This is a genomic window from Mycobacterium sp. NGS41 (genome assembly GCF_059812725.1).
Map to the genome: position 1 here is coordinate 1 of NZ_JCALDF010000034.1, position 51,052 is coordinate 51,052.

Consider the following 51,052-nt stretch of genomic DNA (forward strand, 5'->3'; position numbering starts at 1 on the left):
GCAGGGTCAGGACTCCGGGTGAGGCCACCCGGCCGATGCGGTTTCGCGCTGTCGCCGGAAACTTCTCCTGAGCCTCTTAGGTTGGGGCGGAGCGGTTTCCACCCGCGGCTTGGTGATCGCATCCGTCGACACCTCACGCGGCGGCTCTTCCAGACCGGAGTAGTACGGCTCGCCAGCCGATTCCACCGCGACGGGTTCAGCGGGTGCGGTGGATTCCAGAGGGGTCACGTCTCTGGCCAGCCGCACGGCCAGACGCGCCAGCACAGCTCCACCCAGGAAGACGATCAGCGCACCGAGCCCGGAGAAGTACGCGACCTCCAGCACGGCCCGTTTGCGGTCGGTGGCAGCGACCGGATCGCCGATGGACCCGAGGTGCAACATCGGAGCGAACGCACCGCCGACGACGAACCAGGCGCCGCCGAGGGTTGCCAGCCAGCCGCCGATCATCGCGCTCGCGCGATTTCCGGAAACGATCAGCAGCAGTCCGCCCACTACGGTGACGGCTCCGGGCAGCACTTCCAGCCAGCCCCGGGCGGCGGTCCACGCCCATGCCCGATCGGGGGTGTAGGCGAAATTGAAGTGGGGACCGACGAAGGGAATAAGTGCACCCCAGGCACCCAAGATGACCAAGATCAGCCCGGTCACCGCGCCACGGGAGCGTGGCATCCGCAGCCGGCCGGGACGGATGTTTTCACGATTTTTCATGACATCTCCTCGCTTTGGTACCGGGCTGGAGTACCCGGCCTCAGTGACGTCGAAGCGACGATCCAGCGTGCAAAACGGCAGCTAGTGTGATTAATGGGGTTCCTGATACTGCTGTTGCCAATGTGGCAAAATGTTACGACATCAGGGCGGTCACGACCAGCACCGTCGCGATCGCCGGGAAGAGGCCCTGCACCAAGGCCGCTCGCGCTTTGTCCCGCGCCGAGATCAGCAACACCACCGCCGCCAGTCCCATGGATCCGACGCCCGCGAGAATGAGCGCGGCTCCAACGCCCTTGTGCCCCAGAGCGACCGCGGCAATACCGATACCCGTGACAATCGCCAGAAACAAGTTGTAGAAGCCCTGGTTGAGCGCCAGCAACTTGGTGGTCTCGGCCTCCTCGGGCGTGGTGCCGAACGTGGCGCGCGTGCGCGGCGAAGTCCACGTCAGCGACTCCATCGTGAAGATGTAGACGTGCAGGAGGGCGGCCAGCCCGGCGAATACCAACCCCGCTACCAGCACGACTGCCTCCTACCTGCTAGTCGAACAGCCCCGGCTGGCCGAGCCCGGTGACGCCGGCGGGCGGAATCATGCCCAGGTGAGTCCAGGCCTGTGCCGTGGCCACCCGGCCGCGAGGGGTACGGGCGACCATACCGGCCCGGACCAGAAACGGCTCGCACACCTCCTCGACGGTCGCGGCCTCCTCCCCGACCGCCACCGCCAGCGTCGAGACTCCGACCGGGCCGCCGCCGAAGCTGCGGGTCAGCGCGGACAGCACCGCCCGGTCCAACCGGTCCAGACCGAGCTCGTCGACGTCGTAGACCGCCAGGGCGGATTTGGCGATGTCACGGGTGATCACGCCGTCGGCGCGCACCTCGGCGAAGTCGCGGACCCGGCGCAGTAGCCGGTTGGCGATCCGGGGAGTGCCGCGGGCCCGCCGGGCGATCTCCGCGCCGGCCTCGGCGCCCAGCTCGATGCCCAGGATTCCGGCGGAACGGGACAGCACCCGCTCCAGTTCGGCGGGCTCGTAGAAATCCATGTGCGCGGTGAAGCCGAACCGATCCCGCAGCGGCCCGGTCAGCGCGCCGGACCGGGTGGTCGCGCCGACCAGGGTGAAGGGGGCAACCTCCAGCGGAATCGACGTCGCCCCGGGACCTTTGCCGACGACCACGTCGACGCGGAAGTCTTCCATCGCCAGGTAGAGCATCTCTTCGGCGGGGCGGGCGATGCGGTGGATCTCGTCGATGAACAGCACGTCGTGTTCGACCAGGTTGGACAGCATCGCGGCCAGGTCGCCGGCACGTTCCAGCGCGGGCCCGGACGTCACCCGCAGCGAAGAACCCAGCTCGGCGGCGATGATCATCGCCAGCGACGTCTTGCCCAGCCCCGGCGGGCCGGACAGCAGGATGTGATCCGGTGTGCCGCCGCGGTTCTTGGCGCCCTCGATGACCAGCTGCAACTGTTCGCGCACCCGCGGCTGGCCGATGAATTCCCGCAGCGAACGCGGCCGCAGGCTGCCGTCGATGTCGCCTTCTCCGGACAGCAGCGCCGCCGAAATCTCCCGCACCTCGGGATCTGCGGCCCCGTCACTCATTTCGACTTCCCCAGCAGCGACAGGGCGGCACGCAGCGCACCGGACGAGGTCGCGTCGTGATCACCGGAAAGCACACGGTCAGTGGCTTCCTCGGCCTGCCTGGCGGCAAAGCCAAGGCCGACGAGTGCCTCGACCACGGGGCTTCGCACCGCATGGCCGTTGACTGCGGGTGCGCCCGCGGACGCACCGACGGGACCTACTTTGTCGCGCAGTTCCAGCACCATGCGTTCAGCGCTGCGTTTGCCGATGCCAGGCACCCGGGTCAAGGCGGTGACGTCGCCGTCGGCCAGCGCCTGGCGCAGCGCCGCGGCGTCGTGCACCGCCAGTGTCGCCATGGCCAGCCGGGGGCCGACGCCCGAGACCGACAGCAGTGTCAGGAACAGGTCGCGGGTTTCGCCGTCGCAGAACCCGTACAACGTCATGGAATCCTCACGCACGATCATGGCGGTGATCAGCCGGGCCTCGGTCCCCTGCCGCAGCGTCGCCAGCGTCGACGGTGTCGCGTTCACCCGGTAGCCGACGCCCGCCGCCTCGATCACCACGTGATCGAGCGCCACGTCGAGCACCTCACCGCGAACCGAGGCGATCATCGTGCGGCCTTCAGTTTGGTCAGGTACGCGTGTCGCCGCTCGGCGGCCAGCGCCTCAGCCGCGGCCATCCGGGCGATCATCGGCGCCCTCCAGCAGTGGCAGATCGCCAAGGCCAACGCGTCCGCCGCATCGGCCGGTGTCGGTTTGGCTTGCAGCGCAAGTATTTTGGTGACCATCGCGGTGACCTGAGCCTTGTCGGCGGTGCCGTTGCCGGTCACCGCGGCCTTGACCTCACTGGGGGTATGGAAGTGCACGTCGATATCGCGTTTGGCCGCCGCGAGTGCGATCACGCCGCCGGCTTGTGCGGTGCCCATCGCCGTCGACACGTTGTGTTGGGAGAACACCCGCTCGATGGCCAGCACGTCGGGATGATGCGTGTCCAGCCAGTGTTCGACGGCGTCGCTGATGCTCAGCAGCCGCTTGCACAGCGGCGCGTCCGACGGTGTGCGCACCACATCGACATCCAGCGCGACGACCTGCCGGCCGCGTCCACTATCGACGACGGATAACCCGCACCGCGTCAGCCCGGGATCGACGCCCATCACGCGCATCGCCTGCTCCCCGTCTGGTAGGAAAACTGCTTGGGTACGAACAGCTGTTCGATAGCCTAACGGCCGGGTCCGACATCATCGGGTAGGGACACGCGGGGCCGCATCGAGGACTCGTGAGTTAGGTTAATTCGCACTGCGGAAAGGTTCACGTGGGAGCACTGGTGCTTATGGTTGCGGCATAGGGCCGTCGGGTGCCTCTTCATCAGCTCGCCGTGGATCCGGCGGACGTATGCGGAACGCGACTGGGCCTGGCGCTCAACGCGCCCGCGCCGCGGCCCCTGGCCACCTACCGACTGGACCACCCCACCGCCGGTGCGCTGCTGCTGGGAGTGCTCGGCGCATCGCACGTCGTCATGGTCGAGCACCCGAGATGCCGCTTCTCCGAGCAGGTTTCATGCGCCGTGAGCAGCGACGGCGGCGACCTTCCCGAGCGCACTGCCGCACCCGGCTACTCCTTGCAATCGCGTACCGAGACGCACGACGAGGAGACGTTCCGCCGCCTTGCCGCCGACCTGCGCGAGCACTGCGCGGCCGAAACCGGCTGGCTCGGCGGCATGTTTCCTGGCGATGACGCGGCCCTGACGGCGCTGGTCGCCGAACCCGACGGCGCCGGCTGGCGCTGGCAGACGTGGCACCTCTACCCGTCCGGTTCCGGCGGCACCGTGGTCCACACCGCTAGCCGCTGGCACCCATGACAGGGTTCGGCGCCGTCACTCCTCGTCGAGAGCGGCCAGAACTTCGTCGGACAGGTCAACGTTGGTCCAGACATTCTGCACGTCGTCGCTGTCTTCGAGGGCGTCGACCAGCTTGAACACCTTACGGGCTCCGTCCAGGTCCACCGGCACACTCACCGACGGCTGGAAGCTGGCCTCGGCCGACTCGTAGTCGATACCGGCGTCCTGCAGCGCGGTGCGCACCGCTACCAAATCGGTTGGTTCGGCGATGACCTCGAAGCTGTCGCCGAGGTCGTTGACGTCCTCGGCGCCTGCCTCCAGCACCGCGACCAGCACGTCGTCTTCGGTCAGGCCATTCTTCTCGAGGTTAACGACGCCCTTGCGGGAGAAGAGGTAGGCGACCGACCCCGGGTCGGCCATGGTCCCGCCGTTGCGCGTCATCGCGACCCTTACCTCGCTGGCGGCGCGATTGCGGTTGTCGGTCAGGCACTCGATCAGCACCGCGACACCGTTAGGCCCGTAGCCCTCATAGGTGATGCTCTGGTACTCGGCGCCGCCGGCCTCTTCGCCGGCACCGCGTTTGCGGGCCCGCTCGATGTTGTCGTTGGGCACCGAGTTCTTCTTCGCCTTCTGGATGGCGTCGTACAACGTCGGGTTACCGGCCGGGTCGCCGCCACCGACACGGGCCGCGACTTCGACGTTCTTGATCAGACGGGCGAAGTTTTTCCCGCGGCGGGCGTCGATGACGGCCTTCTTGTGCTTGGTGGTCGCCCACTTGGAATGGCCGCTCATCAGGTACTACCTCATTTTTGGATTCTGGTGCTCGATAAGTTTCGCCAGACGAGTCTACGTGGGCCCCACTGGGCTCTCGCCGGGTGCGAAGAATCCCGGTAACCATCGCTCGGCCACCGCTGCGTAGTTCACATGGGCGTCAAGCTGCACGGCGACTCCAAGCAGACCGCCCAGCGTGCGCAGCAACATGACGTAGCCGGGTGGGATGGTCAGCTGCCGCGCCACCTTGAACCGGTCGGCGAATCCGTCCCGGAGGGGATCGGTGGTGACCATGGCCGACTTTTGAAACCATCGCCGCGTGAAATGAAACTCGCCGGACCGCAGCGGGTCGATATAAGCCCAGAGCGGCTGAATATATTCCACCACCTGCTCGGTGGTCAGCTCGTAGTGCTGCGGCATGAACCCGAGCTTTTTCAACAACCGGATTACTTCGTCCCACTGTTCGTCGCGGGCCCAGCACAGGAGTTCACCGAAGTCGGGCGGGATCCCGCCGGGGTGTTCGGAAACGGCGCCGAAGTCGATGACGCCCAGGCGGCCGTCGGCCAGCGTCATGAAATTGCCCGGATGCGGGTCGGCATGCACCAGTCCGACCCGCGCCGGTGAGCTGACGGCGAACTCGACGAGCAAGGCGCACACAGCGTTTCGTTCATCCGGGGTGCCCTCGGCGATGATGGTCGAAAGACGCCGCCCCTCCATCCACTCCGCGATGATGACCTTCGGTGCGCTGGCAACCACTGCGGGGACACAGAACTTCTGGTCGCCTGCAAAGGCTTTCGCGAAAGCGCGTTGATACTCGGCTTCCTGACGGTAATCCAGCTCCGCCACGATGCGCTCGCTGACCTCCGAAACCAGACGGTCCACGTCTGCCCGCGGCATCACCTGCTTGGCGACCCAGCTAAACCGTTGAATCAGTTTGAGATCCGCGCGCAGCGCCTCGTCGGCGCCGGGGTATTGGACCTTGACGGCGACCTCGCGCCCGTCTTTCCAGGTGCCTTTGTGAACCTGTCCGATACTCGCCGAGGCGACTGGGGTGTCGTCGAAGGACTCGAAGCGTTCGCGCCATTTGGTGCCGAGTTGGGCGTCGAGCACCCGGTGCACCTTTGCCGCGGGCAATGGTGGGGCTTCGCTTTGCAGCTTGACCAGCGCCTCGCGAAACGGATCGGCAAATTGCGGAGGTATTGCGGCCTCCATCACCGACAGCGCCTGACCGACCTTCATGGCACCGCCCTTGAGCTCGCCCAGGACCTGGAACAGCTCGTCTGCGGCTCTCTCCAAGAGTTCCGCGTTGACCTCTTCCTTGGACTTGCCGGTCATCCGCTTGCCCAGGCCCAGTGCGGCGCGCCCGGCCGCGCCGGCCGGGAGGCCCGCCAGCTTTGCGACGCGTCCGAAGCGCCCCTTCACGATGTCCCCCATGAGCACATCATGCCTGGTTGGCATCGCCATTTTGTGCACGAGCAGACGCAGAATCGCACGTTTGCTGCTCAAATCGTGCGATTCTGCGTCTGCTCGCCGCGTTAAGGCCGCCCGGTGACCATGTCGACGAACAGCTGATGGATGCGACGGTCACCGGTCATCTCTGGATGAAAAGCCGTCGCCAGCACCTGCCCCTGACGTACCGCGACGATGTGGCCGGCCGCGCGCGCCAGCACCTGCACGCCGTCACCCGCCCGCTCGACCCAAGGCGCGCGAATGAACACCGCCCGCATCGGGTCGCGCAGGCCCGCGAACGCGACATCGCCTTCGAACGAGTCCACCTGGCGTCCAAAGGCGTTGCGGCGCACGGTCATATCGACCGCTGCCAGAGGTAGCGCCTCGCGGCCGTTGGCGCCGGCGTCCAGGATTTCGGTGGCCAGCAGGATCATGCCGGCACACGAGCCGTAGGCCGGAAGCCCGTCGGCCAGCCGTGCCCGCAACGGCTCCAGCAGGCCGATGTCGACCAGTAGGTGGCTCATGGTGGTGGATTCCCCGCCCGGAATGACCAGCGCGTCCACCGCGTCCAGCTCGCTGCGGCGCCGTACCGTGATCGGCTCGGCCCCGCATTCGCGCAGCGCCGCGAGGTGCTCGCGGGTATCGCCCTGCAGTGCCAGAACGCCAACCCTGGGTGCGTTCACGGCTGAAAACCGCGCTTATAGCGGGTCAGCCCTTCCTGCATCACCGCCGCCACCAACTCACCACGCTGGGTGAAGATCTTGCCCTGGGTAAGCGCGCGACCCCCGTTGGCCGACGGCGAGGACTGGTCGTAGAGCAACCACTCGTCGGCGCGGAAGGACCGCATGAACCACATCGCGTGATCCAGCGACGCCACCTGCAGGTGCTCGCGCACGTCGAGATGGGTGACCTGTGCCGATCCCAACAGCGTGAGGTCGCTCATATAGGCCAGCGCGCAGATGTGCAGCACCGGGTCGTCGGGCAGCGGATCGCGGTGGCGAAACCACACCTGCTGTTGGGAGGCCTTGCCGGGCAGCGGTTGCAGCTTCTCCCGCGGCACGATGCAGACGTCCCATTCCTCGAACTGCTTGAATCCGGCATCGTCGAACACCCGGACCGACTGCAAGCCGGGGAGGCCGTCGGGCGGCGGCGCGGCCGGCATGTCGTCCTGGTGGCTGATGCCTTCCTGGTGGGTCTGAAACGACGCCCCCATGCTGAAAATGATCTCGCCGTGCTGAATGGCGTTGACCCGCCTGGTCGCGAACGATCCGCCGTCGCGGGTGCGCTCGACCAGGAAAATCGTGCGCTCCTTGGCATCACCGGGCCGCAGAAAGTAGCCGTGCAGCGAGTGGACCTGGTAGCGCGGATCCACGCTACGCACCGCCGAGACCAGCGACTGACCCGCGACGTGACCGCCGAATGTGCGCTGCAGAAAACCCGAATCCGGGCTGAAGACGCTGCCGCGATAGATGTTGACCTCGAGTTGCTCGAGATCAAGGATCTCCTCAATCGCCACGGGCTGTTTTTACCAGCCGCGTTCGGCTAGGCGATGCGGCGCGGCGAGCTGCTCGACGCTGATGCCCACCATCGGCTCGCCCAGCCCGCGCGACACCTTGGCCAGCACGTCGGGGTCGTCGTAGAACGTGGTGGCCTTGACGATCGCGGCGGCGCGCTGCGCGGGATCGCCAGACTTGAAAATGCCCGAGCCCACGAAGACGCCCTCGGCACCGAGCTGCATCATCATCGCCGCGTCGGCCGGGGTTGCGATGCCGCCCGCGGTGAACAGCGTGACGGGCAGCTTGCCGGCCCGGGCCACTTCGACGACGAGTTCGTAGGGCGCCTGCAATTCCTTTGCCGCGACGTACAATTCGTCCTCGGACAGCGACGCCAGCCGGCGAATCTCGCCGCCGATGGCCCGCATATGCGTGGTGGCGTTGGAGACGTCGCCGGTGCCGGCTTCGCCCTTGGAGCGGATCATCGCCGCGCCCTCGCTGATGCGGCGCAGCGCCTCGCCGAGGTTGGTCGCCCCGCACACGAACGGCACGGTGAACTTCCACTTGTCGATGTGGTGGGTGTAGTCGGCGGGAGTCAGCACCTCGGACTCGTCGACGTAGTCCACGCCGAGGCTTTGCAGGATCTGCGCTTCGACGAAGTGCCCGATGCGTGCCTTGGCCATTACCGGAATGGTGACTGCGGCGATGATGCCCTCGATCATGTCGGGGTCGCTCATCCGCGACACCCCGCCCTGCGCGCGGATATCGGCGGGCACCCGTTCCAGCGCCATCACCGCGACGGCGCCGGCGCCCTCTGCGATCCGGGCCTGTTCGGGAGTGACGACGTCCATGATGACGCCGCCCTTGAGCATCTCCGCCATGCCACGCTTGACGCGTGCCGTGCCGGTTTGCCCGCTGCCGCTCGGTGCGCCGCCGTTCGAAGGGGCGGTATCCACTGCTGATCTCCTTCTAGCTGGTACTGCGCCAGTCTAGTGGTGGGCATTTGCCGGCCGCGAACAGACGCAGTGGCGGGATCGGCGCGGAGTCCCACGGTCGCAACGGGTGCCCGCGGCGACATTCGTCGCCCCGGCTTTGGGTGTGAATCCTGGGTTTTGAGTGTGAATCCTTGGCTTTCGGTGTGCAGCCTGGGCGGAGATTCGCGCTGGTTGCCGCCCTACACTCACACCGAAAGCCCAGGATTCACACCCAAAGCCGTCAGTACACGCTGAACACCCGTCAGCACACGCAGACCGCGCAGCACATGCGGATCCTCCGCAGATCGCGGCTACGGTCCCTCGCGAGCAGACGCAAAAGCCCCCATTTCGTGGGGAAATGAGGGGTTTTTGCGTCTGCTCGCGGTACCTAACGGATGGACTGCAGTTGGCGCGGTCGGCTCGCGCTGCGGCTGTCGGCCATCGCGGCCGCATCGGCGAGCCGTTCGGCCAACTGAAGCGGGTACACCGTCTCACCGGCCGCCGCCCGTTCGGCGATGTCGTCGGCGGTGCACCACCGATGGCCGTGAATGTACCGGCGTTCCAGCTCGGTACGTCCCGCGGTGGACGGCTCGAAGCGCTGGGTGCGGTGGACGAAGAAGAACTCTTCGCTGTCGATCAGCGCGTCGTTGAACTCGAAGACTTCGTCGCGCCGCCAGACGGGTCCGATCATGTCGCCCGGCGTGACGCGCAGGCCGGTTTCTTCGGCGAGTTCACGCGCGGCGGCTTCGGCCAGCCGCTCGCCTGGCTGAACTTCGCCGCCGATGGTGAACCACCACCGCGGCGCGGCGGCGCCTTCCAACGCGCCGAGCGCGGGATCCGAGCCGCACAGCAACAGCACCGCCCCGGACTCGTCGAGCAGCACCACCCGTGCCGAGGTGCGGTGGTTGAGCACACCCAGCGCCCCGGCGTCGCCGTGCGCCAACGCGTGGGGCCGCTCGGCGATCTCGAAATACGTTGGCAGCGGCGCTCTTCCGCCAAGGTGGAACAAGCGGACCATGCGCCGCTCGGCCAGCACCAGCGTGTCGCGGACCGCGTCGTTGTGGAATCGGCGGGCCAGCAGCACCCGGGCTTCGGCGTCGGCGAGCTCGGCGACCAAGCCGGTTGGCAGCGCCGCGGGATCAACCATCGCCAGCGCGGCCGACAGCTCGTTCTCGCATCCTTCCCGCAGGTGCCGCGGCGCGCGCTCGGCGGCGTCGGCCAGCGCCGCCAGCCGCCGCCCCTCGGGCGAGCCGCCGTAGGCGTCGATCGCGACCGCGCGGGCCACCACCGCGCGCCGCGCCAACGCTCCGTCCAGCGCCTGCCAGGACAGGTCGTAGCGCACATTCAACCGGTCCAGCCGGTTAGCCCGCTGATACCCCCAGGCGCCGAACACCACCAGCACCACAAAGAGGACCGCTGCCAGCACGATGAGCGCGATCGTCAACCACGTCATCAGCTGGCCACCTGAACCTTGACGCCCGACCCCGCGACCGTCTCGTATACCCGCATGATCTGGCTGGCCACCACCGACCAGTCATAGCGGGCGACCGCCTGCGATCCAGCGGCCACGTACCGTTTCGCGAGCGCGTCGTTCTCCAGCACCTCGACGAGCGCATCGGCCAGCGCGGCGCCGTCACCGACCGGCACCAGGCACCCGACCTCGCCGTCGCACAGCACCCGCCGGAAGGCGTCCAGGTCGCTGGCCACCACCGGGGTGCCGGCGGCCATCGCCTCGACCAGGACGATGCCGAAACTCTCGCCACCGAGGTTGGGCGCGCAGTAGACGTCCGCGCTGCGCATCGCCGAGGCCTTGCCGGCGTCGTCCACCTGGCCCAGAAAACGGATGTGGTCCAGCAAATCGCTTGCCTGGCTGCGCAATTGGTCCTCGTCGCCGCGGCCGACGACCAGCAGCTGCACATCGCCATAACGCTCCAGCACCTTGGGAAGCGCGTCGAGCAGGACCGCTATGCCCTTGCGGGGCTCGTCGTAGCGGCCCAGGAACAGCACCGTCTTACCCGGCCGCGGATAGCCCTCCAGCAGCGGCGCCGAGGCCAGCGATTCGACGTCGACCCCGTTGGGGATCTCCACCGCATCCGAGCCCAGCGCCTCCATTTGCCAGCGCCGGGCCAGGTCGGACACCGCGATCCGGCCGACGATCTTCTCGTGCCACGGCCGCAGCACGCCCTGGAAGACGGTCAGCGTCAGCGATTTGGTGGTCGAGGTGTGGAAGGTCGCCACGATCGGGCCCTCGGCGACCCGCAGGGCCCACATGGACAGGCTGGGCGCATTGGGTTCGTGCAGGTGCAGCACGTCGAAGTCGCCCTCGGCCAGCCAGCGCCTTACCCGGCCGTGTACGGCCGGGCTGAACTGCAGCCGCGCCACCGAGCCGTTGTAGGGAATCGGGATCGCTTTGCCGGCCGAGACGACGTAGTCGGGCAGCGACACGTCCGGCGACGCCGGCGCGAGCACACTGACCTCGTGACCGCGAACCCGCATCACCTCGGCCAGTTGCAACACATGTGACTGCACCCCACCCGGCACGTCGAACGAGTACGGACACACCATCCCTATCCGCATCAGGTTTCCTTCAGCCAGGCCTGTCTGGCGCCGGACAGATCGGCCAGCCACTGGGGCTGCAGCATGTGCCAATCGGCGGGGTGAGCGGCGATGTTCGTGGCGAACTGGTCGGCCAGCGCCTGGGTGATGACGCCCACGTCACAGCTGCTGCAGTCCAGCGGCTCCTGGATCCAACAGCCCCAGCCTTGCACTTCATCGTCCTCGAACCAGCAGTGCACCGGCAGCAGAGCGGCTCCGGTCTCGATGGCGAGCTTGGCCGGCCCCGCCGGCATCCGGGTGGCTTCACCGAAGAAGTCCACTTCGACGCCAGTGCGGGTGAGGTCCCGCTCGGCCATCAGGCACACCGCCCGGTTGTCGGCCAGCCGCTCGCACAGCACCTCGAAGGGTGGCCGGAAAGACGCCCGATTGTCACCGGACAGCGGCAACACCTCGAAGCCGAGGCTTTCGCGGTAGTCGATGAAGCGCTGGTACAGCGACTCGGGCTTGAGCCGCTCCGCGACGGTGGTGAAGGTGCCGCGCGTTTGCGCCAGCCACACCCCGGCCATATCCCAGTTTCCACTGTGCGGCAACGCCAGCACCACGCCGCGGCCCGCGGCCAGGGCCGCGTCCAGATTGTCGGCGCCGCGAAACGCCTCGTCGAGCACCCGGGCCAGCGCGCGATGGTCCATCGTCGGCAGCCGGAATGCCTCCCGCCAGTAGCGGCCGTAGGACGCCAGCGAGGCGCGCATCAGCGCATCCGGGACATCGCTGGGCTGCACCCCGATTACCCGGGCCAGGTTTTTGCGCAGCTGCCCGGGCCCGCCGTGGCGGGCCGCGTACCGCGCCCCGGTGTCGAATGCGGTGCGCGCGGCGAACTCCGGCATCGCCCGCACCGCCATCCAGCCCGTCGCATACGCCCAGTCGGTGGCGGTCCCGGTCAGCAGGCGGCGGGCCAGCTGACGTTGCGCCTCGATCGCTCGCAGGCCCGCCCGCGGGTAGGTCATGGCCCGCTCTTTCCCGGTCCGACGGCGCGATCAGTGATGCGATCGGTAGCCCCCGGCGAGGTCCACACCGTGTGCATCCGCTGCGCACAGGTGATCAGGCTGGCTACCGCCAGCACCCACATGCCGACCGCCAGCGCCGGCGGCCAGGCGACGAACGGAAAGTCGGACACCCCGGCGCCGGTCAGCACGATGATAAGCCGCTCCGGACGTTCGATGAACCCGCCGTCGCCGCGCAGCCCGCTGGCCTCTGCCCGGGCCTTGATGTAGGAGATGACCTGCGAGGTGACCAGGCAGATCAGCGTCGCCACCACCAGCAGTCGGTCGTGCATGTGGAACGCGATCCACCACAGCAGCCCGCAGAACACCGCGCCGTCGCTGATCCGGTCGCAGGTGGCATCCAGCACCGCGCCGAAGCGGGTGCCGCCGCCGCGTTCGCGCGCCATCGCCCCGTCGAGCATGTCGAACACCACGAAGAACCAGACCACAAGCACGCCGGCGAACAGCTTGCCCATCGGGAACAGGGTCAGCGACGCCGCCACCGACGCGGTGGTGCCCAGGATGGTGACGCTGTCCGGAGTGAGGCCGACCCGCAGCGCCGCTCGGGCGACCGGATTGGTGATCCGCGCGAATGCCGCCCTGGACAGGAAGGGCAACTTACTCATGGCTGAGGCCTCATGATTGCTTGGCCCATTCCGTGGCGAGCAGTCGCCGCGTGTCACGCAGCAACTGCGGAATCACCTTGGAGCCGCCGATGATGGTGATGAAGTTGGCGTCGCCGCCCCACCGCGGCACCACGTGCACGTGTAGGTGCTCGGCCAGTGACCCGCCCGCCGACGTGCCCAGGTTCAGGCCGACGTTGAAGCCGTGCGGCCGGGACACGTTCTTGATGACGCGAATTGCCTTCTGAGTGAACGCCATCAGCTCCGCGCTCTCCGGCTCGGTGAGGTCCTCGAGCTCGGAGACCCGCCGGTACGGCACCACCATCAGGTGCCCGGGGTTGTACGGGTAGAGGTTGAGCACCGCGTAGACGAGTTCGCCGCGGGCGACTACCAGACCTTCTTCGTCGGACATGCGCGGAATGTCGGTAAAGGGCTGCGCGCCTTCGGCGTCTTCGCGTTTCGTCGGCGCTTCGGCGAGGTAGTTCATCCGGTACGGCGTCCACAACCGCTGCAGCTGGTCGCGCTGTCCGACGCCCGTGTCGAAGATGGTCTCGTCATCGCGATCGGCAGGTTCCGGACGCCCGCGGTCACTCACTGTGACTCTCCAAGCGCTCCGGGCTCCTCCGGGTCGGCAACTTTCACCAGTTCGGCCGTGGGCGAGGTGTTTTCGCGATCGGCGATCCAGGCCACGATAGCCGCCACCGCCGCATCGCGGGGCACGCCGTTGATCTGGGTGCGGTCGCCGAACCGGAAGCTCACCGCCTCGGCCTGCACGTCGCGGTCACCGGCCAGCAGCATGAACGGCACCTTCTGATTGGTGTGGTGCACGATCTTCTTGGCCATCCGATCGTCGCTGGTGTCCACCTCGACCCGCACCCCGTGTGACTTCAGTTGTGCCGCAACCTCTTGCAGGTAGCCGACGTGCTCGTCGGCGACGGGAATGCCGACCACCTGAACGGGTGCCAGCCAGGCGGGGAAAGCCCCCGCATAGTGCTCGGTGAGGACGCCGAAGAACCGCTCGATCGACCCGAACAGCGCGCGGTGGATCAGCACCGGCCGCTGCCGCGAACCGTCGCTGGCGGTGTACTCGAGGTCGAACCGCTCCGGCATGTTGAAGTCCAGCTGAATGGTCGACATCTGCCAGTTGCGACCCAGCGCATCCTTGACCTGCACCGAAATCTTGGGGCCGTAGAAAGCCGCGCCGCCTGGATCCGGGGACAGGTGCAGGCCGGAAGCTTCCCCGACCTCGCGCAGGACTTCGGTGGCCTCGTCCCAGTCCTCGTCGGAGCCGACGTACTTGTCCGGATCCTTGGTCGAGAGCTCCAGATAAAAGTCGTCGAGCCCGTAGTCGGCCAGCAGGTCGAGCACGAAGCGCAGCAACGAGGCCAGTTCGTCGCGCATCTGCTCCCGCGTGCAGTAGATGTGCGCGTCGTCCTGGGTCATCCCGCGCACCCGGGTCAGGCCGTGCACCACGCCGGACTTCTCGTACCGGTAGACACTGCCGAACTCGAAGAGCCGCAACGGAAGTTCGCGATACGAGCGTCCGCGGGCCCGGTAGATCAGGTGGTGCATCGGGCAGTTCATCGGCTTGAGGTAGTAGTCCTGCCCGGGCTTGCGTACCGTGCCGTCCTCGTTGAACTCCGCGTCGATGTGCATCGGCGGAAACATCCCCTCGGCGTACCACTCCAGGTGACCCGACGTGATGTACAGCTGTTCCTTGGTGATGTGCGGGGTGTTGACGAACTCATAGCCCGCCTCGATGTGCTTGCGACGCGAGTAGTCCTCGAGTTCGGCGCGCACGATCCCGCCCTTGGGGTGGAAAACGGCCAAGCCGGAACCGATTTCGTCGGGAAAGCTGAACAGGTCCAGCTCCACGCCGAGCTTGCGGTGGTCGCGACGCTGGGCTTCCGCGATCAGCTCGAGATGGTGGTCCAGCGCCTCCTGCGACTCCCACGCCGTGCCGTAAATGCGTTGCAGGCTGGCGTTGTTCTGGTCGCCGCGCCAGTATGCGGCCGAGCTTCTGGTCAGCTTGAACGCCGGGATGTGCTTGGTGGTGGGGATGTGCGGACCGCGGCACAGATCGCCCCAGACCCGTTCGCGGGTGCGGGGATTGAGGTTGTCATACGCGGTCAGTTCGTCGCCGCCCACCTCCATTATTTCGTCCATGTCGTCCAGAGCCCCGGACTTGTCGTCGACGAGTTCGAGCTTGTAGGGCTCGCCGGCCAGCTCCGCGCGCGCCTGGTCCTTGGACTCGTAGACCCGCCGGTCGAACAGCTGTCCTTCCTTGACGATCTGCCGCATCCGCTTTTCCAGCGCCGCCAGGTCCTCCGGCGTGAACGGCTCGGCGACGTCGAAGTCGTAGTAGAAGCCGTCGACGATGGGCGGCCCGATGCCCAGTTTGGCGTGCGGGAACAGCTCTTGGACGGCTTGGGCCAGCACGTGCGCCGTCGAATGCCGGATCACGCTGCGACCGTCGTCGGTGTTGGCCGCCACCGGGATCACCTCGGCCTCGGCGTCCGGTACCCAGCTCAGGTCGCGCAGCTTGCCGTCGGCGTCGCGCACCACCACGATCGCGTCTGGCGCGCCGCGCCTCGGTAACCCCGCCTCGCCGATCGCGGCGGCCGCCGTAGTCCCGGCAGGAACCCGAATCGGAACTCCTGGGGCAGGGTGTGCGGGGGCGCTCATCGGGTGGGTCTCCAGGGTTATGCGTGGTTGATAGCAGTTGCAATGCTATCGGGGGCTATCGGGCACTAGCCGGGCGCTAGCCAGGCGCTAGCCGGGCACTAGTCGCGCGCTAGCGGGCCGCGGACGTCAGGGCTGGCCCGGCTTGAGCCGCACGAACAGTGCTTCGGCCTCGGTCAGCAGCGTGTCGCCATCGCTCAGCCGGCCCGAGACGAAGATCTTGCGGCCCTCCACCCGGTCTATGCCGGCGTCGATCTGCAGCTCTTTTTCGATCGGCGCGATGTGGCGGTAGTCGATTTTGAGGTAGGCGGTGCGTTGGCGGGGGCCGCCGGTGAGCACCGACGTCGTCAACCCGAGCACGGTGTCGAACAGCATCCCCAGTGCCCCGCCGTGCACGGCGCCGTTGCGTCCCAAGTGAAACCGAGCGAATCGGGCCCAACCGTGGATCCGGTCCTGATCGGTTTTGCGGGCGGACATCGGGATGGTCAGGATATTGCCGCGGACCGGCAGGTCCATCCGCCGTCCCGACGGCGACTCCCATTCGTCGGTGTCGAACGGGCTGAGCAATTCCGACACCTTCGTCAGCATGTCGGCGGCTTCGGTAATCACCTCGTCGGGTGCGTCGACCGCACGGGCGTGGTCTTGCAGCTTGCGTACCGCGTCGATGAACCGGCCGTAGTCGGGGCCGCCCTTGGTCGTCGGTACGGGCGGATTGAATCCGCCGCCTGGGTGCTGGTGTTGCTTGCCGGCCACTAGGACACCGTATTAAACGGAGTGGCTTGCCTCGCGTGCTAATCCGTTCGTTGGGTAACCATGAGTCCAGACGAGCCGCGGGAGTCGAGACGAAGGGGACCTGGTGGGTACGCAGGACCACGAGTTCGACCGCGACCTGCTGCAGGAACTACTCAGCGCATACGGCCCCTGTGGCCAGGAGAACGCCGTCCGGGATATCTGCCGCCGCGAGCTCGAGCCGCTCGTCGACGCGACCTGGGTCGACCCCGCCGGAAACCTGGTCGGACTGCTCCGCGGCGGCGATGCTCCGGCGATACGGGTCATGGCGCACATGGACGAACTGTCGATGCTCGTCAAGCGCGTTGAACCCGACGGCACTCTCCGCGTCACCCAGTTGGGCACGATGTACCCCGGAAATTTCGGACTCGGCCCCGTCGCGATACTCGGCGACGAAACGTTGTGTGGGGTGCTGACGCTCGGTTCAGAGCACACGACAAAAGAGAGCCAACGGATTTGGGAAACCAAGCCCGACCAGGGCGACAAGGCTTTGGATTGGAGCCACGTCTACGTCTTCACCGGTCGCACGCCCGAGGAACTGGCCCAGAACGGGATACGTCCGGGCACCCGCGTGTGCGTGCATCGCAGCAAGCGGACGTTAATCCAGTTCGGCGACTATCTCGGCTGCTACTTCATGGACGACCGCGCGGCTGTTGTTTCGCTGCTGCGGGCGGCGCGGCGTTTGTCGCAAGACCATCGCCCTCCGCCGGGCGACGTCTATTTCGTCTTCACCACCAATGAGGAGATCGGCGGGGTGGGTGGCGTATACGCGAGCCGCACCCTGCCAGGAGAGCTCACGGTCGCAGTAGAGGTCGGGCCGACCGAGGCCGAGTACGGCACGACATGCGACGGCGGCCCGATCGTGGCCTACAGCGACGCGTTATGCGTCTACGACAAGGAGGTCGCCGACGCATTGATGGACATCGCCACCGAGCAGGGGCTGTCGCCGCAGGCGGCGGTGCTGGGTGCCTTCGAGTCGGACGCGTCGCAATCCAAGGCCAAGGGCCTGGCCCCGCGAGCGGGCCTGCTGTGCCTGCCAACCCTGAGCACCCACGGCTATGAAGTCATCACCCGCGGAGCGATTCCGGCGGTCGTCGACGTTCTGGTCGCCTTCATCCAGCGCGACTAGACGGTCTTCTGCGCCCCCGCAGTCGCGAGCGTCTCGAACTCCTCGTCGGTCAGCGTGATGTCGGCAGCGGCGACGTTTTCCTCCAGATGCGCCACCTTCGACGTCCCGGGAATCGGCAACATCACCGGCGAGCGTTTCAGCAACCAGGCCAGCGCCAGCTGCGACGCCGTCGCGTCGTGCTCGGCAGCAATGCGCTGCAGCGGGCCGTCCGGAGCGGCCAGCGGCCCGGCGGCCAGCGGGAACCACGGGATGAAGCCGACGCCCTGGCTGGTCACGGCATCCAACAACGACTCGGCGCCGCGGGCCGCCAGGTTGTACATGTTCTGCACCGACACGACGTCGGTGATCTCCCGAGCCGCGTTGAACTGATCGACGTCGATTTCGGACAGACCGATATGGCGGATCTTGCCTTCGTCCTTCAACGTGACCAGCTCGCCGACCTGGTCGGCCAGCGGGAAGTTCGGATCGATGCGGTGCAACTGGAACAGGTCGATGGTGTCCACGCCGAGACGACGCAGGCTCATCTCGAGTTCCTGGCGCAGGTAGCTCGGATTGCCCAGCGGGATCCACACGTCCGGACCGGTCCGCAGCAGCCCCGCCTTGGTCGCGATCACCAACCCGGAATAGGGATGCAGCGCCTCGCGGATGATCTCCTCGGATATGTAGGGGCCGTAGGAGTCAGCGGTGTCGATGAAGTTGACGCCCAGCTCGACGGCCCGCCGTAACACCCGCACACACTCGTCGCGGTCGGCGGGCGGGCCCCATACTCCCTTGCCAGTCAGGCGCATTGCGCCGAATCCCAGTCGGTTGACGGTCAAATCGCCGCCGAGGGTGAATGTTCCGGATGCTTGTGCGGTCACTCCAACGACCGTACGCCGCGAAGCCGAGGGCACCCCAACGGCGGCGACCCCCAGCGCCCGGCTCCGCCGCGCTCGCGATCGCCGCTGACCCCAACGGCGGCGACCCCCAGCGCCCGGCTCCGCCGCGCTTGCGATCGCCGCTGACCCCAATGGTGCCGACCTGTCCCCCGCAAGCGGGAGGTGCCCCCAGCGCCCGGCTCCGCCGCGCTTGCGATCGCCGCGTGGCAAGCTGGCGAAGTGGACTTGGACGCACTCGCCAATCAGCCGCTGACCTACCAAGAGGTGGGCGCCACCGCGGACGCCCAATTGCCCCAGGGCTACAAACACCTCAGCGCGTCGGCGCAGATCGGCACTGGCAACCAGCGCTTCGAGCAGGCCGCCGATGCTGTCCTGCACTGGGGTATGCAGCGCGGAGCCGGTCTCGGGGTGCAGGTCAGCTCCGAGGTCGTCGTCGTTTCGGCGATCGTGGTGGTCAAGATGATGGGATTGCTGCGGGCGCCGTGCCGCGTGGTCTACGTCATCGACGAACCCGATGTGCGCGGCTTCGCCTACGGAACCCTGCCCGGCCATCCCGAGTGCGGCGAGGAACGTTTTGCCGTCCGTCGGGACCCGAACACCTCCGCGGTGTTCGCGGAGGTGTCGGCGTTCTCCCGGCCCGGGAGCTGGCTGACCAAGGCCGGTGGTCCGCTGGTCCCGGTGCTGCAGCGCTACATGGCCAAGCGGTACGTGCGCGCCGTTTGACGTCCCTAACCCGTCAGCGCGGCGCGATGGTCCCGCGGTGCACGCCCTGCGCCAGTCGGGCCAGCGCAACCGCACCAACCAGCAGACCGAAGTCGCGCAGCGCGATGTCGTAGCAGCCGGGCCCGGTCACCAGGTCGACGATGATCCCGCACAGCCACGCGGCGACCACCCAGGCGCCGAAGCGCGGCGCCACCGCGACCACGATGCCGGCGACGATCTCGATCACCCCGACGAGATACATGCACTGATCGGCGGTACCCGGAACTATGTCGTCGATCCAGCCGGCCAGGTACATGCTCCAGTGGTGCGGATGAGTCAGCACATTGAAAAACTTGTCCAGCCCCATCACGATGGGCGCGATCGTGAACACCGTGCGCAGCAGCAGGTAGGCCGAATATGCCGGGTCCCTGAGCTGGTCCGACAACGCGGGGGTGGCGGCTTGCCTGGTAGTCATGACTTCCTCCTGAGCGTCTAACAGATAATAATGTGAACGTTAGAACCAGTAGACTGTAGCGTCAAGAGTTTTGTCCGTTAGAAATGGGGTCTGCACATGGATCTGGAGCGCGACGCCGCCGGGATCGGCGCCCTGACGGATCCGGTGCGCCACCAGCTGTACCAGTTCGTGTGCGCGCAACCGGCGCCGGTCAGCCGCGACCAGGCCGCCGACGCTGTCGGGATTCCGCACCACCAAGCCAAATTCCACCTGGACCGGCTCACCGCCGAAGGCCTGCTGGAAACCGATTACGCACGCATTTCCGGACGATCCGGTCCCGGCGCCGGACGGACCGCCAAGCTGTATCGCAGGGCCGGCCGCGACATCGCGGTGAGCCTCCCGCAGCGGGAGTATGGGCTGGCCGGACGGCTGATGGCGACCGCCATCGCGCAATCGGCCGCCACCGGCGAGCCGGTGATCGAGGTGCTCAACCGGATCGCCCACGACTACGGCAAAGCGATCGGCGCCCCAGCCGAGCCCCCGACCGACGCCGCGACGGCGCTCCGGCTGGCTGGCGACGTGCTGCGCCGGTACGGCTACGAACCCCGCCCGGCCGACGGTGAAGTCCAATTGGCCAACTGCCCGTTCCACGCATTGGCGCAGGAGCAGACGGAGTTGGCCTGCAACATGAACCACGCGCTGATCACCGGCCTGGCCGACGCGCTGGCGCCCTACGGCCCCGACGCCCAGCTATGCCCGGGTGCGAATCGGTGCTGCGTCGTATTGAAGCCTCCGCCGGGCGTCAGGTCCCCCAGGCGGTGAGCAAACGCTCCGCACCCGCACACATCGTCTCGATGACCTCGCCCACTGTCGCCTCGTCCCCGATCATCCCGACGCCCTGACCGGCGTCGACGGGTGCGATCCGGCGGTCGTCGGCGGCGGTCGCGGCGGCCAGCTCCGCGCTGGCCGGACGATCAGCGGCCAGCGCCTCCTCGTGACCCGTCCAGCGCGCCACGAAGTCGTTGGCCAGCACGCGCGCCGGAAACCGCGCCGGCCACGGCCGACCGTTGGCCACGTCGAATACGCGGGTGACCCTGGTGTCGGTGGCACGGGCCGCGATCAGGGCGCGCCGGCTGCCCTCGCCGGTGAGCGCTTCCGGACAGGCCGCCAGGCGGGTACCCACCCACGCCCCGCTGGCACCGGCGGCCAGCACGGCGGCCAGGCTTCGCGGCGAGGCGATGCCGCCACCGGCCAGCACCGGCACCGATACCGCATCCAAGACGGTGTCCAGCAATGGCAGCGTCGCAAGCTTCACGTCCCCATGGCCGCCGCCCTCGGCCCCGCGGGCAACGAGTATGTCGATGCCGGCGTCCGCCGCCTGTTGGGCCCCCTGAACGTCGTACACCTGTGTGGCGGCGAGGATTCCGGCGTCGTGCGCCTTGGCGACCCAGGACCAGTCGGTGCCAAAGCTGACCGACAAGAGCTCGGGCCGTGCGGCCAGGGCATCGTCGAAAAGCCTGGGCTCGTTGCGCATCACCCAATCGACCAGCCCGATGCCGAACCTGCCGCTCAGGTGGCGCAATTCGGCGGCCAGCAATTCGGCCGTCGCGACGCTGCCCATCCCGACCATGCCCAGACCACCGGCGGCCGTTACCGCGGCCGCCAGGCGGCCACCGGCGACCCCGCCCATCGGCGCGTTGAGGATCGGTACTCGCAGGCCGAAGCTGCGCGACCAGGGGGTAGCGAGCACCCTAGTGCGCAGCGCCCGGCTGGGACTTCGGCACGGTCAGCATGACCACCGAATCCTCGACGGCGTGCAGGGCATGCCGCAGCGGCGGAATCGCGACGTAGTCACCGGTCTTGCCGTCCCACGCGTCGTCGCCTGCGGTGAGTCGCACGTGGCCCTGCAGCACCTGCAGCGTCGCCTCGCCGGGGCTGTCGTGCTCGGAGAGATCATGGCCGGCAAGCAGCGCAAGCACCGTCTGCCGAAGTTCGTGGGTGTGACCGCCGTGGATGGTGTGCGCGGCCCGACCGCTGTGCGACTTTTGGGCCTCGGTCAGCTTTTCGGCGGCCAGGGCGGTCAGCGAAATCGATTCCATCGGAGCAGTCCTTATCAGCCGTTGTCTCGGTTATGCGGTCAGTAGCAGTATCCCCGCCACCACCAATGCGACCGCCTTGACCGCCTCAAAACCGACGTAGGCGAGGTGACCACGGGAGCGGGGTCCCTCCGATCCGGCGAGCACCTGGTCGGAACGACGGGTCAAGCGTGGGCGCACCGCGATCAGCTGGACAGCCAGCGCGACGAACGCCACGGCAAATGCGACGGTGACCCGCGCCGGCGTGGGCCCGGCCACCACGATCGCCAGGATTATCAGGGCGAAAGCGACCTCCGCGGTGTTGAGCGCACGAAAGACCAGGCGCCCGATGGCGAGCCCGATCTGCAGCGTCACACCGGGCGCCCGGAACTTCAGCGGGGCTTCCAGAAAGGAGATGGCCAGCACCATGCCAAGCCAGACGAACGTGACCGCGACCGCGATGGCGGTTCCGCCGGACCCGACGGTCACTGGGCGGCTCCCACCAACTTGAGATGGGCCAGACACAGATCCGGTTCGACGAACGGCTCAAGGCGATCGACGGTGACCGGCGCCGACCACGTTTGCAGAGCTCCCTGCATGAGCCCCAGGTGGATCGGACACACAATGTTGTTTCCGTTTTCGGCCAGCTCCAGAAACGGGCAGTGCCGGAGGCCGACCTGTTTCTCCCCTTCGGATGTGCGCAGCTCGGGAGCGAACCCCAGCTCGTCGAGCACGTCCACGAGGCGTTCGATCGATGCGTCGGCGCTCACGGCGGCCTCCGGCCCCGATTGCACCTCCGATTCGACCTTCTGTCCCCAGGCCCGGCCCGCGGCCAGCGCTTTGGCGCTGGGATCCTCGTCGGCGGCCAGGCCCAGGCTGAGAATCTCGGCCAGCAGCTTGTAGTGCCGCGTCCCGCCCCGATCCATCTGCCGGACCGCCTGGAACATCAGCGGTGGGCGCCCCGGGCCTCTGCGGCCGGGCTCGACCTGCTCCACCTGCCCGTCGCCGACCAGGCTGTCGAGGTGGAAACGCACAGTGTTGGGGTGCACGCCCAGCACATCGGCGAGCTCGATGATGCTCATCGGAGCGGTCGACGCGCGCAACGTCTGCAGCACTGCGCGACGACGACCCGCGCTTTCTTCGTTTGACCTAATGTCGCTCACGCTCCCTGTGCGTCTTCAGTGTCGTCAACGTCGTCGGCATCTTCTGCTCTCGGCTGGGCGGCTACCAGAGGGGCGTCGACACCGAGTGGACCGACCTTCGCGGCCCCGCCCGGAGAACCCAATGGCGCGTCCCTACCCGGCAACGTTTCGGCAAAGAACGCCTCGTTGTCGGCCAGGTAGGGTTGCAGCTCCCCGGGCAGGTCATCTTCGTAGTAAATCGCATCGACCGGGCAAACGGGCTCACATGCGCCACAGTCCACACATTCGTCCGGATGGATGTAGAGCGCTCGACCGCCCTCGTAGATGCAATCCACCGGGCATTCGTCCACGCACGCCCGGTCCATCACATCGATGCATGGCTTTCCGATCACGTACGTCATGGGCTAGAGTTTACACAATACCTATTGTAAATACTATCAACCAGGAGAAAGTCCATGGCAGACAGGGAACTTCAGGAACTGGACGTCCGGCAGCTGCGCAAGCCCGACAAGCACCCGACTATCTTCGCCACCTACTCCGCACTGCAGACCGGCGAGTCGTTCGTGCTGGTGAACAACCACGACCCGAAGCACCTGCGGGCCGAGTTCGATGCCGATCACCCGGGCAGCTACGACTGGGAGTATCTCACCAAGGGCCCCGAGCTGTGGCGCATCCGGATCACCAAGCTCACCTCCACCCCACTGCCGCAAATTCTGGTCAACACCAATGAGCTGGTCGATGCGGCCGGCGCCGAAGTGGACGCGACGGGTGCGGTGTGGAAGCTGCAGGCCCGCGAGCGCGATCTGGATTCAAACGTCATCGCGCTGCCCCCCGGCGGCAGAATCGACGCGCACTCCGGGCCCGATCTCGATGTGTTGATTCACGTGTTGTCCGGCGATGGCACACTGACCACCGAAATGGACGCAATCGACCTCTCCCCCGGCGCCTTGCTGTGGTTGCCCCGACGTTCACGCCGCCAGTTCGACGCCGGCCCCAACGGGTTGCGATACCTCACCGTGCATCTTCGGCGCCAGGCGCTGGTGCTGGAGCCGTTGGGTGGCGTGAAAAACCAAGTGCAGCAGGCAGTCTGATGGCCACTCAGCGAGAAGAGTCGCAACAACCCCTGCCGTCGTCGAAGCGTCCCGACGAAAACGTGCAGGGACATTGGTTGCTCGCGCGACTGGGCAAGCGGGTGCTGCGCCCAGGCGGCGTGGAACTCACCCGCACCCTGCTGGCCCGTGCCGAGGTCGCCGACGCCGACGTGGTGGAGCTCGCCCCGGGCCTGGGCCGCACCGCCACCGAGATTCTGTCCCGCCAGCCGCGGTCCTACCTCGGCGCGGAAGCCGATCCGGACGCGGCCAACTTGGTTCGCAATGTCGTCGCGGGACACGGAGAGGTCCGGGTCGCCGACGCGGCCGCCACCGGATTGCCCGATGCCAGCACCGACGTCGTCATCGGCGAAGCGATGCTGACCATGCAGGGCGACGCGACCAAGCACGCCATCGTCGCCGAGGCGGCCCGAGTGCTACGGCCGCACGGCCGTTACGCGATCCATGAACTGGCGCTGACGCCCGACGACGTTTCCGAGGAGATCAGCACGGACATCCGGCAGTCGCTTGCCCGTGCGATCAAAGTCAACGCGCGCCCGCTCACTGTTCCGGAATGGTCGCAGCTGTTGGCCGGCCACGGCCTGATCGTGGACCACGTCGCGACCGCACCGATGGCGCTGTTAGAACCCCGGCGAGTGATCGCCGACGAAGGCCTGTTCGGTGCGTTGCGCTTCGCCCGGAACCTGCTCGTTCATCGGGACGCGCGCAAGCGGGTGCTCGCGATGCGCCGCACCTTCCGCAGACACCGCGAGCGACTGGCGGCGGTGGCCATCGTGGCCCGCAAACCGGGCTAGCCCAGCCGGGCCGTCGCCCCCGCATCAGTCGAGGATCCCCGGTCACCAAATCCCCTCGCTCGCCGGCGGTAAGGTCCTAACCTGGGCGTATGTCCGAAGGACTTTCTTGGCCAAGTTGATCGTCCTGCGCGAAGAGCAGGACCATGTCTTCGAGCTGAGTGACCACACGATCAGTGTCGGCCGCGCACCGGACAACACGCTTTGGCTGGACGACCCGGGTCTCTCCCGACACCATTGCGAGTTCCGCCGCCGCGGCCGGCACTGGGTGCTGCGTGACCTCGACAGCTTCAACGGGTCGTTCGTGAACAACCTTGCGGTGACGGAACATACGCTGCGCGCGGGCGACCGCATCCAGCTCGCCGCGACTGTGCTCTACTTCGTGCCCGACGAGGGTCCCGATGGCCTGGACGTCTCGGCTCCCACCCCCAAGGCTGCGCTGGCCGAGAGCAAGGAAGCCCAGCGGATCACCAGCCAGAAGCTGCGGGATATCACGGCGCTCATCGAAACCACCAAGGCCCTCAACAGCGAACTCGACATGGCGAAGGTCCTGGAAACGATCGTCGACAAGGGTGTCGAGCTGATCAAGGCCGAGCGCGGGTTCCTGATCCTGGTGCACGACGGGGAGCTCGAATTCAAAGTGGCCCGCAGTCGCGACCGAACCGACATCGCCGACCCGTCGAAGCTGATCTCGCGTTCGGTGCTCGACAGCGTGACGGACACAGGCGAGCCGGTGCTGACCACCGATGCGCAGACCTCGCTGCGCGGGTCGAGGTCGATCATGGCGCTGGAAGTGCGCTCGCTTATCTGCGTGCCGCTGCGCCTCAAGGAGCGCCTGCTCGGCGCGCTCTACGTCGACAGCAAGTTCACCGAGACAAAGTTCAACCAGGAGTCGCAGAACCTGCTGCACGCCTTTGCCGACCAGGCGGCCATCGCCATCGGGAACGCCCGCCTGTTCGACGAGGTCGCCGCGTCACGCGAGGCCGAGCGGCGGGTGCGCCAGATCTTCCAGAAGTACGTGCCCGAAGACGTTGTGCGCGAAGCGCTCAACATGAAGGACGGCGGCCGGCTGAGCGCCAAGCTCACGGCGACAGTGCTTTTCAGCGACATTCGCGGCTTCACCGCGATCAGCGAGAAGCTACCCCCAGAGGAGGTAGTCGGCTTCCTCAACGACTACCTGCAGCGCATGGTCGACATCGTCTTCGACGAGGGCGGGATCGTGGACAAGTTCATCGGCGACTCCGTCATGGCCGTCTTCGGCGCGCCGGTGGCGAAGCCGGACGACGCTGCCCGTGCCGTTCGCGCGGCGCTACGGATGATCGAGGAGGTCGAGCGCTTCAACGACCAGCAGCGCCGGAAGGGCGGCGTCGAGGTCGATGTCGGCGTCGGCCTGCACACCGGCACACTCATCGCCGGGAACATCGGGTCGGATCGCAAAATGGAGTACACCGTGATCGGCGACACCGTGAACGTTGCGAACCGGGTCGAGTCGCTGAATCAGAGGATGCGGACGAACGTCCTGATCACCCAGGAGTGTTACGAGGCGACCGGCAAGGTCTTCGTGGTGCGCGAGCTGCCGCGGATGCAGGTCAAGGGCAAGGCCGAGCCGCTGCAGGTGTACGAGGTGCTGGGCGACAAGATCACTGCTGTGTCAACGGAAGTCCTGCGGAAACTTAATCGCTAACCCCCGCTCAGTGCCCGCCGGGCCCGCTGCAGGCTCTCGTCAATCAGACGGTCGACGGCGCCAAAATAGGTTGCCGACGGCGCTTTGTCCACCAGGTCGGCGATGGCGCGCTGTTCACCGAGAACATCTGTGCCGCGCAGGTTCTCGGCCATTTTTTCGGTATGCACATGTAGGCCGGCCAGAAGTTCGGCGCACTGGGAGCCCGCCACCACGGCGCGCCGGGCCAATGTCCGCAACGTTTCCCATTCGGCGTGCCAGGAACCGTCCGGACGTTCGTCGTTGGCCAGCGCGGCGGCGCTGTGCAGGGTCGCCGCCAGGGGTGGGGCCGAAATGGCAGCTCGCCGAATCAAAATGGACAACACCGGATTGTGCTTGTGCGGCATTGACGACGAGCCGCCGCGCTTTTCGGTGGCGGGCTCGCTCAACTCGGCGATCTCCGGGCGGACCAGGGTGACGACGTCCGAGGCGATGCGGCCCCAGCAGTCGGTGCAGCCGACGAGAGCGTCTGCGGCCGCGGTGACCGGCGTCCGGGTGGTGTGCCACGGTGGGCGGATGTCCAATCCCAGAGTGGCTGCGGCGCTTCGCACTACGCTCTCGGCGACCGCCGACGGATCGGCAGCGCCGGTGAGCAATGTCGCCAATTCCGTCGTGGCAGCCCATGTCCCGACGGCACCGCCGAACTGTACCGGTGTGGGCAGCGCGCTGATCTGCCGATAGGCGTCGACCACGCCGTCGAGCCAGCCGGCGGCCTTGGCGCCGAAGGTGCTGGGGGCCGCATGCTGGGTAAGGGTGCGGGCGACCATGGGCGTGGTCCGGTGGGCTGTTGCGAGCGCCGACAGCGACGAAATCTGTTCCGCGAGTAGCGACATGAGACGATCCGCGACGTCGCGCATGCCTAGCATCAGGGTGGTGTCCAGAACATCTTGACTGGTGAGTCCGCGGTGGATCCAGGGCGCGATCGCCGGAATGGCCCGCTCACGCAGCATCGAGACCAGGCCGATGATCGGGTTGCCGCCGTCCTCGGCGGTGACCGCGAGCAGCTCGCCGTCGCGCTCACCCAGCAAGTGCCAGAGGTCGGCGCCGGCGCAGTCGGCGGGCGCCAGACCGGCTGCGGCCAGCGCACCCAGCCAGGTGGATTCCACGGCCACCATCGACTGCAGCAACGACTGATCCGTCATGAGCCGGCCGGCGCGATCGTCCCCGGGCCATAACAGATTCGTCATCGCAGATCGCCTGAATCGCCTGAATCGTCCTGGAACGCTAAAAATACCGTCTCGTTCGGGCCCTGCAGGTGAATGTCGAAACGGTAGCCGCTGCCGCTGTCGGTGACGCACAGCAGGGTGGCCCGTCGCCGCGCGTCGACAATGGACAACAACGGATCGCTGTCCAGGTCGCCGTCGGGCAGGTAGGCGCGGGTGAACAACCTGTCCAGCAGCCCCCGCGCGAACACCACGATCGCAAAAAAGGGCGCGCTACCTTGCCGAGCAGACGCAAAAGCCCCCGACACGCCGTGCGTGCGGGGGCTTTTGCGTCTGCTCGCCACACCTGGGCGCGCCGTGGTGAAGGCGTAACGGCCGTCGGCGTCGGTGGCGGCGCGGCCCCAGCCGGTAAACCCTGAACCGTCACGGCGCAGCGAACCGGCTTGTCGCGCAATGCGACCGGCGCTGTCCGGCTGCCAGAGTTCGACCAGCGCATCGGGGACCCCGCAACCCGCGCCGTCGTAAACCGTTCCGTGCAACTGAATCGCGTCCGGGTCCACCTCGCTGACCAGCGAGCTGTCGCCGCGATACGGCAATCCGAGACCGAAGAATGGTCCCACCGTTTGCCCTGGGGTGCAAGCTAATTCAGCCATTATCATTTTCGGTCCAGGTTCGGCGACTGCCGGACAGCACGATGTCCCAGCGGTAACCGGTCGCGTATTCGGGCTCGGTGATGTCGTGGTCGTAGGCGGCGATCAGTCGTTGGCGCGCATTGGGGTCGAGGATCGATTGGAAGATCGGGTCCAGGTCGAACAGCGGGTCGTGTGGAAAGTACATCTGGGTGACCAGCCGTTGCGTGAAAGCGGTTCCGAAGACCGAGAAGTGGATGTGCGCCGGCCGCCACGCATTGTGATGATTGCGCCACGGATAGGGGCCGGGCTTGACGGTCAAAAACCGGTAGCTGCCGTCCGGCCCGGTCAGGCAACGGCCGGCGCCGGTGAAGTTCGGGTCGAGCGGGGCCGGGTGCTGGTCGCGCTGATGGTGGTAGCGCCCGGCGGCGTTGGCTTGCCACACCTCGATCAGCTGGCCCGCTACCGGCCTGCCGGATCCGTCGAGCACCCGCCCGGTCACGATGATGCGCTCCCCGATCGGTTCGCCGGCGTGCCCGGCTGTCAGATTGGCGTCGAGCACGTCGACATCCTGTGGACCGAAGCACGGCGCCCAGTGTTCGATCTCCTCGGGGTCGACGACCAGCAGCGGGCTTTTCGGGTGGCGCAGCGTGCTGCTGCGGTACGGCGGATAGTCGAGCCGCGGCTGAACCGCATCATGCCCCTGGTATTCGGCTGCGATGCGGGCGATCTCCGCGGTGATGTCGGCTTGCGACGCAACGGGCTCCGATGCGGCCTTCACGAAGCCTGAGGCTACCTTGGCACCCCCGTTTACAGTGCGCGGATCAGCGCGGCCCGTCCCTTGGTACGCAGCTTGTGCAACGCGGAGCCGCGGTATTGCTCGATTTTGGCGGTCATCTTGTTGCCCAGCTCCTCGAGTTCCGCATCGGTGAGCTTCACCGGATGAGGCGCGGGAATCATGTCTCGCTCCTCTTCGTCGGCATGCGCTTCCAGCACGGTCTTGAACGAGTTCCACTCGTCTTCGTATCCGGGCGCGCTCTGCGGGGTTTTCAGCATCATGGAAAGCTGATCAATCACCTGGCGATGCTCGGCATGGGCTATCGCGATCAGCCTGCTGGCCTCCCGCAGGGCGGGGTAGTAGAGGTCGTCTTCGATGCGGAAATGAATGTCGAGTTCGATCAGCATCTCGTCGAGAAGCGCATGGCGCTCCGGGCTGTCGAGCGGTGCCTCGCTGACCTTGCGGCCCAATCCTTTGAGCACAATGTGGTGCTCTTTCAAGACGTCGTAGGCATTCACTTCGCTCCTCCTTTTGCGATCCCTACGGCCCCGCCCAGAGCGTGCTCCTCACCGCGGACCTCGACCATTCCGTCGACCAGCCGGGCCTGATAGCACGGCAGCGGCGCCGCCGCCGGACCGCGTATCACGTCTCCCGACTCGGCCTCGAACCACGAGCCGTGCCAAGGGCACACGATCCGGCCGCGGTCTACCCAGCCGTCGGCCATCGGAGCCGCCAGGTGCGGGCAGAACTCGCCGAACGCGGCGACCTCCCCGGGCTTGGTCTGGCACACCACCAGGCCGACGCCGTCGACCTCGACCCGTACCGGCTTCCCGTTCAACGAGCTCGCGGGCAGCACGGGCGTCCACTCTTTGGTGCGCAACCGCTCACCAGACTGGTCGATGCCGATGCCGGACTCGAACACCAGGGCGCCGCCCAGGTAGCTGCCGCCGACGGTGATGCCGTAGCCCAGCGCGGTGAGGGCGATCCCGCGGCCGTGGCGGCCCTGGCGCCGATCCCACCAGGACAGGGCGTACAGCGCGGTCGCGGCCAGGTTCACCACGCCGTGCACCAACCCCACCCGACGGTCCTCCTCGTGGGTGTGCTGCCAGTCGGTGACCCCGGTGACGGCCGAACCGACGCTCGCCAGGATGCCCAGTCCGAGGGCGCGGCTGGCGAACCTCGACGCATCCAGGACCTCAGTGGCGGGCCGGCCCGGCAGCAAGCTCAGGGCGTCCAGTGCCACCGTGGTGCCGAGCGCTCCGCTGGTCAGCGACGCCAGCGGCGGATGGACCGGGTGTCCGAGCCAGACGCCGTGCAGCACATTGGTGACGCGGTTACGCGCACCGCCCAGACCGTTGTAGGCGAAGCTCAGTGCGTGCTCCAGCCGATAACTCGGCCGGTCCAGCCACTCTTGACGACCGATAGCTGCCAGCACCCGGGACCCGAGTTTCTGCAAGAGACCCTCGGCACGCCGTGACCGATCAACCATGGCAGCAGTCCTTCCTCAAATACGGAGCCAGAGGCGTAGTAGTCAACGCGCTATCGGGGATTAATCCCGTACAAATCCGTGCCTGCGTAGATAGTTACCACCGTAGCGTGTCGATATTTCACCATATTTCACGGCACCCCCGCCCTGTCGGTGTGAGCTCCCTGTGAATTGGCTCGCTGTTGCATACGGATAGGCGACCGGCGCATTGACTGCGAACCCGCCACCGGGGATTCTTTATTACAGAGGAAATTTCTGTAGAGCAGACAAAGGCGGGAAGCCGTAATGGGTCCACTGACAGATCATCGTTCCGTCGCCGAGAACATTCGGCGGGGCATGGTCCCCGCTTACATCTACAACGACAAAGAGCTGTTCGCGCTGGAGAAAGAGCGGCTGTTCAGCCGGGCGTGGATCTTCGTGGCGCACGAGTCGGAGATCCCGCAGGACGGCGACTACGTCGTGCGACGGGTGCTGGACGACTCGTTCATCATCGCCCGCGGTTCGGGTGGCGCCGTACGCGCGATGTTCAATATGTGTTTGCACCGCGGCATGCAGGTGTGTCGCGCGGAGATGGGTAACGCCTCCAACTTCCGTTGCCCGTACCACGGCTGGAGTTACCGCAACGACGGCCGCCTTACCGGATTGCCGTTCCACCAAGACGCCTACGGCGGCGACGAAGGGTTCGTCAAGAGTGGTCAAACCCTTTTGCCGGCACCGAATTTGGCGAGCTACAACGGTCTGCTGTTCATCAACTTGGATCCGAACGCGGAGCCACTGGAGGATTTCCTCGGCGACTTCAGGTTCTACCTCGACTTCTACACCAAGCAGAGCACCCACGGCCTGGAGCTGCACGGACCGCAGCGCTGGCGGATCAAGGCGAACTGGAAGATCGGCGCCGAGAATTTCTCGGGCGACATGTACCACACGCCACACACGCATGCCTCGATCGTCGACATCGGCCTGTTCCGCGAACCAAAAGCCCAGAAGCGCAAGGACGGTGCCACCTACTGGGCACACCGCGGCGGCGGAACCACCTACAAGCTGCCACCCGGCGGCTTCGACGAGCGGATGCGTTACGTCGGCTACCCCGACGAGATGATCAGCCGGATCAAGGACGTCTGGTCGCCGCGGCAGCAGCGGGTGGTCGGCGAGGACGGTTTCATGATCTCGGCCGCCACCTGCTTTCCGAACCTCAGCTTCGTGCACAACTGGCCGAAGGTGCACGAATCCGGTCGCGCCGATCAGAAAAGCGAAGTCCTGCCGTTCATCTCGATCCGGCTCTGGCAGCCGATCAGCGAGAACGAAACCGAGGTCTGCTCGTGGTTCGCGGTAGACTCCGCGGCACCGGCGGACTTCAAGAAAGACTCGTACAAGGCTTATTTGATGTGCTTCGGGTCGACGGGCATGTTCGAGCAGGACGACGTCGAAAACTGGGTGTCGCTTACCACCACCGCCGGCGGCTCCATGGCGCGACGGCTACTGCTGAACAGCCGGATGGGCCTGCTCGCCGACGACCGCGCCGTCATCGACGCGCTGCCTGCCGAGGCCTTCCACGGACCGGGACGCGCCCAGGTGGGCTACAACGAATACAACCAGCGGGAGTTACTCAAGTTGTGGGCGGGGCAACTGGAATCGCCGGTGCCCGTATGAGAAAGTCGTTGCCGTTTAACGACATACGGCATCTGCAAGCGCATCAGTTCCTGGTCGACGAAGCTTACCTGCTGGATGCCCAGCAGTATCGTGCGTGGCTGGACACGATGACCGACGACATTCACTACGTGATGCCGGTCCGCGTCACCACCGCACGTGGCGCCGGCTTCGACACGTTGTCTGGGAGGGCATCGGGAATGGACCATTTCGACGAGGACAAGTATTCGCTGAGCCAGCGGGTCGCGCGGCTGGAAACCGAACATGCCTGGACCGAGGATCCGCCGTCGCGGTTGCGTCACTTCATCACCAACGTGCGCTGTTTCGAATGCGAGGACCCGGGCCAGCTCGTCGTCGAGTCGGCCGAGCTGCTGTTCCGCAGCCGCGGCGACGTCAACGAGAGCGCGCTGCTGTCCTGTGGTCGCGAAGACCTGCTGCGCTGGTGCGACGATCAATGGAAGTTGGCCCGCCGCAAGATCATTGCCGACGAGTCGGTGTTGCGTATGCAGAACCTGGCGGTGTTCCTGTGAATTCCGAGCTGGAACGCTTACTCGACGGAACTGTAGGCCAACCGCTAACGGTCGCAAATGAATTCACCGATGTAGAAGTACGCCGGGTGGACACCCGCAATGGGTCGCGGCTGCTGATCACCTCCCCCAAGACCGGGCAGTGGATTAGTCTGGACGCCTTGGAGGTCGAGGCGTTGACGTGGCAGAACCCCCGTACGCTGGCTGCCATGGTCGGCAATTCCTACGCTCCGCTGCTCCCCGACGAGCCCGACGAGGGCGAGCCCCAACTGTGACCGATTGGCTGCATGGCAAGCGGGCCCTTATCGTGGGCGGCGGATCCGGAATCGGCCGTGCCGTCGCCGACGCATTTCTCGCCGAGGACGCGAGAATCACTGTGCTGGAAATAGATCGGCGCAAGTGCGACATGCTGCGCGAGCAACTGCCAGGAGTGCCGGTGGTCGAAGGCGACGCCGTCACCCGGCAGGCCAACGAGCACGCCGTCAACGTCGCGGTGGACGCCTACGGCGGCCTGGACACTCTGGTCAACTGCGTCGGGGTGTTCGACTTCTACAAGGGCATCGGCGACATCAACGCCGACGACCTTTCCGTCGCGTTCGACGAAATGTTCCGGACCAACGTGCTCAGCCATCTGCAATCGGTCAAAGCCGCGGTGCCGTGGCTACGCTCCGCAACCGGATCCTCGATCGTGCTGGCCGAATCCACGTCATCGTTCTACCCCGGACGCGGCGGCGTGCTGTACGTGTCGTCGAAGTTCGCGTTACGCGGGCTGGTGGCCGCGCTGGCGCACGAGTTGGCACCGGCCATCCGGGTCAACGGGGTGGCCCCGGGCGGCACGCTGAACACCGACCTGCGTGGCCTTGCCAGCTTGGGTCTGGACGGCGTTCGCCTCGACGACACCCCCAACCGCGTCCGCGACCTGGCCGCACGCACTCCCCTGAACGTCGCGCTGTCCGCCGAAGACCACGCGTGGAGTTTCGTGTTCCTGGCGTCCGACCGCTCCCACGGGATCACCGGCGAGACCATCCACCCGGACGGCGGATTTCGTATCGGTCCGGCCAAGCCGACATGACGCAGCCAGAAACGCTGGACCAGCAACGGGATCTGGTGGCGCAGGGCTGCAGAGTCGCCGCGGCCCGCGGACTGGTCGACGGCATCCTCGGTCACCTGAGTCTGCGGGTCGACGACGACCACCTGCTTGTCCGCTGCCGAAGCGACAGCGACACCGGGGTGGCCTTCACCCGGCCGTCGGACATCCGCCTGATTCGGTTCGACGGCAGTGCCGGCGCCGATGGCGAACTCGACGGTTACCGAGTGCCCAACGAGCTGCCCATCCATGTCGAAACCATGCTCGCCGACGCGCAATACCGGGCCGTCGCGCATCTGCATCCACCCGCCATCGTCGCCGCCGATCTGGCCGGCATCGCGATCCGGCCGATCTACGGCGCCTACGACATTCCGGGTGCCCTGCTCGCCCGCTACGGGGTGCCAGTCTACGAACGCGCCGTGCTAATCCGGAACTCGCGGCTGGGCAAGGACATGGTGGCGGCCATGCGCGGCGGGCCGGTGGTGATCTGCCGTGGACACGGAATCACCAGCGCCGCAGCCACCGTGCAGCAGGCGGTGCTGCAGGCGATCAGCGTCGACGAGCTGGCCCGGATGTCGTTGCGGGTGCGCGCAGCCGGCGGGACCCTGCGCGACATCGACGACTCCGACTGGGAAGACCTGCCGGACCTGGGTCCTGCGTTCACCGCCGAAGCGGCCTGGCGGCACGAGACTGCCCGGCTCCCCCGGTTGGACGACTAGCCCAACCGGTCCCCGATTTCCTTGGCCGCCTCGATAAGTGCGGAAACCACGGTGGTGTACTGCGAGCTGTCCAACCGGTTCTGCGGAGCCGCGGCGTTGAGCGCCAGGCGCAGTCCCGGAGCGCGGGTCGGGATCGGAACCGCAACCGAGGCAACACCTTCCTCGCTCTCCTCACGATTGACGGCATAGCCGCAATCGCGGATACGGGAAAGCTCGGCCTCCAATTCGGTGCGGCTTCCGATGGATTGCGGGGTGATTTGCTCCAACTTCTCATTCGGAAGTAGTTGCCGCAGTTCGGATTCGGGCAACTGTGCCAGCATGGCCTTGCCCGTCGAAGTACAATGCGCGGGCATCGTGCGTCCCAGCCGGGAAGCAACCCGAACCGCGGCCGGACCCTCCACTGCGGCGACGAAACGGACGTTGGCGGCGTCGAGCATCCCGACATGAATCGTTTCGCGGAGGCGTTCGCTGACATTGCGCATGATCGGCATGGCGGTCGCCGGAACATCGATGCGGCCGAAGATCGCGAACGCCACACTGGTCAGCGCAGGCCCCGGAAGATACGCCTTGGACACTGGGTCTTGTCGTACGAAACCGCGGTAGGTCAGCATCGCCAGCAACCGGTGTGCGGTGGACGACGCCACGCCCAAGTACCTGGTCGCCTCGCTCAACCGGATCTGGGGCTGCTCGCCCAACAGCAACAGCAGCTTCAGCGCGTTGTCGACCGACTCGATCGGATACTGCGGCGCAAGCGAAGCCGATGCATCCACCGCCCGCTGCCGCTTGTTCGGCATGACCGTGAGACTACCTTTGACGCGCAGCAATCAGACTGATTTCTTCAACTAGTCTGTGCCACTTGAGCTTTTGCCCACCGATAGTCGGCCTTGCCGGACGGTGAACGCTGCAGCTTGGCGCAGAAGACGATTTCTTTGGGCAGTTTGTAACGCGCAATGTGCTGCGCGGCCACGGCGATGATGCCGTCGGCGCCCACCTGCGCGCCTTCGGCCAACTGCACGAGTGCGACGACTTCGTTTCCCCACCGGGCGCTGGGCCGGCCCGTCACCACCACGTCGTAGACGGCGGGATGCTCGGCGATGGCGGCCTCCACCTCTTCGGCGAAGATCTTCTCGCCGCCGGAGTTGATGGTGACGGAATCCCTTCCGAGCAGCTCGATTTGGCCGTCGGCTTGCCAGCGGGCCCGGTCGCCCGGCACCGAATGCCGGATCCCGTCGATGACGGGGAAGGTCTTCGCGGTCTTCTCCGGGTCGCCGAGATACCCCAGCGGAATCAGGCCCTGCTGGGCCAGCCAGCCGATCTCGTCGTCACCGGGCGACAAGATCCTGGCCAAATCCTCGCTGACCACCACCGCGCCCGGATTCGGGGCGAAGTGGCCAGAGGCACTCTGCGCGCGATTGGAGAACTGACCCATCTGCGCTCCGGATTCCGATGAGCCACCCGTGTCCAAGATCGTCAGGTGTGGCAGCAGCTCGACGAATCGCTGTTTGAGCGGCGCGCTCAGCGCGGCTCCCCCGCTGACCAGGACCATCAGGCCGGACAGGTCGTAATTGCCCGACTCGAGTTCCTCGACCAACGGCCGGCCGAAGGCGTCGCCGACGATCGACAGCGAGACCGCGCGTTCCCGGCTGGCCAGCGCCCACACTTCGGCCGGATTGAGGTGGGTGGTGGTGGGCGCCATGATGAACGGCCGTCCGGCGCACAAGTTGATGAAGGCCGCCCACTGCGCCGCGCCGTGCATGAGCGGTGCGGCGGTCATCGAACCCGGTCCCTCGGGTCGCGAACGCTCGACGATCTCCTCGAGGCTGGTCACCATCTCGCTGGTGCCGAAAGTCCGCCCGCCCATGGCGTTCATGTAGATGTCGTGCTGGCGCCACAGCACCGCCTTGGGCAGCCCGGTCGTGCCGCCGGTGTAGAGCACATAGAGGTCGTCGGGCGAGGGTGCGACGTCGAGCGGCTCGCCGGACATCCCCGACATCTCAGCCATGGAAGCCAGCAGTTCCTCGTAGCGCACCGCGCCGGGTAGCGGATCGTTACCGGATCCGTCCTCGACATGGATGAGGTACGGCGCGCGGCCCAGCTTCTGCAGCGCGTCGGCGAGCGTCGGGGCAAACCGCGCGTGATACATGATCGCGTCGGCGTCCGCATTGCCGAGCAGATACACCAGTTCATCGGCGACGTAGCGGTAGTTGACATTGAAAGGCGCGACCCGGGCCCGATACGCGCCGAGCATCGCTTCGAGGAACTCGATGCAGTTCGCCAGGTACAGCCCCAGGTGGCTTTGGCCGGACTCGTAGGGCGCCAGCTCGGAGCGTTCCCGACGGACACCGAGCCCCCACTGGTGCAACGCGCGCGCGATGCGGCGGGCACGTTCGTGGGTCTGCGCGAAGGTGAGGCGCCGATCCCCGAACACGATGCAGTCCCGGTCGGGGTTGGCCGCAGCCACCGCGCCGAAGACCTGCGCGAGGTTGAACTCCATTGCGCAATTGTGCCGAGCAGACGCAAAATCGCGTGATTCAGGCCTGAATTACGCGATTTTGCGTCTGCTCGCCGTACGAACCGCCGGTCAGGCATTCTGTACCCATGAATGTGGCCGACCTGCTCCACTCGATCCCGCCGATCCTGGTGTATCTCGTGGTCGGCGGCGTGGTCGGGGTCGAGAGCCTGGGCATCCCGCTGCCGGGGGAAATCGTCTTGGTCACAGCGGCGCTGATGTCGGCAAAGCCCGAGTTGCACATCAACCCGGTCGGCGTCGGCGCCGCCGCCGTGGTCGGCGCGGTGGTCGGCGATTCGATCGGCTACACGATCGGCCGCAAGTTCGGCATGCCGCTCTTCGAGCGGCTTGGCCGGCGGTTCCCGAAACACTTCGGTCCCGGCCATGTTGCGCTCGCCGAAAAGTTGTTCAACCGCTGGGGAGCGTGGGCGGTGTTCTTCGGCCGTTTCATCGCGTTGCTGCGGATCTTCGCCGGGCCACTGGCCGGCGCGCTGAAAATGCCCTACCCGCTCTTCCTGGTGGCCAACGTTTCGGGCGGCATCTGCTGGGCGGGCGGCACCACGGCGGCCGTTTACTTCGCCGGAGCTGCCGCCGAACGCTGGATGCAGGACTTCTCCTGGATCGCGCTCGTCGTCGCCGTCGTGTGCGGCATCATCGCCGCGATCTTGCTGCGCGAACGCACATCCCGGGCGATCGCCGAACTCGAGGCCGAGCATTACCGCAAGACGGGCACGACGCCGCCTGAAAAGGCCGACGCCGCCTGAAAAGTCAGTCGGCCACCGCTACCGGCCGGTGCTCCTCGATCAGGACGCGGGCCATCTTCTGCGCACGCTGAGCCGCATTCGAATCACCCACCGCGGCGAGAATGATGGCGCCCTTCATCAGGATGTGCCAGGACCAGGCGAAGTCCTCCACATCGCTGAGCCCGGCCGCTACCGCGCGCCGGCGCACGATGTCGCGGACGTTGTCGATATGAGTGATGCTGGCCTGTCCGGCGGGATGCTGCGCCCCCAACTCGAGCAACACGTTGATGAAGGAGCACCCTTCATAGCCGTCGCGGTTCTGAAACCAGTCGTGCAGGACGTCGAAGATCGCCAGCAGCCGCTCCTCGGGGTTCTCGCCGCGAAGTTCCGACTGCGCCTCGATCAGGCCATGAGTCCAGAGTTGCTCGCGGCGGTCCAAAACGGCCAACACGAGGTCGTTTTTCGTCGCGAAGTGACGGTAGAGAGTTGCCTTGGCCACGCCGGCGCGCTCGATCACCTCGTCGGTGCCCACCGCGCGGATCCCACGCCGACTGAACAGGTCGTACGCGGCATTCAGAATGCGCTCGCGAGGCGACACAGCAGCCGTCGCGGCGTCCAAGCGGGTCATAACGATCCTTACCATACTCACAAGCCGCGATACGTAGACAGACCGCCCTGTCTTGTTATACAAATGAGATTCCGCACTAGCGGAGTCTGTCTTCAGACAACAGGACGGGCATCCATCCTGGCGCCCCCTCGTGCCAGTTGATTAGGGAGTCCATCATGCGGCTGGCCATAGCAGAACCCATTTCCACACACCTGACGCTCAGCACGCGACTGGTCTACGAGCTCGGTGATCCGCACAGCACGTTGCGCGCGACCACCGACCGCAGCGGCCCGGCCGTACTCATCCACGCGGGCGGTGAGGTTGACGCCTGCAACGAGCAGACCTGGCGGCAGCTGGTCAGTGAAACGGCCAGCGTCGTTTCCGCACCCGGGCCTTTCATCGTCGACGTCAGCGGGCTTGATTTCATGGCGTGCTGCGCGTTCGCCGTCCTGGCCGACGAAGCGGAACGGTGCCGGCGTCGCGGTATCGAACTGCGCGTGGTGGCCCGTCAGCCGATCGTCAGCAGAATCGTCAAGCTCTGCGATCTCAGCGGGTCACTGTCCGTTTACCCGACTGTGGACTCCGCGCTTGCGTCACCGCTTGCCGGCTAGCCCGCTGGCCTGGCAACTGCACTCATAAGCTCAGTCGACTACACGCTCGTAGCGCGCGATGTTTGCTGCGCGGGGTCGGGGTAGGTTGCGGGATATGAGCGCCCGTCACGCGGAGGCGGGGTGAACGAGCCTCCGACCATCGGTGTCGAGGAAGAGTTCCTCCTCGTCGATCCGCTGTCCGATGAGCCGATCCCGCTCAACACCGAGGTGGCGGCCGAAGCCCGGCGCGAGGGCGTAGAACTACAGCTGGAACTGAGCAGCTGTCAGGTCGAAACGACCTCCGACGTGATGGCTGACAGCACGCAACTCCGTGAGGAATTGGCCCGGCTGCGGCGCATCGCGGCCACGGCCGCCGAGGCCGCCGGGGCTCAGCTGTTGGCCCTGGGGCTTCCGCCGGTCACGCCGCACAAGTTCCCGGTCACCGACACCGAGCGGTACCGCCGGATCGGCGCGGAGTACGGGATGGTCGCGCACGAGCAGGGCATCTGCGGTTGTCATGTGCACGTGCAGGTGCCCGACCGGGCGGCCGCCATCCACGCCAGCAACTGGCTGCGGCCGTGGCTGCCGTCGCTGCTGGCACTGTCGGCCAACTCGGCGCTGTATCGCAACACCGATTCCGGCTACGCAAGCTGGCGCGGCATCCTCTGGAGACGCTGGCCCGTCGCCGGGGCGCCGCCGTTCTTCTCCTCTATCGACGATTACGACCGCACGGTGCGCATGCTGGTCGACACCGGCATCATTGTGGATCAGGGCATGGTCTATTGGGATGTGCGGCCATCCTCTGATTTCCCGACGGTCGAGGTGCGGGTGGCCGACGTGCCGGCAACGGTCGCGGAAACGGTCCTGCTTGCCACCCTGATCAGGGCGGCGGTGATGACAGCGGTCGACGAGCGCGCCCAGGGCGACGACACCGGTGCGGTCGGGCACCTGCCGCCTGCCGCGCTGCGGGCCGCGTACTGGAAGGCCGCCCACGACGGGTTGTCGGGACACACGCTGGACCTGGTCCACGGCCGCGGCGCGGTGCCCGCCCGTGAGCAACTGGGCGCGCTGGTGCGACGAGTGCGTCCGGCGCTGGAGGCGATCGGTGAATATGACGGCGTCGCAACCGAACTCGACCGCATCGCGACGTACGGCAACGGCGCCATGCGCCAACTCCGGGCCTGGCGGAAGCGCGGCGACATGACCGACGTCATTGCCGAAGCCGCCGCTGCCACACTGAGCTGACTGGCGCTACACCGAGAGCAGGCGGTACAACCCGATCAGGCCGACCACCACGATGGCGGCGCGCAATGAATTCTGCGACAGCCGACGCCCGTAGCGCGCCCCGATCACTCCCCCGATCAGCGAGCCCGCCGCGATCACTACGGCAATCGGCCAGCTGATGCGATCCCAGGCCACCCACGTATAGCCAATCGCCGCAACGATATTCACCACCGTCGACAACAGGTTCTTCGCTGCGTTCATGCGCTGCACCGATTCCGGCAGCAGTGCGCCCATCACGCCGACCAGCAGGATGCCTTGGGCGGCGGTGAAATAGCCGCCGTAGACGCCGACGGCGAAGGTGCCGACCACCAGCACGGCCATGCGCATCGGCGTGACGTGTTCGGCGCAGCGCCCCGCATTGTCAGCCCGCCGCCGTGCCCACGACTGAATCCACGGACCGATCACCACCAACAGCAAGGCCAGCACCAGTAGGACCGGCACGATCCGGGCGAACACCTTCTCGGGCAAGTGCAGCAACAAGAAGGCACCCAACGCGGCGCCGGCCACCGAGGCCGGGATCTGCCACCGCAGCCGATCCCATTGCCCACGGAGCTCAGCGCGATAGCCCCAGGTGCCCGAGACACCGCCGGCCACCAAACCCACCGCATTGGACATGGTGGCGGTGACCGGCGGATAGCCGAGGGCGACGAGGGTTGGGAACGTGATCAGGGTCCCGGAGCCGACGACCGCATTGATCGCGCCGGCACCGAACCCGGCCAAGCCGATCAACGCCATCTGGGAACCCAACACTGCGCAGCACCCTACCCCGATCGGCCGCTGCGCTTGCCGATGTGTGAGGTATCTAACGCGGCTGCGACCCAACGTTTTTCGCCTTAACGCTTGAAGTCTTCGAACCCTCGGCGCCGAGCAAGGCCACTGCGATATCGACCACGACAGCCTCGACACCTGAGAGATTCCGCAATCGCGGAATTACCGCGATGTCGTTGATCAGCATTTGGGCGGCTTGCACCCTGATCCGCGCTTCGGTGATCGTCCAGTCGGTGTGCAGTTGTCTGACTAGGTGTAGCCACTCGTCGATATAAGCGCGTTGGGCACTCCTGGCGCGTGGGCGCTCCGACTCTGGAAGGTGCATTTCCTCGGTGAGCAGAATGTCAACGATGTGGGGGTTGCGGAATGCAAACGTCTGGTAGCTGAGCACCACTTGATGCAGCGCATCGGCCGCGTCATGGGTATGCGCGACAGCGGCATTGAACGCCAGCCAAAGCCATTCGTTACCGCGTGACATGACGGCGGCCAGGATGTCGGCCTTGGCCGGGAAGTGGTTATAGACGCTGGGCCCGGCGATGCCGACGGCGGCGCCGATGTCGTCGACGCTGACGCCGGAGAAACCCTTCTCGGCGAACAGCGTCACAGCCGACGACAGGATCGCTTCTCGTCGGGAATGTGCGACCACACCGCCGCGAGTCGCACGCGAGCCTGCCGGACTCAGCTCGGCAACAGAGTTGAGAGGCACCTCGATCAATTCGGTCAGCAGGGCCGAAAATCCCGGCTCTGGCATTGAGAGCCGGTGAAACGAGATGCTATTCGCAACACCGAGCGCACACCACGCCAACAGGTCGGCCTGCGCAGCTTGCAGTTCGGGCCGCTTGTCCCGGATGCGACCCGCGAACCGCTCGCCAACCCGACGGGCAAGGCGGCGCAGCCTTTTTCGGTCGTCGGCCATCAGGTGACGGTCTTCGCGCCGCCATAACACACCAACGGTGCGGCGGTCCAGGACAGCGCGCGCCAGAACCGCCGCCAGGTCACTTGAGGCGTCGGCTCGCGTCAGTGCGTCGTCGACACTGGTGATCGCGTCCTCGATAACTGTTGCCAGCAGCGCGTGTTTACCGCGGAAATGCCGATACAGCGCCGACGGGCCCACGGCCACCGCGTCGGCGACATCGGACATCGAGACGTTGCCATATCCCTTTTCCCAGAAGAGGACGGCAGCCGCCTCGATGATCAGCTGGCGCCGGTTGCGCGGTCGCGTTCCTCTGGCGGGTTGGCCCACGGACTCGTAGTTTGTCAAGAGATCTGCTTGCCGCCTGGATTCCAATAGCGTTCCCGCAGTTCGCGTTTGAGTACTTTTCCGGCGCCGGAAACCGGCAACTCAGCGACGAATTCCAAGCTGCGGGGCACCTTGTAGCCGGCAATGAGCGCTCGGCAGTGCTCCTGTATCGACTCCTGAGTTGTTGCGCTGCCAGGACGCAACACGATGACGGCATGGACCCTTTCGCCCCATCGATCGTCGGGCACGCCGATGACCGCCACCGCAGCGACAGCGGGATGGCTGGCAACGGCGTTCTCGACCTCGGCGGAATAAACGTTCTCGCCACCGGTGATGATCATGTCCTTGAGGCGGTCGACGATGTAGATGTAGCCGTGCTCGTCCATCAATGCCATGTCGCCGGTATGCATCCAGCCGTCGCGTACCGCGGCGGCCGTCTCCTGCGGCCGGTTCCAATAGCCCAGCATGACGTTGGCACCGCGCACGACCACTTCACCGACCTCGCCGCGCGGGACCTCTTGATCGTTTGCGTCGACGACCCGCATTTCGGCATGTGGTAAGGCCCGTCCGGCGGATCGCCGCAGCGACGGGTTGTCATGATCGGCCGGCGGGAGGAAGGTGGCCGCCGGCGCCAGCTCGGTCATCCCGTACGCCTGGCCTAAAGCCGTTGCCGGAAGCGCTTTTCCGACCCTTTCGACCAGTGCTTCCGAGATCGGTGAGGCACCGTAGGTGAGATGCCGTAGCGAGCTCAGATCGAACCCGGCGGCATCGGGGTGGTCGATCAGCATCTGGATCATGGTCGGCACCAGCAACAGGTCGGTGACCCGGTGGTCGCTGACCGCCTTCGCCACCCCGCCGGGGGTGAACGACGACACGAACACGTGGGTAGACGCCGCAGTGCTGCCGGCAATCCACATGCCTATCGCGGCCAGGTGAAATAGAGGTGCCGCGTGCAGGATCCGCCCACGGTCGGTCAGGAACTGGCCACTGGCCAGACTGCCCAGAGCCGAGGTCATCACGTTGGTGTGGCTCAGCATCACGCCCTTGGGATGCCCGGTGGTGCCACCGGTGTAGAAGATGCCGAACAGCGCGTCTCCGCCGCGTCGCGCATCCGCGATCGGCTGCGAACCCGCAATAAGTTCTTCGTAGTCGACCATGCCCCTCGGGCAGGATTCCTCACCGCAATAGACGACGGCCGACAATTCCGCACCCGCGGCACGGATTTGCGGCACGACCGCGGCGAACGCATCGTCGACGAGCAGCACCCTGGTTCCGGAATCCTTGAGCGAATAGGCGATTTCGACGGGACTCCAACGGATATTGACCGGATTCACCGCGGCGTCGGCCCAGGGTACCGCGTAGAAGTATTCGTGGTACCGGTCGGAGTTCAGCCCCAGAAACGCCACCCGGTCATCGCTCTGCACGCCCAGACCCTGCAGAGCCCCGGCCAATCGCGCGATGCGATCCGCGGATTGCCGCACAGTGCAGTGGCGTTCGCCGAACACGGTCAGCGTCATATCTGGATTCTGCTGCAGCATGCGGTGCAGCGACTGGGTGACATACATCGTGCCTCCTGCAGGGTGCGTGCTCAGAGCGAGCGCGCGCCTAGATGTTCACTCCGCCGCCACAGACCAGAGTCTGTGCGCTGACGTAATCGGATTCGGGTGTGCACAGCAGGTAGACGGCGCCGGCAGCTTCCGTGGGTGTGCCTGCCCGCCCCAGCGGGATGAGCTGTTCCATGGCGGCCAGCAGTCCGGGGTTGACTCCGACCTGAATCTCTTTGCCCTGCACGGTAATCTTCCCGCCACCCGCTGGTGCGTCGGTGAGTCGGGTCTTGATGAATCCGAACGCCACCGAGTTGACGGTGACGTTGTAGCGTCCCCATTCCTTGGCCAGCGCCTTGGTGAGGCCGAGGATGCCGGCCTTCGCCGAGGCGTAGTTGGCCTGCCCGGCGTTACCGCCCACACCGGCCAACGACGAGATGTTGACTACTTTGCGGCAGGGCACCGGCTCCCCGGCTTCCCGGGCGCGCTTGACGAGTCCGCTGATGACCGGCTGCGCTGCGCGCAGGATGTGAAAGGGTGCCTTCAGATGCACGTCCAGGATCGCGTCCCACTGCTCGTCGGTCATCTTCTGAATCACTGAATCCCACGTGTAGCCCGCGTTGTTGACGATGATGTCCAGACCGCCGAACGTATCGACTGCCGTCTTGACGAACCGATCCCCGAAGCCGTCGTCGGTGACACTGCCGACGCAGGTGACGGCTTTGCCACCAACCGCTTCGATGGCGGCGATGGTCTCCGCGGCCGGCTCGGCGTCGAGGTCGTTCACCACGACGCGAGCGCCTTCGGAAGCCAGCTTGATCGCGATTTCCCGCCCGATGCCGCGGCCGGAGCCTGAAACAATGGCGACCTTGTTCTCCAGAGTTCCCATGTGTACCAGTACCTTTCAACTAGATGACGACAGTTGCGTCGCCGGTCAGCGTGGTGGTGCCATCGTCGAGCGTCACGACCAGCTCGACGGTGGCCCGCCGCTCGCCGTCGACATCGTCGATCTGCGTCACTTTTCCGGTACACGTCGGTTCCGCATGCACTGGTGTGATGGCGGCGAACCGGACGCGATAGGACCGAATGCGCTCCTGGGGAACCCAGTTGGTCAGCAGCCGGCCCAGGTAGGCCATCGACAGCATTCCGTGAGCGAACACGTCCGGCAGGCCCACCGACTTCGCGGCATCCAGGTCGATGTGCATCGGGTTGTGGTCACCGGAAGCACCGGCGAACAGCGCCAACGTCTGCCGTGAGATTGCATCGATCTTCACCGGCGGCAGCTCGGTACCGACCGAAATTGCTTGGGCAACAGTCATGATGCGATTCCCGGGTTTTGGATCACGATGACCGACTGGAGTTCGGCGATAGCAGTCCCGTCGGCACGGGTGATCGCGGTGCTCTTGACGACGAAATCCAGCGCTCCGTTCTTCTTGCTATAGACGTCGATGATGCGCGGACTGGCGACAAGTTGGTCACCGGGATACGCGAGCGCGTGATAGGTGAAGGATTGTTCGCCATGTAACACGAAGCGTAGATCCACGCCGAGCGACTCCAGGAAGGCAAAGGGATCCGGGCTCTCCAACTCGACCGAGAATAGGAAGGTGGGCGGCGCCGGGATGTCCGGGTGTCCGGCGGCTTTGGCCGCCTCGGCGTCGGTATAGATCGCATCGGTCTCCCCAATCGTCTTGGCGAAGAACCGCAGTCGACCCCTGTCGATGGTCAGCGTAGAGGTAGGCAGCGTTGTTCCGATGACGCTCTTGTCGATCGCCATGATCAGGAGACCTTCTCGTAAAGAGTTACCACGGCGGCACCACCGAGCCCGATGTTGTGCTGCAGCGCGACATCGACGTCGTCGACCTGGCGCGCACCGGCCTGTCCCCGCAGTTGCCATACCAGTTCGGCGCACTGGGCCAGACCGGTCGCCCCGAGCGGATGACCCTTGGACAACAATCCGCCCGACGGGTTGGTCACCACGCGTCCGCCATAGGTGTTCTCGCCATCGAGGATGAACTTCTCTGCGGTCCCCTCCGGCGTCAGGCCAAGGCCCTCGTAGGTCAGCAGCTCGTTGCTGGTGAAGCAGTCGTGCAACTCAACGACCCGGATGTCTTCCGGTGCGACACCTGAAGTTTCGTACACCTGCTCTGCGGCGGCCTTGGCCATGTCATAGCCCACGACCTTGATCATGTCGGTGCCGGCGAAGGTGGAAGGAGAGTCTGTGGTCATCGCCTGAGCCTTGATGGCGACCCGAGGTGACAACCCGTGCTTGACGGCGTACTCCGTGCTGACCAGCACAGCAGCGGCGGCACCACACGTCGGAGGGCAGCACTGCAGCCTGGTCAGCGGTCCGTAGATGTGCGGCGAGGCTAGCACCTGTTCGACCGTCACCTCGTCGCGGAACACCGCGTACGGATTGTTCTTCGCGTGGCGACGCGCCTTGACCGAGATCTGGGCGAACGTGGCCGGGTCCGTCCCGTACTTCTCGGCGTATTGGCGGCCCGCGCCACCAAAGTATTGGGCGGCCATCGGCGCGCTGTCGTCCCATCCCTGCGCGGCGCGAGTGACGTCGTCGAACCGGGTGAACGGGCTGGGCCGGTCGCTCCACACCGATCCCAGCGCGCCTCGCTGCATCTGCTCGAAACCCAGCGCCAGAACGCATTCGGCCGCGCCGGTTTCGACGGCCTGTCGCGCCAGCCACAGCGCCGTCGAGCCGGTCGAACAGTTGTTGTTGACGTTCACGATCGGGATACCCGACTGCCCTAACCCGTACAGCGCGGCCTGGCCTGATGTCGAGTCTCCATACACATATCCCGCATAGCCCTGCTGCACCGACGAGTACTCAACTCCGGCGTCGGCCAGCGCGGCTCGAGCTGCATTCTCAGCCATTACCTGGTAAGGCTCCGTACGGCTCGGGGTTGTGAACGGAATCATCCCAACGCCGGCCACCATCACTCGATGGGTCACCACGCCTCCGTATCAAACTAGGGAATATTCACTTATGCATAGCAGACGGGGCGGCCGGAACGCAAGCGATGTGTGTTGCCCGCACAACTTCGACAGCGCCCGGTAGCCGACCAGCAGGTGGGAGCGGCTGCGCGCTGATGCTTGGCGTATTGCAGAGTGGAACCTATGCCAACAGCCGATGCCACCACGGACACACTCGTCGGAATCGTCGAGCACCATGCCCGGCGCAGGCCCGACGGCGTAGCGCTCCAGTTCGGTGACCGGGAATGGTCCTGGGGGCAGTGGGCGTTGCGGATCCGTCGCGCGGCCGGCGCGCTGCGAGCCGCCGGCGTTCAGCGCGGTGAGCGCGTGGCGTTCCTCGACAAGAACCACCCGGCCTGCCTGGAAACCTTGATTGCCGCCGCATCGATCGGCGCCGTCGCCACGGTCGTCAATTGGCGAGTCATCGGAGAAGAACTCGTCCACGTGCTCAACGACAGCGGTGCCCGACTGCTGCTAGTCGGCGCCGAGCTGTCCCCCACTGTGCAGGCGATCGCCGAACGCGTCCCCGGGCTTGAGCGCATGATCGTGGTCGGCGATGGTGCCACCGGCGACGAGTACGAATCCTGGCTCGCCGCAGCGACACCCGCCGCGACCGACGCTGAGGCCGCCGGCTCCGACACCGACACCGCTCTGGTGATCTACAGCTCGGGTACCACCGGGCGTCCCAAAGGCGTGCTGCTGAGTCAGCGCGCGCTGGTCAACCACATCACCAACCTGGCCCCGGCGTTTCCGTTCGCCGAAGGGGACGCGAACCTTGTTGCGATGCCGTTGTTCCACGTCGGGGGCATCGGCTACGCGTGTTTCGGCATCTTCGCGGGGGCTCCGACGATCCTGACGCGCGAACCCGAAGCCGCGACTTTGATCCGCGCGCTGAACGACGGCGCGACCCACGCCTTCTTGGTGCCACCCGTCATCGCCCGGTTCCTGGACGGCGGCGAGGCGGCCCGCGAGGCCGTCGCACGCTTGCACTATCTGGTGTACGGCGCGGCTCCCATGCCGCTACCGCTGCTGCAGCGGGCGCTGGCTGCCTGGCCGGACGTCAACTTCGTCCAGGTATACGGACAGACCGAGCTTTGCGGAGCCATCACCGCACTCAGTCCCGCCGACCACCGCGACCCGGGCCGGCCCGACTTGCTGCTGTCGGCCGGTAAGGCCGCGGCGGGCACCGAGCTCCAGATCGTCGATCCCGCAACCGGTGTCTGCCTGAATCACGGTGCACCGGGCGAAGTTTGGGCGCGCAGCGATCAGGCCATGAGCGGCTATCTGAATCGGCCCGAGGCAACCGCCGACACCATTACCACCGAGGGCTGGTTGCGAACCGGAGACATCGGGCGCCTCGACGCCGACGACTACCTCTACATCGAGGACCGGTTGAAGGACATGATCATCACCGGCGGCGAGAACGTATACGGCCCCGAAGTGGAAAGCGTGCTCACAGAGCATCCCGCCGTCGACGACGCCGCGGTCATCGGTGTGCCCGACGACTTCTGGGGCGAGTCCGTCAAGGCTATCGTCGTCAGCAGCTCCGACGTCGAACCCGCCGACCTCATCGAATTCTGCCGCCGTCATCTCGCCGGTTACAAGTGTCCGCGAACCGTCGACTTCATGCCGTCGCTCCCCCGCAACGCCAGCGGCAAGATACTGAAAGCTGCGCTGCGGGAGCCGTTTTGGCGTGATCAAGCGCGAGGCATATGAGTGCGGGTGGTCGCAGCTACAGGTATGACAACGTGGCAACTGCGCGGGTCTCGGAATCGTCGGCGAGCAACTGACTTAGCTTGTCCCGCAACGTAGCCGAAGAATCCCAGACGGGCTTGTCGCAATGCCTACAATGCGTTTTGAATCGCCCCTGCTCGTCTTCCTGCGGCCAGAATTGGCGTGGGCCAACGGCGGCTCCGGGGCCGAATTGAACCCCGTGATGGGCAGCCTCTTTGAGGATCCGGCCGACGGGATGTCTTTGCGGGCATTCGAGTTGCAAAATGCCGATCCCTTCGTTGCCACCCATGGTTACCCTCCTTCGCGGGTTTCGGGCAAGCAGACGCGTCCCTTTCGCACAACAGATCTCGCGCTGCTAGGGGCATTTCGAACGCAAAACCCGTGGTGTTAACCAACAGCCGCCGGGCTCACGCAGTAGTTCCAAGACGTCGTCATGACGCTTTGGCGTACCTGCGCACCAACTCGTCGTCCCCGAAGGTGCTCGTGTGCTGCAGGCCGTCGTCGTCGCGGCAGAAAAATGTCCACCGTCCGGGACTTTTCTGCGGCCCGCTGATCAGCTTGACCGTGTAGCGCAGCTGAGTCGGATCCAGCGTGCCGATGATGTCACCGACTCGGATCTCTGACGGAGGAATCTCGGGCGCATCCCACCAGTTTTGTACGGCCATGCCACCCATCCTCACCTTTGTTTCCGCCACACTACCCCGAGAACGGCGTCCCCTTCGTCTGCGAAGGCCGCGCCGCGCCCACGCGTCGTCATGGTCACCTGAGCGCGAGGTTCGGGGCGCCGAAACGGCGCTGGTGGCGTAACGTCAGCCCGGAGCCGTTTCGTTGTCAGCGGTGGTCCACCGCGATGTGCGCGGATGACATCCCACGGGCAATGTGATTCCTCCGTTCGCCCCGCGCCCGTGTGGGGCGCGCGATGCCGACCGTGAAGGAACCGCCGTGGACTGCATAGCCGTAACTATCGCGCGATTACCGGACGTCGCGCTCGCGGCCCGGCGCCGGCAGCGGTGTCCCCGATGACGAGTCCGCTGGGAGGTCGAGGCCGTAGCAATCCGGTCCGGGTATCGGTGGCTCGCGAGCTGGGTCGCGGCATCGACGGGGCCTGGTGGCCTCGCGCAGACCGCATCACCAATGAATTACCGCAGCTGGTCGCGGTGCTGACGCCCTTGCTCGGCGGCATCACCTCGATCAACGTCAACTGGCCGCCGCTACAGCGACCACCCGACTTCAACTGGTCGGGATGGGAACAGAGACGTCAGCACGTCATGACCGTCAGCGGCGAAGATGCGAGCGTCAACCTGCTGATCATCCCGTATGCGACCCATAGTGCGCTCGCCCTGATGGTGCTGCGCTGTGCCGCCGACCTGCCTGTCAAGGCCACCGACCGCGACAAACCCGCATTCCTGACTGCCGATTCGATCTTGCGGGCCGCGCATGAGCAATGCGCCACCCCGGTCATTGCCGATGGGTTAGAGGCACGCTCGCGGGCGTGAGCAAACTGTGTTGATGCAGGTCAACGATGTGGTCCCGGCTGGGATCGAACCAGCGACCTTCCGCGTGTGAAGCGGACGCTCTCCCACTGAGCCACGGGACCGGCGCCGAGAGGCGAACGAGGTCGAAGACTAGCACGAGATCGGGTTCGTAAAACGCGCCGCATGGCGCCCGGCCTGGCCGCGGGATAGCCTAGACATGCACTGCACCAAGAGATTTGTGTGTGCCCGCTCACTTGGACTATCGTCGTGCTTCGCACCGGGCGACGATCTCGTCCGTTGCGCGCGGATGTAGCGCAGTTGGTAGCGCATCACCTTGCCAAGGTGAGGGTCGCGGGTTCGAATCCCGTCATCCGCTCGAAGGTGCAAGTGGCATCAACCCCAGCGGTGGAGTGGCCGAGTGGTGAGGCAACGGCCTGCAAAGCCGTGCACACGGGTTCGATTCCCGTCTCCACCTCCGAATTCGATCCCAGCGCGATTAGCTCAGCGGGAGAGCGCTTCCCTGACACGGAAGAGGTCACTGGTTCAATCCCAGTATCGCGCACCAGAGTTCTTGCAGCTCAGAGGCGGTTTTGGGGCCAGCCTGAAAATCCGTAAACTCCCCGTGAACTCCCGAAATACGCCGCCGGTGCAAACCCGACAGCGGTGGCAACCGCTCAACACCAACTCATAGCAATCCCACACCGTCGCCCGCTGACATCGGTAGCATTTTCACCTGGGTGGATGGCGGAAGGTTCTGCCATGGACGAGGTGGAATTCGGGCGCTACCGGCTGCGGTCGCTGCTTGGCGAGGGCGGCATGGGCGAGGTGTGGCGTGCCCACGACACTGTGACCGACCGCGTCGTTGCTATCAAAGTCTTATCCCAGAATCTGTCGAAGGACGAAGATTTTCAGCGGCGTTTTCGCCGCGAAGCCCACGCCGCGGCGAGATTAGAAACCCCGCATGTGGTTCCGATTCATGACTACGGGGAGATCGATGGCCGGCTGTTCGTCTGCATGCGGCTGATCAAAGGCCGCGACCTGGCAGCAT

General features: G+C 66.2%; 59 protein-coding genes and 4 tRNA genes. 21 read left to right on the top strand and 42 right to left on the bottom strand.

Annotation, left to right across the window (positions count from 1 at the left end; genetic code table 11):
* Positions 1-6: 6 nt before the first annotated feature.
* From AC5Y21_RS22125 to ruvC, 5 genes are all read right to left on the bottom strand, one after another.
* Positions 7-705, bottom strand: coding sequence for a hypothetical protein (locus AC5Y21_RS22125; RefSeq protein ID WP_499915489.1), 699 nt, complete (start codon positions 703-705; stop codon positions 7-9).
* Between the two features lie 133 nt (positions 706-838).
* On the bottom strand, positions 839-1,225 hold the full coding sequence (locus AC5Y21_RS22130) for a DUF1304 domain-containing protein (protein ID WP_499915492.1): 387 nt from the start codon (positions 1,223-1,225) through the stop codon (positions 839-841).
* A 16-nt stretch (positions 1,226-1,241) separates the two neighbouring features.
* Positions 1,242-2,297, bottom strand: coding sequence for a Holliday junction branch migration DNA helicase RuvB (ruvB, locus tag AC5Y21_RS22135; RefSeq protein WP_499915494.1), 1,056 nt, complete (start codon positions 2,295-2,297; stop codon positions 1,242-1,244).
* Positions 2,294-2,887, bottom strand: a complete 594-nt coding sequence (gene ruvA, locus AC5Y21_RS22140) for a Holliday junction branch migration protein RuvA (protein WP_499915496.1) — start codon at positions 2,885-2,887, stop codon at positions 2,294-2,296. The genes ruvB and ruvA overlap by 4 nt, the downstream gene beginning before the upstream one ends.
* On the bottom strand, positions 2,884-3,438 hold the full coding sequence (gene ruvC, locus AC5Y21_RS22145) for a crossover junction endodeoxyribonuclease RuvC (RefSeq protein WP_499915498.1): 555 nt from the start codon (positions 3,436-3,438) through the stop codon (positions 2,884-2,886). The genes ruvA and ruvC overlap by 4 nt, the downstream gene beginning before the upstream one ends.
* A gap of 191 nt (positions 3,439-3,629) precedes the next feature.
* Here ruvC and AC5Y21_RS22150 point away from each other — a divergent pair, with 191 nt between their 5' ends.
* Positions 3,630-4,133 carry a DUF2617 family protein gene (locus AC5Y21_RS22150; RefSeq protein WP_499915500.1) on the top strand — a complete coding sequence of 168 codons (504 nt, stop codon included), beginning with the start codon at positions 3,630-3,632 and terminating at the stop codon, positions 4,131-4,133.
* 15 nt (positions 4,134-4,148) lie between these two features.
* Here the strand turns inward: AC5Y21_RS22150 and AC5Y21_RS22155 are convergent, their stop codons facing one another.
* The 12 genes from AC5Y21_RS22155 to AC5Y21_RS22210 all read right to left on the bottom strand — a co-directional run bounded on the left by AC5Y21_RS22155 (position 4,149) and on the right by AC5Y21_RS22210 (position 16,453).
* Positions 4,149-4,904 (bottom strand): YebC/PmpR family DNA-binding transcriptional regulator, encoded by a 756-nt coding sequence (locus tag AC5Y21_RS22155; RefSeq protein ID WP_499915502.1) that lies wholly within the window; start codon positions 4,902-4,904, stop codon positions 4,149-4,151.
* 54 nt (positions 4,905-4,958) lie between these two features.
* Positions 4,959-6,317 carry an ABC1 kinase family protein gene (locus AC5Y21_RS22160; protein WP_499915504.1) on the bottom strand — a complete coding sequence of 453 codons (1,359 nt, stop codon included), beginning with the start codon at positions 6,315-6,317 and terminating at the stop codon, positions 4,959-4,961.
* A 101-nt stretch (positions 6,318-6,418) separates the two neighbouring features.
* Positions 6,419-7,015, bottom strand: a complete 597-nt coding sequence (gene pdxT, locus AC5Y21_RS22165) for a pyridoxal 5'-phosphate synthase glutaminase subunit PdxT (RefSeq protein WP_499915506.1) — start codon at positions 7,013-7,015, stop codon at positions 6,419-6,421.
* On the bottom strand, positions 7,012-7,848 hold the full coding sequence (gene tesB, locus AC5Y21_RS22170; protein WP_499915508.1) for an acyl-CoA thioesterase II: 837 nt from the start codon (positions 7,846-7,848) through the stop codon (positions 7,012-7,014). Before tesB ends, pdxT begins: the two co-directional genes overlap by 4 nt.
* 9 nt (positions 7,849-7,857) lie before the next feature.
* Positions 7,858-8,781, bottom strand: coding sequence for a pyridoxal 5'-phosphate synthase lyase subunit PdxS (gene pdxS, locus AC5Y21_RS22175; protein ID WP_499915510.1), 924 nt, complete (start codon positions 8,779-8,781; stop codon positions 7,858-7,860).
* A 406-nt stretch (positions 8,782-9,187) separates the two neighbouring features.
* Entirely contained in the window at positions 9,188-10,252 is a 1,065-nt protein-coding gene (locus AC5Y21_RS22180) for an NUDIX hydrolase (protein WP_499915512.1), read from the bottom strand.
* On the bottom strand, positions 10,252-11,376 hold the full coding sequence (locus AC5Y21_RS22185) for a glycosyltransferase family 4 protein (RefSeq protein ID WP_499915515.1): 1,125 nt from the start codon (positions 11,374-11,376) through the stop codon (positions 10,252-10,254). Before AC5Y21_RS22185 ends, AC5Y21_RS22180 begins: the two co-directional genes overlap by 1 nt.
* Positions 11,376-12,359 carry a phosphatidylinositol mannoside acyltransferase gene (locus AC5Y21_RS22190; RefSeq protein ID WP_499915517.1) on the bottom strand — a complete coding sequence of 328 codons (984 nt, stop codon included), beginning with the start codon at positions 12,357-12,359 and terminating at the stop codon, positions 11,376-11,378. Before AC5Y21_RS22190 ends, AC5Y21_RS22185 begins: the two co-directional genes overlap by 1 nt.
* A complete protein-coding gene (pgsA, locus tag AC5Y21_RS22195; protein WP_499915519.1) occupies positions 12,356-13,021 on the bottom strand; it encodes a phosphatidylinositol phosphate synthase in 666 nt (221 codons plus the stop codon). The genes AC5Y21_RS22190 and pgsA overlap by 4 nt, the downstream gene beginning before the upstream one ends.
* A 10-nt stretch (positions 13,022-13,031) precedes the next feature.
* On the bottom strand, positions 13,032-13,613 hold the full coding sequence (locus AC5Y21_RS22200) for an ATP adenylyltransferase (RefSeq protein WP_499915523.1): 582 nt from the start codon (positions 13,611-13,613) through the stop codon (positions 13,032-13,034).
* Entirely contained in the window at positions 13,610-15,703 is a 2,094-nt protein-coding gene (gene thrS / locus AC5Y21_RS22205; protein WP_499915528.1) for a threonine--tRNA ligase, read from the bottom strand. Before thrS ends, AC5Y21_RS22200 begins: the two co-directional genes overlap by 4 nt.
* A gap of 126 nt (positions 15,704-15,829) precedes the next feature.
* On the bottom strand, positions 15,830-16,453 hold the full coding sequence (locus AC5Y21_RS22210; protein ID WP_499915532.1) for a PaaI family thioesterase: 624 nt from the start codon (positions 16,451-16,453) through the stop codon (positions 15,830-15,832).
* Positions 16,454-16,556: 103 nt separating this feature from the next.
* On the opposite strand from AC5Y21_RS22210, the gene AC5Y21_RS22215 reads away from it, so the two are divergent.
* Positions 16,557-17,618, top strand: coding sequence for a M42 family metallopeptidase (locus tag AC5Y21_RS22215; RefSeq protein ID WP_499915534.1), 1,062 nt, complete (start codon positions 16,557-16,559; stop codon positions 17,616-17,618).
* Here AC5Y21_RS22215 and AC5Y21_RS22220 read toward each other — a convergent pair.
* Positions 17,615-18,478, bottom strand: a complete 864-nt coding sequence (locus tag AC5Y21_RS22220; protein ID WP_499915537.1) for an aldo/keto reductase — start codon at positions 18,476-18,478, stop codon at positions 17,615-17,617. The genes AC5Y21_RS22215 and AC5Y21_RS22220 overlap by 4 nt on opposite strands.
* Positions 18,479-18,715: 237 nt before the next feature.
* Between AC5Y21_RS22220 and AC5Y21_RS22225 the strand changes: the two genes are divergently transcribed.
* Positions 18,716-19,219 (top strand): DUF1990 domain-containing protein, encoded by a 504-nt coding sequence (locus tag AC5Y21_RS22225; protein ID WP_499915541.1) that lies wholly within the window; start codon positions 18,716-18,718, stop codon positions 19,217-19,219.
* A gap of 13 nt (positions 19,220-19,232) precedes the next feature.
* On the opposite strand, the gene AC5Y21_RS22230 is transcribed toward AC5Y21_RS22225, so the two are convergent.
* Positions 19,233-19,673 carry an Rv2617c family stress response/phage resistance protein gene (locus AC5Y21_RS22230; protein WP_499915544.1) on the bottom strand — a complete coding sequence of 147 codons (441 nt, stop codon included), beginning with the start codon at positions 19,671-19,673 and terminating at the stop codon, positions 19,233-19,235.
* 96 nt (positions 19,674-19,769) lie between these two features.
* On the opposite strand from AC5Y21_RS22230, the gene AC5Y21_RS22235 reads away from it, so the two are divergent.
* Positions 19,770-20,474: a helix-turn-helix transcriptional regulator gene (locus AC5Y21_RS22235; protein WP_499915548.1), complete on the top strand. Its 705-nt coding sequence runs from the start codon at positions 19,770-19,772 to the stop codon at positions 20,472-20,474.
* Here AC5Y21_RS22235 and AC5Y21_RS22240 read toward each other — a convergent pair.
* From AC5Y21_RS22240 to fdxA, 5 genes are read right to left on the bottom strand one after another with little or no spacing between them, the layout of a single operon-like run.
* The gene (locus tag AC5Y21_RS22240; protein WP_499915552.1) at positions 20,455-21,402 is read right to left on the bottom strand and encodes an NAD(P)H-dependent flavin oxidoreductase; all 948 of its coding nucleotides are present in this window, start codon (positions 21,400-21,402) and stop codon (positions 20,455-20,457) included. The two genes, AC5Y21_RS22235 and AC5Y21_RS22240, sit on opposite strands and share 20 nt — an antisense overlap.
* Before the next feature lies 1 nt (position 21,403).
* On the bottom strand, positions 21,404-21,751 hold the full coding sequence (locus AC5Y21_RS22245) for a cupin domain-containing protein (RefSeq protein ID WP_499915555.1): 348 nt from the start codon (positions 21,749-21,751) through the stop codon (positions 21,404-21,406).
* Between the two features lie 30 nt (positions 21,752-21,781).
* Complete coding sequence (locus AC5Y21_RS22250; protein WP_499915634.1) at positions 21,782-22,156, bottom strand: hypothetical protein; 375 nt, start codon at positions 22,154-22,156, stop codon at positions 21,782-21,784.
* 56 nt (positions 22,157-22,212) lie between these two features.
* A complete protein-coding gene (locus AC5Y21_RS22255) occupies positions 22,213-22,890 on the bottom strand; it encodes a helix-turn-helix transcriptional regulator (protein ID WP_499915557.1) in 678 nt (225 codons plus the stop codon).
* Positions 22,887-23,270: a ferredoxin gene (gene fdxA / locus AC5Y21_RS22260; RefSeq protein WP_499915560.1), complete on the bottom strand. Its 384-nt coding sequence runs from the start codon at positions 23,268-23,270 to the stop codon at positions 22,887-22,889. Before fdxA ends, AC5Y21_RS22255 begins: the two co-directional genes overlap by 4 nt.
* 54 nt (positions 23,271-23,324) lie before the next feature.
* Here fdxA and AC5Y21_RS22265 point away from each other — a divergent pair, with 54 nt between their 5' ends.
* From AC5Y21_RS22265 to AC5Y21_RS22275, 3 genes are all read left to right on the top strand, one after another.
* Positions 23,325-23,960 carry a DUF2249 domain-containing protein gene (locus AC5Y21_RS22265; RefSeq protein WP_499915564.1) on the top strand — a complete coding sequence of 212 codons (636 nt, stop codon included), beginning with the start codon at positions 23,325-23,327 and terminating at the stop codon, positions 23,958-23,960.
* Positions 23,960-24,772, top strand: coding sequence for a class I SAM-dependent methyltransferase (locus tag AC5Y21_RS22270; RefSeq protein WP_499915568.1), 813 nt, complete (start codon positions 23,960-23,962; stop codon positions 24,770-24,772). The genes AC5Y21_RS22265 and AC5Y21_RS22270 overlap by 1 nt, the downstream gene beginning before the upstream one ends.
* Positions 24,773-24,878: 106 nt before the next feature.
* Positions 24,879-26,453, top strand: coding sequence for an adenylate/guanylate cyclase domain-containing protein (locus AC5Y21_RS22275; protein ID WP_499915571.1), 1,575 nt, complete (start codon positions 24,879-24,881; stop codon positions 26,451-26,453).
* On the opposite strand, the gene AC5Y21_RS22280 is transcribed toward AC5Y21_RS22275, so the two are convergent.
* The 5 genes from AC5Y21_RS22280 to AC5Y21_RS22300 are packed head-to-tail and all read right to left on the bottom strand — an operon-like array spanning position 26,450 to position 30,548.
* Positions 26,450-27,676, bottom strand: a complete 1,227-nt coding sequence (locus AC5Y21_RS22280) for a lyase family protein (protein ID WP_499915574.1) — start codon at positions 27,674-27,676, stop codon at positions 26,450-26,452. The two genes, AC5Y21_RS22275 and AC5Y21_RS22280, sit on opposite strands and share 4 nt — an antisense overlap.
* Positions 27,673-28,305: a protocatechuate 3,4-dioxygenase subunit alpha gene (gene pcaG, locus AC5Y21_RS22285; protein WP_499915578.1), complete on the bottom strand. Its 633-nt coding sequence runs from the start codon at positions 28,303-28,305 to the stop codon at positions 27,673-27,675. Before pcaG ends, AC5Y21_RS22280 begins: the two co-directional genes overlap by 4 nt.
* A complete protein-coding gene (gene pcaH, locus AC5Y21_RS22290; RefSeq protein ID WP_499915581.1) occupies positions 28,298-29,062 on the bottom strand; it encodes a protocatechuate 3,4-dioxygenase subunit beta in 765 nt (254 codons plus the stop codon). Before pcaH ends, pcaG begins: the two co-directional genes overlap by 8 nt.
* Before the next feature lie 29 nt (positions 29,063-29,091).
* The gene (locus AC5Y21_RS22295) at positions 29,092-29,577 is read right to left on the bottom strand and encodes a hemerythrin domain-containing protein (RefSeq protein ID WP_499915585.1); all 486 of its coding nucleotides are present in this window, start codon (positions 29,575-29,577) and stop codon (positions 29,092-29,094) included.
* Positions 29,574-30,548, bottom strand: a complete 975-nt coding sequence (locus AC5Y21_RS22300; protein WP_499915588.1) for a Rieske (2Fe-2S) protein — start codon at positions 30,546-30,548, stop codon at positions 29,574-29,576. The genes AC5Y21_RS22295 and AC5Y21_RS22300 overlap by 4 nt, the downstream gene beginning before the upstream one ends.
* 282 nt (positions 30,549-30,830) lie before the next feature.
* Here AC5Y21_RS22300 and AC5Y21_RS22305 point away from each other — a divergent pair, with 282 nt between their 5' ends.
* From AC5Y21_RS22305 to phtC, 5 genes are read left to right on the top strand one after another with little or no spacing between them, the layout of a single operon-like run.
* The gene (locus AC5Y21_RS22305) at positions 30,831-32,195 is read left to right on the top strand and encodes a Rieske 2Fe-2S domain-containing protein (RefSeq protein WP_499915590.1); all 1,365 of its coding nucleotides are present in this window, start codon (positions 30,831-30,833) and stop codon (positions 32,193-32,195) included.
* A complete protein-coding gene (locus AC5Y21_RS22310; RefSeq protein WP_499915592.1) occupies positions 32,192-32,722 on the top strand; it encodes a 3-phenylpropionate/cinnamic acid dioxygenase subunit beta in 531 nt (176 codons plus the stop codon). The genes AC5Y21_RS22305 and AC5Y21_RS22310 overlap by 4 nt, the downstream gene beginning before the upstream one ends.
* On the top strand, positions 32,719-32,994 hold the full coding sequence (locus tag AC5Y21_RS22315) for a dihydrodiol dehydrogenase (RefSeq protein ID WP_499915594.1): 276 nt from the start codon (positions 32,719-32,721) through the stop codon (positions 32,992-32,994). Before AC5Y21_RS22310 ends, AC5Y21_RS22315 begins: the two co-directional genes overlap by 4 nt.
* On the top strand, positions 32,991-33,791 hold the full coding sequence (gene hcaB, locus AC5Y21_RS22320; RefSeq protein ID WP_499915596.1) for a 3-(cis-5,6-dihydroxycyclohexa-1,3-dien-1-yl)propanoate dehydrogenase: 801 nt from the start codon (positions 32,991-32,993) through the stop codon (positions 33,789-33,791). The genes AC5Y21_RS22315 and hcaB overlap by 4 nt, the downstream gene beginning before the upstream one ends.
* The gene (gene phtC / locus AC5Y21_RS22325; protein ID WP_499915597.1) at positions 33,788-34,525 is read left to right on the top strand and encodes a 3,4-dihydroxyphthalate decarboxylase; all 738 of its coding nucleotides are present in this window, start codon (positions 33,788-33,790) and stop codon (positions 34,523-34,525) included. Before hcaB ends, phtC begins: the two co-directional genes overlap by 4 nt.
* Here phtC and AC5Y21_RS22330 read toward each other — a convergent pair.
* Together AC5Y21_RS22330 and AC5Y21_RS22335 are read right to left on the bottom strand one after the other, a co-directional pair.
* A complete protein-coding gene (locus AC5Y21_RS22330) occupies positions 34,522-35,319 on the bottom strand; it encodes an IclR family transcriptional regulator (protein WP_499915599.1) in 798 nt (265 codons plus the stop codon). The two genes, phtC and AC5Y21_RS22330, sit on opposite strands and share 4 nt — an antisense overlap.
* A 44-nt stretch (positions 35,320-35,363) precedes the next feature.
* The gene (locus AC5Y21_RS22335; protein ID WP_499915602.1) at positions 35,364-37,019 is read right to left on the bottom strand and encodes an acyl-CoA synthetase; all 1,656 of its coding nucleotides are present in this window, start codon (positions 37,017-37,019) and stop codon (positions 35,364-35,366) included.
* Between the two features lie 104 nt (positions 37,020-37,123).
* Between AC5Y21_RS22335 and AC5Y21_RS22340 the strand changes: the two genes are divergently transcribed.
* Complete coding sequence (locus AC5Y21_RS22340; RefSeq protein ID WP_499915604.1) at positions 37,124-37,798, top strand: DedA family protein; 675 nt, start codon at positions 37,124-37,126, stop codon at positions 37,796-37,798.
* Positions 37,799-37,802: 4 nt separating this feature from the next.
* Here the strand turns inward: AC5Y21_RS22340 and AC5Y21_RS22345 are convergent, their stop codons facing one another.
* Positions 37,803-38,405 (bottom strand): TetR/AcrR family transcriptional regulator, encoded by a 603-nt coding sequence (locus AC5Y21_RS22345; RefSeq protein WP_499915606.1) that lies wholly within the window; start codon positions 38,403-38,405, stop codon positions 37,803-37,805.
* A gap of 155 nt (positions 38,406-38,560) precedes the next feature.
* Between AC5Y21_RS22345 and AC5Y21_RS22350 the strand changes: the two genes are divergently transcribed.
* Positions 38,561-38,995, top strand: a complete 435-nt coding sequence (locus AC5Y21_RS22350) for an anti-sigma factor antagonist (RefSeq protein WP_499915608.1) — start codon at positions 38,561-38,563, stop codon at positions 38,993-38,995.
* A gap of 120 nt (positions 38,996-39,115) precedes the next feature.
* The gene (locus tag AC5Y21_RS22355; protein ID WP_499915610.1) at positions 39,116-40,219 is read left to right on the top strand and encodes a glutamate--cysteine ligase; all 1,104 of its coding nucleotides are present in this window, start codon (positions 39,116-39,118) and stop codon (positions 40,217-40,219) included.
* A 6-nt stretch (positions 40,220-40,225) separates the two neighbouring features.
* On the opposite strand, the gene AC5Y21_RS22360 is transcribed toward AC5Y21_RS22355, so the two are convergent.
* The 7 genes from AC5Y21_RS22360 to AC5Y21_RS22390 all read right to left on the bottom strand — a co-directional run bounded on the left by AC5Y21_RS22360 (position 40,226) and on the right by AC5Y21_RS22390 (position 46,774).
* Positions 40,226-40,993, bottom strand: a complete 768-nt coding sequence (locus AC5Y21_RS22360) for a sulfite exporter TauE/SafE family protein (protein ID WP_499915636.1) — start codon at positions 40,991-40,993, stop codon at positions 40,226-40,228.
* A gap of 67 nt (positions 40,994-41,060) precedes the next feature.
* The gene (locus AC5Y21_RS22365) at positions 41,061-42,287 is read right to left on the bottom strand and encodes a TetR/AcrR family transcriptional regulator (protein ID WP_499915611.1); all 1,227 of its coding nucleotides are present in this window, start codon (positions 42,285-42,287) and stop codon (positions 41,061-41,063) included.
* The gene (locus tag AC5Y21_RS22370) at positions 42,284-43,831 is read right to left on the bottom strand and encodes a long-chain-fatty-acid--CoA ligase (RefSeq protein WP_499915613.1); all 1,548 of its coding nucleotides are present in this window, start codon (positions 43,829-43,831) and stop codon (positions 42,284-42,286) included. Before AC5Y21_RS22370 ends, AC5Y21_RS22365 begins: the two co-directional genes overlap by 4 nt.
* Positions 43,832-43,871: 40 nt before the next feature.
* Positions 43,872-44,699 carry an SDR family NAD(P)-dependent oxidoreductase gene (locus AC5Y21_RS22375; RefSeq protein WP_499915615.1) on the bottom strand — a complete coding sequence of 276 codons (828 nt, stop codon included), beginning with the start codon at positions 44,697-44,699 and terminating at the stop codon, positions 43,872-43,874.
* Positions 44,700-44,718: 19 nt separating this feature from the next.
* A complete protein-coding gene (locus AC5Y21_RS22380) occupies positions 44,719-45,129 on the bottom strand; it encodes a MaoC/PaaZ C-terminal domain-containing protein (RefSeq protein ID WP_499915617.1) in 411 nt (136 codons plus the stop codon).
* Positions 45,126-45,584, bottom strand: a complete 459-nt coding sequence (locus AC5Y21_RS22385; protein ID WP_499915619.1) for a MaoC family dehydratase N-terminal domain-containing protein — start codon at positions 45,582-45,584, stop codon at positions 45,126-45,128. Before AC5Y21_RS22385 ends, AC5Y21_RS22380 begins: the two co-directional genes overlap by 4 nt.
* 2 nt (positions 45,585-45,586) lie before the next feature.
* Positions 45,587-46,774, bottom strand: coding sequence for a lipid-transfer protein (locus AC5Y21_RS22390; protein ID WP_499915621.1), 1,188 nt, complete (start codon positions 46,772-46,774; stop codon positions 45,587-45,589).
* Positions 46,775-46,939: 165 nt separating this feature from the next.
* Here AC5Y21_RS22390 and AC5Y21_RS22395 point away from each other — a divergent pair, with 165 nt between their 5' ends.
* Positions 46,940-48,511: a long-chain-fatty-acid--CoA ligase gene (locus AC5Y21_RS22395; RefSeq protein ID WP_499915623.1), complete on the top strand. Its 1,572-nt coding sequence runs from the start codon at positions 46,940-46,942 to the stop codon at positions 48,509-48,511.
* Between the two features lie 16 nt (positions 48,512-48,527).
* Here the strand turns inward: AC5Y21_RS22395 and AC5Y21_RS22400 are convergent, their stop codons facing one another.
* Together AC5Y21_RS22400 and AC5Y21_RS22405 are read right to left on the bottom strand one after the other, a co-directional pair.
* Positions 48,528-48,818, bottom strand: a complete 291-nt coding sequence (locus tag AC5Y21_RS22400) for a hypothetical protein (protein ID WP_499915625.1) — start codon at positions 48,816-48,818, stop codon at positions 48,528-48,530.
* Positions 48,819-48,960: 142 nt separating this feature from the next.
* Complete coding sequence (locus tag AC5Y21_RS22405) at positions 48,961-49,194, bottom strand: hypothetical protein (RefSeq protein ID WP_499915627.1); 234 nt, start codon at positions 49,192-49,194, stop codon at positions 48,961-48,963.
* A gap of 354 nt (positions 49,195-49,548) precedes the next feature.
* Between AC5Y21_RS22405 and AC5Y21_RS22410 the strand changes: the two genes are divergently transcribed.
* Positions 49,549-50,025 carry a DUF5994 family protein gene (locus AC5Y21_RS22410; protein ID WP_499915629.1) on the top strand — a complete coding sequence of 159 codons (477 nt, stop codon included), beginning with the start codon at positions 49,549-49,551 and terminating at the stop codon, positions 50,023-50,025.
* A gap of 29 nt (positions 50,026-50,054) precedes the next feature.
* Here AC5Y21_RS22410 and AC5Y21_RS22415 read toward each other — a convergent pair.
* Positions 50,055-50,126, bottom strand: a tRNA-Val gene (locus AC5Y21_RS22415).
* A gap of 181 nt (positions 50,127-50,307) precedes the next feature.
* Here AC5Y21_RS22415 and AC5Y21_RS22420 point away from each other — a divergent pair.
* From AC5Y21_RS22420 to AC5Y21_RS22435, 4 genes are all read left to right on the top strand, one after another.
* A tRNA-Gly gene (locus AC5Y21_RS22420) sits at positions 50,308-50,380 on the top strand.
* Between the two features lie 28 nt (positions 50,381-50,408).
* A tRNA-Cys gene (locus tag AC5Y21_RS22425) sits at positions 50,409-50,479 on the top strand.
* A 15-nt stretch (positions 50,480-50,494) separates the two neighbouring features.
* Positions 50,495-50,569, top strand: a tRNA-Val gene (locus AC5Y21_RS22430).
* A 194-nt stretch (positions 50,570-50,763) separates the two neighbouring features.
* Positions 50,764-51,052 (top strand): protein kinase domain-containing protein (locus AC5Y21_RS22435; RefSeq protein WP_499915631.1); only part of this gene is annotated, 289 nt, incomplete at its 3' end.

Excerpts from the sequence above, each read along its gene's own strand:
- pcaG (WP_499915578.1), bottom strand. The coding sequence starts at position 28,305 with ATGGCTGAATTAGCTTGCACCCCAGGGCAAACGGTGGGACCATTCTTC.
- AC5Y21_RS22155 (WP_499915502.1), bottom strand. The coding sequence starts at position 4,904 with ATGAGCGGCCATTCCAAGTGGGCGACCACCAAGCACAAGAAGGCCGTC.
- AC5Y21_RS22380 (WP_499915617.1), bottom strand. The coding sequence starts at position 45,129 with ATGACTGTTGCCCAAGCAATTTCGGTCGGTACCGAGCTGCCGCCGGTG.
- AC5Y21_RS22280 (WP_499915574.1), bottom strand. The coding sequence starts at position 27,676 with ATGACGAATCTGTTATGGCCCGGGGACGATCGCGCCGGCCGGCTCATG.
- AC5Y21_RS22230 (WP_499915544.1), bottom strand. The coding sequence starts at position 19,673 with ATGACTACCAGGCAAGCCGCCACCCCCGCGTTGTCGGACCAGCTCAGG.
- AC5Y21_RS22180 (WP_499915512.1), bottom strand. The coding sequence starts at position 10,252 with ATGACGTGGTTGACGATCGCGCTCATCGTGCTGGCAGCGGTCCTCTTT.
- AC5Y21_RS22190 (WP_499915517.1), bottom strand. The coding sequence starts at position 12,359 with ATGACCTACCCGCGGGCGGGCCTGCGAGCGATCGAGGCGCAACGTCAG.
- fdxA (WP_499915560.1), bottom strand. The coding sequence starts at position 23,270 with ATGACGTACGTGATCGGAAAGCCATGCATCGATGTGATGGACCGGGCG.
- AC5Y21_RS22405 (WP_499915627.1), bottom strand. The coding sequence starts at position 49,194 with ATGGCCGTACAAAACTGGTGGGATGCGCCCGAGATTCCTCCGTCAGAG.
- AC5Y21_RS22185 (WP_499915515.1), bottom strand. The coding sequence starts at position 11,376 with ATGCGGATAGGGATGGTGTGTCCGTACTCGTTCGACGTGCCGGGTGGG.
- AC5Y21_RS22370 (WP_499915613.1), bottom strand. The coding sequence starts at position 43,831 with ATGTATGTCACCCAGTCGCTGCACCGCATGCTGCAGCAGAATCCAGAT.
- AC5Y21_RS22265 (WP_499915564.1), top strand. The coding sequence starts at position 23,325 with ATGGCAGACAGGGAACTTCAGGAACTGGACGTCCGGCAGCTGCGCAAG.
- ruvC (WP_499915498.1), bottom strand. The coding sequence starts at position 3,438 with ATGCGCGTGATGGGCGTCGATCCCGGGCTGACGCGGTGCGGGTTATCC.
- AC5Y21_RS22360 (WP_499915636.1), bottom strand. The coding sequence starts at position 40,993 with ATGGCGTTGATCGGCTTGGCCGGGTTCGGTGCCGGCGCGATCAATGCG.
- AC5Y21_RS22375 (WP_499915615.1), bottom strand. The coding sequence starts at position 44,699 with ATGGGAACTCTGGAGAACAAGGTCGCCATTGTTTCAGGCTCCGGCCGC.
- AC5Y21_RS22235 (WP_499915548.1), top strand. The coding sequence starts at position 19,770 with ATGGATCTGGAGCGCGACGCCGCCGGGATCGGCGCCCTGACGGATCCG.
- AC5Y21_RS22335 (WP_499915602.1), bottom strand. The coding sequence starts at position 37,019 with ATGGAGTTCAACCTCGCGCAGGTCTTCGGCGCGGTGGCTGCGGCCAAC.
- AC5Y21_RS22395 (WP_499915623.1), top strand. The coding sequence starts at position 46,940 with ATGCCAACAGCCGATGCCACCACGGACACACTCGTCGGAATCGTCGAG.
- AC5Y21_RS22345 (WP_499915606.1), bottom strand. The coding sequence starts at position 38,405 with ATGACCCGCTTGGACGCCGCGACGGCTGCTGTGTCGCCTCGCGAGCGC.
- AC5Y21_RS22385 (WP_499915619.1), bottom strand. The coding sequence starts at position 45,584 with ATGGCGATCGACAAGAGCGTCATCGGAACAACGCTGCCTACCTCTACG.
- ruvB (WP_499915494.1), bottom strand. The coding sequence starts at position 2,297 with ATGAGTGACGGGGCCGCAGATCCCGAGGTGCGGGAGATTTCGGCGGCG.
- AC5Y21_RS22340 (WP_499915604.1), top strand. The coding sequence starts at position 37,124 with ATGAATGTGGCCGACCTGCTCCACTCGATCCCGCCGATCCTGGTGTAT.
- ruvA (WP_499915496.1), bottom strand. The coding sequence starts at position 2,887 with ATGATCGCCTCGGTTCGCGGTGAGGTGCTCGACGTGGCGCTCGATCAC.
- AC5Y21_RS22310 (WP_499915592.1), top strand. The coding sequence starts at position 32,192 with ATGAGAAAGTCGTTGCCGTTTAACGACATACGGCATCTGCAAGCGCAT.
- AC5Y21_RS22125 (WP_499915489.1), bottom strand. The coding sequence starts at position 705 with ATGAAAAATCGTGAAAACATCCGTCCCGGCCGGCTGCGGATGCCACGC.
- thrS (WP_499915528.1), bottom strand. The coding sequence starts at position 15,703 with ATGAGCGCCCCCGCACACCCTGCCCCAGGAGTTCCGATTCGGGTTCCT.
- AC5Y21_RS22350 (WP_499915608.1), top strand. The coding sequence starts at position 38,561 with ATGCGGCTGGCCATAGCAGAACCCATTTCCACACACCTGACGCTCAGC.
- AC5Y21_RS22250 (WP_499915634.1), bottom strand. The coding sequence starts at position 22,156 with ATGGTGCTGGCCATCTCCTTTCTGGAAGCCCCGCTGAAGTTCCGGGCG.
- AC5Y21_RS22410 (WP_499915629.1), top strand. The coding sequence starts at position 49,549 with ATGACGAGTCCGCTGGGAGGTCGAGGCCGTAGCAATCCGGTCCGGGTA.
- AC5Y21_RS22330 (WP_499915599.1), bottom strand. The coding sequence starts at position 35,319 with ATGCCGAACAAGCGGCAGCGGGCGGTGGATGCATCGGCTTCGCTTGCG.
- AC5Y21_RS22305 (WP_499915590.1), top strand. The coding sequence starts at position 30,831 with ATGGGTCCACTGACAGATCATCGTTCCGTCGCCGAGAACATTCGGCGG.
- pgsA (WP_499915519.1), bottom strand. The coding sequence starts at position 13,021 with ATGAGTAAGTTGCCCTTCCTGTCCAGGGCGGCATTCGCGCGGATCACC.
- AC5Y21_RS22160 (WP_499915504.1), bottom strand. The coding sequence starts at position 6,317 with ATGGGGGACATCGTGAAGGGGCGCTTCGGACGCGTCGCAAAGCTGGCG.
- AC5Y21_RS22300 (WP_499915588.1), bottom strand. The coding sequence starts at position 30,548 with ATGGTTGATCGGTCACGGCGTGCCGAGGGTCTCTTGCAGAAACTCGGG.
- AC5Y21_RS22270 (WP_499915568.1), top strand. The coding sequence starts at position 23,960 with ATGGCCACTCAGCGAGAAGAGTCGCAACAACCCCTGCCGTCGTCGAAG.
- AC5Y21_RS22245 (WP_499915555.1), bottom strand. The coding sequence starts at position 21,751 with ATGGAATCGATTTCGCTGACCGCCCTGGCCGCCGAAAAGCTGACCGAG.
- phtC (WP_499915597.1), top strand. The coding sequence starts at position 33,788 with ATGACGCAGCCAGAAACGCTGGACCAGCAACGGGATCTGGTGGCGCAG.
- AC5Y21_RS22400 (WP_499915625.1), bottom strand. The coding sequence starts at position 48,818 with ATGGGTGGCAACGAAGGGATCGGCATTTTGCAACTCGAATGCCCGCAA.